Here is a 54,918-nt window from a genome sequence, read left to right on the forward strand (position 1 = left end):
AACTCCTGACATTTTTTTGACCTCTATTTGGCTAGTCAATTGCAAAATGCACTTCTACTAACTGTAGCACTATTTTATGAAATTGGTATTAGACCGAAAGAGTTGGGATAACTTTAACTAATCGGGAGACTTAAAAGCCCAAATAGAAGCATTTAAAAGTTACACAAGATGCTATCCAGAATCGATCCATGCCGTTAGCGAAGCCCTCGAAGAGGATCGGATTTATCGAACCCGAAAAAATCGATCATGGTGTAAAGAAAGAGGAATTAGAATTAGTGGATATCCGCTAGGAATAGCACCCGCCAATGTGAGCAAAGAAACAAAGAAACAAGCCTGGGAAGATGAAAGAATTAGAAATGCAATTAAGGGCAAATTTGGACCAAAAAAACGAAAATTTAGATTGAATCGAGTGATGGCAAAACTTGATAATACTTCTGGTACAGCCATTGCTATTACTTTTTTAGTAATCAACCTTTCTATCTGGTTAAGATGGTTTTTTTGTTTTTTGTTCTTCTGCCGATTTCCCAAAATAAGGTCTGGTTACGGTTTAATAACTGTAAAAAATTATATGTGGGCAAATTACAAAAACAAAAACTTATGCTTCACCGGGATTGAATCACCAATCAATTGTTCTCCTAATTTTCCCTAACTTATTCAGCAACCCCGACTTAGATTCAGGAATGGTCAAAGCCGTAGGGGTGACACCTGCAAATGTTGCCAAAGGTATTGTTACCGAAGCAATAGCGGTCGATTTAACACGGCAAAATGTTGAGCTAGGAGAGTTGCATATCGAGCGAGCTTATTTGACAAGCCATTGGGTTAAAGAACGTGAATCAAACTTGACAATAATTTGTAAATCTTGGCGAGTTCGCAACGGCAAATATTTTGATAAAACAGCTTTTAATCTCGATTGAGACTTGCGCATAATTCGTTCCCCCAATGGCATCAGTATACCATTTACCGCAGGAAAAACTGTGCTATTTTCCCAAAAGCAATGTCAGACTTGCCCGCTGCATTCTCAGCGTACAGCTAGTGCTAAATGCCGGATGGTTTCCCTTCATCCAGACGAGTCTTTATTGCAGGAGTTGCTTCAGCGTCAAACCACAGCACTCGATCGTCCAAAATTAAGAGAGCGAATTAGTGTGGAACATAGCTTAGCTCACATCGGTCAATGGCAAGGAGTACAAGCTCGGTATTTGGGTTGGCGCAAAAATCTTTTCGATTTGGGACGGATGGCAGTGGTTCATAATCTTCATGTTTTGTCAACAAGTTTTACAGAGCGTCAATTGATATCTGCCTAACTCAAAAGATTTTTCAGTTGGATATGAGATTTTTCATATTGATAACCAGCCGGATTTATTGGTAACAAAAAATCGGCGGAAATTATGGATTGGTAATTTTTGCTCGCCACTGCGTAGCAACTTGAGTTTTGAGTAGCACATTGTAAGTTGTTTGTGCAACCCATACTTGATGCTTTTTGTTAACTTCTTTTACTGGACTGGCGCTCTAGCCTTTACCCAAAGCTGACAACAAGCCAATTATCCTCAAACGCGACATTTGTTATTGAACAGTTTTTACAACAGAAGCAGTAAAAGGACGAGCTCAATACACCAGGGTTTTAGCACCGGCCCGTAAGTCCGGTCAGGCTGGCAACCACCGCTACTAAATCGGCAGCATCTACAGGTTTGGTCAAATGCATCTGAAAACCTGCTAATAGGGCCTGCCGACGATCGTCATTCCGGGCATAAGCCGTCAGCGCGATCGCCGGTAGCCGACCGCCCCGCTGCGCTTCAAGTTGCCGCAACTTGCGGATCAGGGAGTAGCCATCCTCATCCGGCATCCCAATATCGCTCACTAAAACATCGGGGCTGCGGGTTGCGGTTTCAATAACAGTCAACGCCTCTTTGACCGAAGCCACAGCGATGACATCCGCACCATACTTTTGCAGAATTGTACTCAGCAACTCTAGCGCGTCAGCCTCGTCGTCTACCACTAAAATTTGTAAGCCTTCAAGGGTGGGTGACGCCTCAACCCTCGCATTCTCCTCGACGATCGAGTTTAATCGTTCTGGGTCGCCGCTGGCTGGTGGATGGATAATCATCACGGGCAGTTTGACTGTAAAGCTCGTCCCCTGTCCTATTCCTGGACTCACTACCGTTACAGTCCCGCCATGCAATTCAACTAATTGACGCACAATGGCTAACCCTAAACCCAACCCCCCATAACTGCGAGTGGTCGTGCTGTCGTGCTGGCGGAAGCGATCGAAGACAAAGGGTAGAAAGTCTGAGCTGATGCCTGGTCCAGTGTCGCTGACAGTAATTTCAACATGAGAATTAACCCGCTCCAAACGAATCTGGACTCGCCCGTTTTTAGGCGTGAATTTGATGGCGTTAGAAACGAGATTCCACACAACTTGCTGCAACCGATCTGCATCACCTAAGAGCGGGCCAGATTCTGAATCGAGCACGCTTTGCAGGCGAATTGATTTTGCCTCAGCCGCCAAGCGTACAGAGTCAATCGCCGATTCAATCACCGATACGAGGTTGACTCTACGGACTTGGAGGCGCAGTTTACCTGTGATGATGCGAGAAACATCGAGAATGTCTTCAATGAGCTGGGCTTGAGACTTTGCGTTTCGCTCGATCGTCTCCAAAGCCCGCACAACCTTATCCCCACTCAGGTTTTTCTGCCGTAGTAACATCGTTGACCATCCTAAGATGGCGTTGAGAGGAGTTCTGAGTTCATGAGAAAGAATCGAGAGAAACTCATCCTTGGCACGGTTGGCAGCCTCTGCATCTTCGCGAATCACTTGTTCACGCATCAATAATTCGTCTTTGGTGCGATTAGACGCTTCCAGTTCCGCGGTGCGTTCCTGCACCCGTTGCTCTAGCTCGACATTAATCGCCTGGATACGGCGGCGACTCTCCTCTAGTTCCTGATTTGTAAGGGCGAGTTGGGCGGGACTTGGCGCATCGATCGCCACTGGAATTAAGGGAATCACTAAAAAGGTGAACGTATAGAAAGACCAAGCACCATTGGCCGCTTTGATCAGTCCTGAAACCCAGTAGATGGGATACCAAAGTGTCACTACTCCCATCAGGTGGGTCGTGCCACATAAGGCAAAGATAAAAAATAAACCCACCAGCAGCATCACCGTCTTGGGAGGCAGATCCTGACGCTCATACCTAAAGTAAACAATGGCAACCGCCACCGAGTAATACCCGAGGACAGTCAGTACATCTGACGTTAAGTGCAGCCATACTAACTCCGGTTTCCAGAGGTAGCAATGCCCGTGAGGAATGAAATTAGTCGAAAAAAATGTGCTGAAGAGGTCAGGCATATTAGTTTACGGGACTGTCAAGTTAATTAGGGCGTTTCATCAATTCCACCAGATGACCCCAGCAGCGAGATGAATCGCAGGCCCGAAAGTTCACCGCCCTAGGGTCAGAGCGCGTCGCGATTGCTTGATACTGCTTGAGCTTGGCGAAAAAGTTCTCAATCAAATGACGGGCTTTGTACAATTCCGTATCGTAAGTTCGCTGGGTCTTGCGGTGGTGGCGAGGTGGAATCACGGCGCTCTTCCCCTCGGCATTGAGGCGGTTAATCACAGCCTGATTTGCATCATAGCCCTTTGTCAGCCAGCAGTGTACCTGCTACCAGTAACGGCGGTAGTTGGTCGGCTCCTTCTCGCGTCACCAGCTTGTCCGGGGATGAGGTGAAACCCCAACGGATTGCCCAACGCATCCACGCGCTCGCATGAATCTTGTTACTCAATCGCCCTTTGCTGCCTCCAATTGCTTCATTCCTACGCTCCTCAAAAAGCTCAGCAGGAAGATGTTTTTTTCAAGTGGGAAAATGCCTGAATTAAAACTAAGTGTACCGCCGGGAAATAGTGGGTAAATGTGCTTTAATATATGTCCAAATTCGCTCCTAAAAACGAAAATCAAAAATGTTAGAATTCGATCGCCTGTTCCAAACAATCGAAGAATTAGTAATGCTGCACTCACCCAGCGGTGCGGAATCGGAAATTAACCAGCGGTTGATGGAAAAATTCGCCGCCCTGGGAGTGAATGCTTGGGTCGATCGCGCGGACAATGCGATCGCCCTAATTAAGGGTCGCAATCCCGAAAAGTCGATCGCCATTACCGCCCACAAAGACGAAATTGGCGCCCTAGTTAAAACAATAGGCGAGAGTGGCCGCGTGGAAGTCCGCAGATTGGGCGGCTCGTTTCCTTGGGTTTACGGCGAAGGCGTGGTGGATTTGCTCGGAGACAAGCAAACAATTAGCGGCATTCTCAGCTTCGGTTCCCGCCATGTTTCTCACGAATCTCCTCAGAAAGCTCAGCAGGAAGATGTTTGCTTAAAGTGGGAAAATGCCTGGATCGAAACTAAGTTTACCGCCGAGGAATTAGCCGAGGCCGGAATTCGACCGGGCACGCGGATGGTGGTGGGAAAGCACCGCAAGCGCCCGCTGCGGTTGAAGGACTGGATCGCGAGCTACACTCTGGACAACAAGGCTTCAGTGGCGATTTTACTGGCTCTGGCGGAATGTTTGAAAGAGCCTGCGGTGAATGTTTATTTGGTAGCGTCGGCGAAGGAGGAGGTTGGGGCGATCGGAGCTTTGTATTTCACGCAGCGCCAGCCGTTGGACGCGCTGATCGCTTTGGAAATTTGCCCTCTGGCACCGGAATACCCGATTCGTGACGGCGAAAACCCGGTTTTGCTGGTTCAGGACGGCTACGGAGTCTACGATGAAGGATTGAACGCCCAATTGCGCGCAGCAGCCGCAGTATCTGATGTAGAGGTGCAGTTGGCGGTAATTAGCGGTTTTGGGAGCGATGCTTCGATCGCCATGAAGTTCGGCCACGTAGCCCGCGCCGCTTGTTTGGCTTTCCCCACCCAGAACACCCACGGTTTTGAAATCGCTCATCTCGGGGCGATCGACAATTGCGCCGCCATCCTCAAAGCCTACTGTGACGAGCTTTGGGACGAGTAGAAAAAAAACTTTCGCAAAGTAGTTGACAGATTGGGAAAGATTAGTTAAGGTAATAAAGGTGCGGAACACAAGCAAACGCAACGCGCCCCCATCGTCTAGAGGCCTAGGACACATCCCTTTCACGGATGCGACGGGGATTCGAATTCCCCTGGGGGTATTGAAAATTTAACTCTGATATCAAAGTGATATCTAGCAACTGGTAAAGGCAAAAAGCCCTCCCCACACGCTAGTTATCATTTTTGTTTTTGGGGCGATCGAGAAATTGGGTCTTGGGTTAGAACCCACATTCCGCTCTTGGACTGTCACACCGTGATAATTTTCGCTTTTGACGAGTCTGAACCTCCTGCTGTGAGAAAGTTTCAGACCTTCATAGGAAAAAACCATCTCCTCTTCAACCAATTCTCAAAAACTAGCGACTGTTGATTGGGAATTTAGTCAAAATTGATCCAAACCTCATGGCTGCCTCAAAAATATCTGAATGTGACAGTCAAAGGGCGGAATGTGGGTTCTAACATTTGTGCAGGCTCTCTGAACCTTTCCCGATTGTAGAGCATCCAGGCACTTTCCAAAGCTGTTTTCGCGCTCGACTTAGCCGATAAAATTTCCGGCAGTTTGTAGTCAGGACTTTAGTGCTTTTAATCAGGACTCAAGTCCTGACTACGATCGCCATTACCAAGTATATTTATTTTTCAACCATTCGATCGAGCTTTTCCCTAACCAACAAATGTAACAGCGATCGCAGCAAAAACAAGCCGCCGAATCCCGAAACCGCAAAAGCGACGATCGCCCCCGTTTGATATCCGCCCACCAGCAGCACAGCACCCGACAGCACCGCAAAACCCGCCAGACAAGCAAAAATTAGAGTTTTCAAAGCTAAATTAATCCGTTTCAAGGCTCTTTCGCTCTCGATATTTCGCACTCTAATTTGCAGTTCGCCCTCTTCAATTCGCTGCTCCAAACGCTTGATAAAAACTTGCGATTTGCTCGGCTGCCGTAACTTATATGTAATAAAACTTCGCGCTTGTCTTGCCAATTCTCCGATCGCATTTCCCCGCCCCTTGCTCACCGCAAGACTCTTGACAAAAGGCTGAGCGGATGCTATGAAATTGTAGTTTGGGTCGAGAGTTCTAGCAATGCCGTCGAGAGTGGTCACCGACTTGACAATAAACATCATTTCTGCAGGCAACCGAAACGGTTGCTGCTCGAACATGATATAAAGTTCGTTCTTAATTTCATTAAAAGCTTGAAAGTCGATCGGCTTATCAATAAACTTATCCAACAGAAAAGCAATCAGCCTGCGCACCGGCATCATATCCGGCATCGGTTCAACTAAGCCCATAGTAATTAAAGTATTGAGTACCTCGTCAGTATCCTTTCTCAGCACAGCAAAAAAAGTCTTGACCATTTGGTCTTTAGCCAGAGACTTAACCTCAGCCATCATCCCAAAATCGTAAAAAATCAAGCTGCCATCTTCTGTCACCGCCAAATTTCCCGGATGCGGGTCAGCTTGAAAAAAACCGTCAATTAACAACTGTTTCAAATAACAGCAAATTCCTAGTTGGTTGAGCTTCACAATATCTACTCCAATCGCTTCTAAACTAATGCGATCGTCAACCTTAATCCCTGGTGCGTATTCTAGAGTCAGCACTTTTTTAGTCGTGTATTGCCAGTAGACTTTCGGGACAATAACCTGAGGATATTCTCGAAAATTATGGCTAAAGCGATCGGAATTTTTACCTTCTTGCACGTAGTCAATTTCTTGATATAAAATCTTAAAAAACTCGTGATAAATAGATTCCAGGCCGTACTTGCGAGTCCCAGGCAAATAGCGATCGCAAAAACGCATCACTTGGCGCACCGCCTTCACATCCAAATTAAATAAACTTTCCAAACCCGGACGCTGCACCTTTACAATCACATCTTCCCCGGTGTGCAGCCTCGCTTTGTGCACCTGTCCCAAACTCGCAGCAGCGATCGGCAACGGGTCAAAATCGCGGTACAAAGCATAAATATCCTTGCCTAACTCTGATTCTACAAGAGCGATCGCCTCTTCGGAACTAAACTGAGGAACCCGATCCTGCAACTGTTCGAGTTCCTTCACATACTCAAGTGGCAGCAAATCCGCCCGAGTCGAGAGAGACTGCCCAATTTTAATAAAGGTTGGGCCTAAATTAAGCAAAGTATTGACCAACCAATGAGCGCGAATTCTTCTAGTATGAGGAGAATTATTTTGCAGCAGTCCATCCCACCACAAAAAAAACATAAACTTTCCCGCCGCTGCAAAAATGTCTATTTGTCGCGCCAGCGGCGAATATTTAGAACGTTGCCAACGGAGGGTTTTAGGTGCAGCTTTTATGAGCATAATATTGGCTATCGAGTTCCATGCACCGCGACAATTTTTAGAGGATAGTCAAAGACGCTTAAATCGGCTTTTACGAAAATACTTCGTAGGCTTTTGAAACAGTTAAAAACTCAGTTTCTTTGGTCTATACTGCATAATATCATCTCCGGTTATACAATCATAATTCAGTTTGCAGCAACGGATTTAGTCCCGATTAATTCATTAAGAGAGGACGATCGCACTCACTACAAATACGCGTTAATTACGGGTAAATAACCGAACATCATATAAGTCTTGGGGAGAATCAGCAATGAAGAATCGGCAATTTAGAAGCGAAACCAGACAAACAAATCAAAAAGGAGGATTTGATAGTAGGGTTTGCCAGATCCAAATCTCCCTTTAAAAGCAAGTCTTCGCCTGTTCGCTGCCAATAATTCACAACCGCTTTTCCACCAAACTATTATTCTAGATTACAGAGTTCCGCTGGAAATTGTGGCAGAGTCAGAGTAAAAGATGTGCGCCACAACTCGTCAGCTTCAAAACTTTCTGCCGGACAGCTAGACACATCAATAGTACCATTCAAGTGCTGTACTAAACACTTTACCAGCGCCAGACCCAAACCCGTACCGGCGATAGCTTGGTCAGTAATGCCTGTGCCGCGGCGGAACTGGTCAAAGATGTAGGGCAAATCAGCAGCAGAAATGCCAGATCCGAAATTAGAAACGCTCAGGACAATATAGCCGGCAACCTCAGACGCCTCTAAAACTACCGCCGTTCCAGAAGCCGAGTATTTTCCAGCATTAGTCAGCAGTTCCAGCAGCACCCGATTGAGAATATCCGGATCGGTTTCCCAGCAAGGGGTCAACTTGGGCAAATCCACCTTCAAAGTCAATTGCTTATCCGCCCACAATTTCTCAAAATCCCCAGCTAAATCTTGAACTAAACGGTTGAGATCGATTTTGATTAGAGAAATCGGGGCTTGGTGAGGCTCAAACTGCTTGATGGTCAGCAAATCGTTAATCAGAGATGTTTGCTTAGCACACTGCTGCTCTAGAATGTCTAGATACTTAGCCCGACTTGCTGACGGCTGTTCAGCTTGTTTGAGCATTAGAATCGCCAGCTTCATGATTGTTAAAGGGGTGCGCAACTCGTGACTCATAGTGCTGAGAAACTCGTCTTTAATCAGCTTCAATTTGCGTAGTTGCTCTAGTTGAATGGCAGATTGTTCGTACAGTTTCCCCTGCACGTCGAGACTTTGCTGCAACTGAGCGGTTCTGTCTTCGACTAGGGTTTGCGCTTCCTTGAGCGTCTGAGTTTGGATAATCACCCTGCTCGCTTGAGCGCTGACTGATTCGAGAACTTCTAATTCTTCAGGGCTCCAAGCGCGCGGCTCGGAGTGCTGCAAAACCAAGAACCCCAATACTGTTTCCTGGTTGCGATCGCCCGTGAGGGGAACCAGCAGCAAGGCGCGAATGCCTTGGAGTTTCAAGATTTCTGTGACGCCCTCTTGTTCGTTGCCGATTAATTCGCCTGCGTCAGCGAGGGCGAGGGGCTTGGGTGCGCTGTGGAATGCTTTGCCGCACAAATTAGATTCCGATAGCAACAAAGGGGGAGAGTTATTTGGTTTTGAGTTGGGAATTTTGGATCTGGAATTAGCAGCTTTCTCCTTGTTTTTTGTTTTGGATGTCGAGCTTTTTTTTGCCGGATCGCTTTGTGCTATTGCCTGTTGGTTTGCATCTTTTTTCAGAGCGGCTTCGCAAACTAATTCGACTTTGGCTTTGGGCGTTTGATTGGGGGAGCGAGTTTTAAAGGGAGGATCGGTATATTTCAATAGCAGGATTTGACCTTTATCTACTTCCAGGGTATCGACGGTATTTTCAATAACTTGCTGCAATATGCGATCGACTTCTGAATTTTTGTCGATCGATGCAGCAACTGACATGAGTAGATTTTTGTATTTAGCTTGTCGCTGTAACTGTTCGTTTAAGCTGGCAATTTCTTGAGTTTTTTGAATGTGAGAAATCGCGATGCCGATCCCGTCCGATGCTGCTTCTAGGCGCTGCAGGTCGGCTGCCGACCACTCGTGAGGGTGGGACTTACCCAGAATCATCATGCCATTTACAGCCCCTCCAAATCGCGCAGGCCCTGCCAAAATTGCCCGAAAAGGCAGCGGTGTCACAGGGAAATTCAGCGATGAAGCTGCCAGACTATCTTGATAGTCGGATATCGCCACTCTCTCGCCGTTTGCTAGCAGGTTTGCCCAGATGGGATGTTCGAGTAATATGCTAGGCAATTTTAATTTGGTGGTTTGGGAGTGTTCCGGTGTTTGAGCTTCCGCGGCAGCATCGGCAGCATTTGGGCGATCGCTGCTATTTTCCCAGCAAGCATTCGGATTTACTACTTTCTGGTCAACCACAGCAGCAACCAAACAGAAATCTGCCCCCCATGCAACCCCCAAAGTATTTGCTATTTGCAGCAGGATTTGTCGATCAAAGCTGGTCGCGAGAATTTGGCAAATTTGTCGCCCGAGGAGGGCAGGATCGACCTGGTACTGCATAAGACGATCCAGAAATTTTTGGATTGATACTGGTTCTGGGATTTGCGGTAAATGCAAAGTGCAAGACTCTGACGGCGATCGGTCGATCGACGTAAACTCTTGATTTCCCTGGCGATCGATCATGGCAACCAAGACTTTATTCTAAGATGTTTGAGCCGGCTCGCGCTGCAAATATAGAACCTATCCATAACTGTCGCCTTGACTGTTATGAGTCTGCTTTCTGTATTTGCGCAGCCTGTCGGCGGGTCACTAGATATCTGAAAATATACCCAGATTTGACTGAGTTCTATTTTCCTATTTTCTACCCTTCGATCTGTACGGGCTGAACTTTACCCTCCTTGACCGGATGATAATAAATCCCCTTCCCGCTAATTTGGACCGTTATTGATAGTATGAAGCTTTTCTAGAGACCGCTTAGTGACACCCCTCTCCTCACCCTGTGATGTTTCCTATTTAAGTTTGTGATCCTAACAAATTTTTATTTTGATACCAATCCGCCGATCGAGCCACGCTGAGCGCAAAAATTGAAAATCCCCAAATTATCACTCATAACATAGCTGAGAGTTTGCGAGTGTTTGCTCAAAAACTCATTTTTCACAACTTCTAGAGCAGCAGGGCAAACTCTCTTGTTAGATTTATCCGACTTACCTGCTTACTTATTTTGTGCTTCCTGTTGGGCTTTATCGCTATTTTGGCGGTAAAGTGCCGTCCGGTTCAGAGCCGTTGTGTGGCGGGGATGCTTAGAGGGCACGGCGGCCATCAAATCCGAAGCTTGCTGCCACTTAGCAGCTACGACTAACCAATCCTCGCGAGATTGAGCGGTTTTGCTGTCGGTGGCTGCTTGCGAGGCGACTCGCACTGCTTGTGCAAAAGAGTCAACAGCAGAATTAGCAGTCTCCTTAGAAATTTTCAAAACAGCTTTTGCCTCCGAGGGAGCGGCAGTGGCAACTGCTTGGCTGTTGGCTTGTGTGCTGTTGAGCGCTTGGGAATTGAGTCCTTTGTAGATGGCGGCCGCGGCCCCGAGCAACAGCACGGTCAAGCTGATGCCGCCGACGATACCGCGCTGAAATTGCCGCGGTTCCTGCATCGATCGAGGTGCAGCCATTCTCGGCAAAGCCCGCTTGCTTGCCAAAGCTTGGCGTTCGTGATGGGCGGCGGCCAAACGCTTAAACAAATTGGGCTTTCTGAGTTTAATTTCTTGAGACCACAACAGTTGATTCTCGGAATCGCGACTAATTTCTTCGAGCCACAGCAATTGGTGTTCTCGGACAAGCCGGCTGTTGATGTTGACTCGGCGAATATTGTGGGGCGAAATGCCCTCCAAAATTTCTTGGACGCGATCGACCAAGCTAGACTGTTCGAGCAGTTGAGGTGTTGCAGCTTCGCACAGCAGTTGCAGCACACCCTCTGCAAACACGGCTCTGGCCCTGACACTTACCTGTGCCAGTTTGTCGTTAAGGATTTGAATAATCGCTGCAACCGAGCCCTCGCGAGCTTGTCGAGCAATGTCATCTATTGGATTCGCCATAAAACTATCTTGACGCTTAGCAAGCCGTTAATTGTTAACCCAAAGTCTCGGATCTAATTTTTACTCATACAGGTTATCACTGACACTGCCAGGTTAAAATGAACAGATGCAAATTTTGCATACGGATCCACTTAAAATTATCACCACAGCATCGAGCGAGGCTAACAGGAAATAAACTATGGGTAAAGTAATTAGCGGTCAAATTTTTGTTGTAGACGACAACATCGATACAGATCAAATTATCCCTGCCGAATACCTGACCCTGGTTCCCTCGAAGCCGGACGAGTACGAGAAACTAGGCAGTTACGCGATGATTGGGTTGCCCGATCGCTACGGTAAGTTTATCGAATCCGGCGAACAGAAAACCCGGTATCCGATTATAATTGCCGGGGAAAATTTTGGCTGCGGTTCTTCGCGGGAGCACGCTCCGATCGCTCTGGGGGCCGCCGGCGTCACAGCAGTGGTGGCTTTGTCTTACGCGCGCATTTTCTTTCGCAATTGCTCGGCTACTGGCGAATTGTACCCGATAGAATCAGTCGAGCGGCTGTGCGACTTGTTTGTAACGGGGCAAGAAGTGACGATCGATTTTACAGCAGAGGTAATTGTCAACCACACTCTCGATCGAACTTTCTCGCTCAAACCTTTAGGAGAAGTAGGCCCGGTAATAGATGCCGGAGGGTTGTTTGACTACGCGCGCCAAACGGGAATGATTGCTGCTCGGTAAAGACAGCAAAGAAACCCGAGGGCAACCACGGGGATTGCCTACAAAAACCGGGTTTCTTGATTTTATTTTTATTGATGTCCACCTACTTTAATTTTGAAAGTTAGTAGTGCCTAACAGTATAAAAATTACGCAAGTGGTTCATTTTTATTGACTTGTAGGGTACTCTACTACTTTCGTCATAGGGCGACGATCGAAAGTTTGAAATAGTAGAGTACCTTAATACTTGTCAGACTTCCGTAATTACTAAAGTAATGATAATTGCTAGAGTTTTGTGGGATTTCTGGCGTTGCTGAGTGAAGGTTTTCTTGGCTATCGATCTGGATTTAGGGGAAGCCGCGGGGGTGTCGGATCGGAGAAATTTTGCCACAGAACCTGCTCAATAGCTGTACCCTCCTAACGCCCGATTTCAACATCTTCAAGGATACCGAGGGCGTCGGGAACAAGAACGGCAACAGAGTAGTAGGCGCTGACCAGGTAAGAAATAATAGCCTTTTCCTCGATGCCCATAAATCGGACAGACAAGCCAGGTTGGTATTCGTCGGCGATACCCGTTTGGTGCAGGCCGATCACGCCCTGGTCTTCCTCACCAGTCCGCAACACCAAGATAGAACTGGTCTGGTTCTTGGTAATTGGGATCTTGTTACAGGGAAGAATGGGTGTATTGCGCCAAGTGATTACCTTGCTCCCATCCATGTCAATGCTGTCTGGGTAGATGCCTCGGCGGTTGCACTCCCGACTGAAGGCAGCAATAGTGCGGGGATGAGCCAGGAAGAACTTCGACTTCCTCCGACGAGTAATCAATTCATCAAGATCGTCGGGGGTGGGAGGACCGCTGCAGGTGTAGATACGCTGTTTCAGGTCAGCATTGTGCAGCAACCCGAATTCCCGGTTGTTGATCAAATCGTGTTCTTGACGTTCCCGCAATGCCTCCACGGTCAGCCGGAGTTGTTGTTCCGTCTGATTCATCGGTTCGTTGTACAGATCCGCGACGCGAGTATTCACCCGCAACACAGTTTGGGCAACGCTCAATTGATATTCGCGGGGTGAGAGTTCGTAATCAACGAAAGTCCCTGGCAACGGGGTTTCCGCAAGATGACCTGCAGACAATGCGATCGAAGCTTCGCCCTGCTTGTTTTGCGGTTGTTGGGCACGAGTCCTAAACTGTTCAACCTGAGCCTGCAACGCGCCCGACTGGTTGAGCAGTTCCCGAAACGCCTGTTGTGGTAGCGCCAATACCGTGCATCGGGTCACAGCCTTGATTGTAAACTTCCAAGTGCTTTCTGACTCCACCAACACCTGATCGCCGAAATGGTCGCCATCTGCCAGCATATCCAGCAAAGGCTCCTCGCCATACTTGCCAACAGCCACCTTGTTGACCTTGCCATGAGCGATCGAGAAAAGCCGATCGGCTGCCTGACCTGACTGCACTATGATGTCACCAGGCAGGAACTCCTGTTGGACAAACCTACTCGCCAATGCGCTTAATACCTGGCTGTCGTTAAACCCTCGCAGCAAGGGCAACTGACAAAGTTCTTGGGGAATTACCTCCACCACAGATCCGGTGTTGGTGAAACTCAACCGCCCATCAGTCACGGTATATGTCAATCGACGGTTAACCCGATAGGTGCCACCCTTCGTCTGCACCCACGGCAACATCTTCAACAACCACCGCGATGTAATTTCCTGCATCTGCGGTGCAGATTTTGTCGTCGTCGCCAACTTCCTGGCTGCTGCTGTACCCAAACTCAGTTGAGTTTGTCTGCTCTCAACATCCAAATCCGAATCATTAGAATACGTCATTACCTCATCCTTTAGTTACTAACAAAAGTGCAAGGACTTACGCAAATTCTGCCATTAACCGCTATCTAGTAGGATGACATTTGCGTAAGTCCTGAGTGCCTAATCCAATTGATAAGAAGTTAAGGCGATAACGCTTTTGCCAATTACTTATTGACACAAGTTATTTCCCTTAATTCTCACAAATATTTAGCGCCCGATTTCGACATCTTCGAGGATGCCGAGTGCGTCAGGTACTAGGACGGCTGCCGAGTAGTAAGCAGTGACGAGGTAGGAGATGATGGCTTGTTCGCTGATACCCATGAAGCGGACAGAGAGGCTGGGTTGGTATTCGTCGGGGATACCCGTTTGATGTAAGCCGATCACCCCTTGTTTTTCCATACCTGTGCGGAGCAAGAGGATAGAACTGGTGCGGGCATTGGTGATGGGGATCTTGCTGCAGGGAAATATTGGTACGCCGCGCCAAGCTGTAACCTGAACGCCGTTCACATCTACGCTTTGTGGATAGATGCCCAGGCGGTTTGCCTCCCGACCGAAGGCTGCGATCGTCCGGGGGTGAGCTAGGAAGAACGATGGCTCCTTCCATACCGTAGCCAGCAGTTCGTCGAGGTCGTCGGGGGTGGGTGTGCCACCGCGGGAGTAGATGCGCTGTCTGAGGTCAGCGTTGTGCAACAACCCAAAATCGGGGTTGTTGATCATTTCGTGTTCTTGACGTTCCCGTAAAGCCTCGACGGTCAGCCGCAATTGTTGCTCGGTCTGATTCATCGGTTCATTGTAGAGATCGGCTACCCGGGTACTGATCCGCAACACGGTTTGGGCGATGCTCAATTCATATTCGCGGGGTGCAAGCTCGTAATCAACGAAGGTTCCTGCCAATGGAGTCTCTTCAGGATGACCCGTTGCCACCTCAATGGCTGCTTCACCTTGGGCTGTTTGTGGCTGTCTCAGGCGCTCGCGGAAAGCCTCGACATGAGTTCGCAACTCCTCGGACTGCTCGATCAACTGCTCAAACGCCTGTTGGGGCAGCGACAACACTATGGTTCTGGTAATAGCCTTGAGCGTGTACTGCCAAGTGTCCTCGGACTCCACCACAGTTTCATCGCCGAAATGGTCGCCGTCGGCGAGCACATCCAATACGATTTGCTCGTCATACTTGCCGACACCAATCTTGTTCACCTTGCCATGAGCAATCAGGATCACCCGATCGGCCGGCTGCCCAATCTCGACGATCACGTCGTCTGGGGCGTACTCCCGCTGCACAAACTGGTTTGCCAGCGCAGTCAACACATCAACGTTGTCAAACCCTCGCAGCAAGGGCAACTCAGTAAGTTCGTGGGGAATCACCTGCACCGTCGATCCGGTGTTGGTGAAAGTGACGCGCCCATCACCGACGGTATAACTCAACCGACGGTTGACTCGAAACACACCACCCTTCGTCTGCACCCACGGCAATAGCTTCAACAACCACCGGGAGGTAATCTCCTGCATCTGCGGTGCAGATTTGGTGGTCGTTGCCAAATTACGGGCGGCCGCTGTCCCCAAACTTAAATGGCGCTGATGACGTTCAACATCTGCTCTGAGATCATCATTAGAATACGTCACAAATTAATCCTCAAATATCTAGTTAATTCAAAAACAATGCTGGTTTACATGACCGAATGCTGACAAAAGAACTTGCACCAGCAATATCTATTCTCTTACAGAAGGGTTTTAATTGCTAGACCCATTACTGACACAATTGAGGCCCGCGCCGATCGACGAGGTGATACGTGCAGCCGAGGTGCCAAGTCCTGTGGGGCCGCCGAGCACTCGCGCTATCGGGGAAGCACTATTACGCAATTCAAATTCCTTATAGCGGTCTACCTTGATATGCCACCTAAGTACGCCGCACATCCAATTCTCTAATTTCTCGACGTATCCGAGCAGTTTCTTTCGGGTATTTTCATCCAGATTGAAATCGTCGAATAGAGCAGGCAATTCAGTGGCAACAATGTGTTGAAACTGTTTTGCCCGATCGGTCATCAGATTGTTCACAATATCGACAGCCTGGGGTATATTGCAGTTGAGAAAATTCTGAACAACCAGCACGAGGTTATGGATTTCGCCCTCGAATTCGATTTCTTTCTGGTAGGAGAAGATATCGTTAGTGAAACAGGCAAAATCTGCCGCAGAATTCTCCAGCGATCGCATTGGCCGACTGTAGTAAATCTCCATTGGGATCTCGCCACCCTGGGCTAGTCGGGACAGGCTCATCGTCAAATCCGACCCAAAGGTCTTGCGGCGCATCTCAATATAATCGATCGGGTCAGGAATCCGATTTTGGATCTGGTTGGCGAGCTCCCACACCCAACTGTCAGTCATGTCCTGAATCGCACGGCGGAATTCAGTCCGCGCGGTGAGGGACATGGGGCCAGCAGTCCGAGACCAAATATCTGCCAAGCCTAGTTCGACCGGATTAGTTGGCACGGCAGGGGGAGTGGAGTCGTCGAGGGGCATGAAGACCGACATTCGGGCGTTGAACACTTTCGCACCCACTATGTCCCGATTGTTTCCGTAGATTGCTGGGAAGTAATCGTCAGCATAGGTTCCCCACACCAGCCAGCACGCTGTCAGATTTAGCTCATCCTCAGACCCCTTCGGATGAATCCACGCACCGCATAGGGCGACATCGGCAACATCAAACTTGTGGTCATTCCAGATAAAGCCATCAGGAATGCCCGGTAGCTCGTCCAGCATCCCCATCTGGCGGGCCCATTCCTTGGAATGCTTCCGTGCCTCATCCAAATTGGGATTCAAAGTGGTAGAGAAGGGCATATAAAACTTAGGCAATTTCACGGGCCCTACAGCCTGGTAGGGAACGTGAGTAAAGCTATTGAACCTTCCTAAACCCAAGGTGGCGTATAACGATTCCAACCGCAACCCCGAGGTTCCTAACCCTGTGGGGCCGAGATTCAGCGTCGGTGTCGCAGAATTACCCGCTTCCTCGTTCATGTAGCGGCTCGATCTCATGTGCCACTCGTGACCGCCCGACTGCCAATCCTGAAGTCCTTTGATATAGAGGAGAACGTTCACACGCTCTACGGGGTCTACTCCGTGCTCCTCAAAGAGGGAGGGCAACTCGGTAACAGCAGTGTTGTCAAACTGATATAACCGCGAGTTCAGCAGCTCGTTGGTGAGATTAGCCGCCTCTTGGGTATTAATATTCAAGAAGCGCTCAAGTACAAGCACACAATTGGAATTTTCACCTTCATCTTCGACTTCTCTCTGGTAGGAGAACAGGTCGTTGCGAAGGTGCACTCCATCGGCAAATGTATCTTTCAGGACTCGCATCGGTCGAGTGGCGGCAATTTTAGCTGGAACTTCTACAAACGCAGCGTGTTCCACGAGATGGGCTGACCAGGGTGCGCCACCGACTTTGCGCCGCATCTCGATATATTCGATCGGGTTAGCAATCCGATTTTGATTGATATTGGCGAGTTCCCACATCGACTCATCTAAGAGGTGTTTGGTACTCTCAAAGAATCGTCGCCGCCATTCCACAGACTTCGTAAAGGCAGTGCGAGACCAGAGGTTTAACAAACCGCGCTCTACTGGGTTGGTGGGAACGGGAGGGGTTTCGTTAGGGAAAATCGGCATAAATGCGGGTAGCCGATCGAGGTACTCCTTGGCCCCAACCAAATCTTGACTGCGCTTATAGATTTCCAGAAAGTGATCGTCAAAAAAGAACACCCACACATACCAGTCGGTTACTAGGTCTAACTCCGTTGCTGGTGCGTCTGGATGGGTGTAAGAGCAAAGTAAAGCGTAGTCATGGGCATCGAATTTGCGTTCGTCCCAAATAGGCTGCCCTTGCGCTTCCTCTTTTGAGCCAAGTATTCCCATCTCATAGGCCCACGCCTTGGAATGCACTCGCGCCGTTTCCAGGTTTGGGTTCAGCCGCGCCGGCCAAGGCATATAAAATTCGGGCAGTTTAAAGGGTTGCATTATCTGCGCATCACCTTCTGTTGACTCTTATTGCTATTTTTTGCCTACCAACAACTAAGGTGTGGGGGTTGACGAGCATTCTCGCCACCCTATCCAGGTTTGATATGCGGTTGGTGTGCGGACTGTAATGTACAGTACGCTATTTCATTTCGACGGTAGCGATCGAGTCAATAAAACTTAACAAAATATGTTGGTGAGCAATCCCAAAAGGTCGCACATCTCCTGACTGCTCAGAAAAGCATTTGCCTGCCCGAATATCAGACGGCGCCAACAACTTCATATCCCAACCCTCAAGCAAAACTAAATCCTTGACATCCGCACTAAGTTGTCCGTGAAAAACGTAGCGAATAACATCTTTTTCCACATCGCAACAGAAAAAAGAAACACTTGGAGGAGCATAACTAATTTCTTCTTTCAATTCCCGCAAAACGGCTATTTCCGGCGTTTCTCCAGGTTCCAAGTGTCCGCCAAACAACGCCCAATGTCCGGGATACCTGATGTTAGGAACATCGTCCCGCAACTGACAGAGGAACTTGCCGTCTCGGTACAAAATCGCGATCGCAACGTGAATTTTATTCATTAATTAGAAGGAAGGAATAAGGAATAAGGGAGGAAGGAATAAGGGAAGAAGGAAGAACGAAGAAGGATAAGGGAGGAAGAAAGCAGAAGAAGGAGCAATTAATAAATAACAAATAACAAACAACCAATTACCTTCTGCCTATTTTCCCTTTTCTGAACTGGGAGTACGCTTTAACTGTTCTATTTCGTCAACATAAACCTCACCTAAATCCTTACCAGCCAATTCCTTCAGCGTAATACTTTTATACCGAACTTCGCCTTTAAGCAACACTTCATCACCAAGTTGTGGCAAATCTTGCTTGGTTAAAATCCAAATACTGCCAGTACCATCCTCAAGTTGATAAGCCGCATTCCCGACAAACGGAGCGCGATTTTCCACCTTTCCCCGGAGATAAACTTCAGCATCGACTTGCCGCTTTTGTTGAACGTCGCCAATGCTAGCCACATTAAAGCCAAGATTAAGTTGAGACAGAGGTAAATTGCCACAACTGAACAAAGCGCTGGCGAATATGAGCGATAAAGACCCGATGCAGCCCTCTTTGATAAAAAACTTAACCCAAACTTGCTTAATTACAGTAGTCATTTAGTCAAATGATTGAAGATTGGAGATACGACTTACTGTAACAGAATTGGAAAAATCGATCGCAACTCAGAACAGACTGCTGCACAATCTAGGTGAGCGGTTAAGCTAAAATCTAAAATCGTCAGCCGTTTCTTACCCCTAACCCACAGTCTACAATGGAAGCCAAAACTGCTCGCATATTAGATGGTAAAGCTTTAGCCCAAAAGATTCAAAGCGAGCTGAGCAATCGAGTCCGCGCCCTACAACCCCAAAAGAGGCGTCCTCCGGGACTTGCGGTGCTGATGGTGGGCGACAACCCAGCTAGCGCAGCCTATGTTCGCAATAAAGAGCGAGCCTGCGCTAAAGTTGGCATTGCTTCCTTCGGCCAGCATTACCCCGAAAACGTTACTCAAGCCGAACTAGAACTTGCAATTCGTGCGCTAAACGAGGACGATCGAGTAGATGGCATTTTAGTTCAATTACCGCTACCAGAGCACTTAGATGCAATTGCCCTGCTGTACCAAATTGCCCCCGATAAAGATGCTGACGGACTTCACCCTGTAAATTTAGGCCGTCTCGTGCGCGGGGAGGAAGGTTTGCGGAGTTGTACTCCCGCCGGAGTGATGCGGTTATTGCAGGAATACCAGATTGATTTGAAAGGAAAAAACGCCGTTGTTTTGGGCCGCAGTATTTTGGTGGGTAAACCGATGGCGCTAATGCTGTTAGAAGCAGATTGCACTGTGACAGTAGCTCATTCTCGATCGCAAAACCTAGAATCGATTACCAATCAAGCCGATATTCTAATAGCCGCAGTCGGCCGCACAGAAATGATTGCAGCTAATATGGTCAAACCCGGAGCAGTAGTAATTGATGTCGGTATTAACCGCGTCGTCAATCCAGACGGTACTAGCCGTTTGGCCGGAGATGTGGATTTTGATGCTGTTAAAACAGTAGCCGAATTTATCACGCCGGTGCCGGGAGGAATCGGGCCGATGACTGTTGCTATGCTTTTGGAAAATACCGTTTCGAGTTATATAGAATACGGTTCTAATTGAATTATGACCAACTTGTGAGCTCCTATTGGCTCAATTAGTAGAGTTAGTAATCTACCAACACACAAAGATTTTAGCTATGGCTTTAAAACCGGATGCGTCAGGGACATTGCGCTTAATTGGCGACAACACCTCGGAAGGAATTCAACTTTTTTCTGGAGATGCAACAAACTTCCCTTTAGGAGCTTGGGCACTCGATGGCGACGATACAGTAATCGGGTCAGGGGCTAGCGAGTTAATCCTGGGAAATGAAGGGGAAGATTTTCTCGCAGGTTTTGCAGGCAACGATTCTGTATTTGGGGGAAAAGGAAGAGATTTCCTGTCTGGAGCTGAGGGAAATGACTGCCTCAGTGGTGGTCTAGATGCTGATTTCCTTATTGGACAAGCTGGCGATGATATTTTATTTGGGGGTAGAGGCAATGATCTTTTAGACGGCCTAGAGGGGAATAACACTCTGGTTGGCGGCTTGGGCAGAGACGTATTAAGTTGTCAGTTTGGCAATAATTTATGCGTTCTGGGAATAGATCCTGCCACTACAGATATCAATTCTAGTGATGCGATCGAATTGTTCGATCCTGAGGTGGATCGCATTGGATTAGCGAGTGGGTTAACTGTGAATGATATAGTGTTGGAGTCGGTACAGAATGTGACATTAACATATAGGTTCGAGGGAGCGCCAGCTTTACAACAATTCATTCCTCCAGATCTAGCCAGGGAATTTAGCGGCTCTGCTTCAGGAACTCTAATCAGAGTCAGGAATTCTAACGCGATTTTAGGTTTTGTAGACGATGTAACGCCTAATGAGCTACAAAGCAGGATTGTTTCCGTCCAGGGTTTCTAAGTTCAGGACAATCAGTGGTGAGCTGACAAACTTATGATTTTGTTAGCCACAAATTAACTCCTGATATTTACAGAAGTTACGCAGAAACGCTAGTAGTAGGGTGCGAAATACGTACCTTACTACTAGCGTTTCTGTAAAAATTAACTGTGCAGCGTAAGTCCTGTAAAATTCTTTACTCTTTGAGTCTGCTTGGAGTGGGGGAAAGTTGGTGTAGTAGCGCTTTCAATATCCGATCGAAATCACTAATCACTATGATTTACCGTGAGGAATTTTTGATAGCAACAACGCGAATTCTGCGGTAATCTGCAATCCAATTACCATCGCGGTACAGCGCCGGCCGCAAACACTCTTCAACGGCGTTAATTACGTGCGATCGCACATCATCAGACAACCCCGAGAAAAACCCGCTAGCAAACATTTCAATCCAATTTACCATACCCGCGCTGCCACCTTCTAGGGGAGTCGGGCGATCGAACAAAACCGCATAACCCACATCAAATCCCTGCTTTTCCAAAAGCCCAGCATACTCGCCAATACTCGGAAAATACCAAGGATTAAGCGCTTCAGGCTCCTGGTAGCCAATTTCTGACAAAACACTCAAAAGTGCCCGGACGATCGCCCCCACGTTCCCCTTACCGCCAAACTCAGCCACAAAACGCCCTCCCGGCTTCAGCGCTTTTTCCACACAATTAATCACAGCATCCGGCTGTTTAATCCAGTGCAAAACCGCATTAGAAAACACAGCATCTAACGGATATTCTACTTGAAAAATTCTCGCATCTGCTGCGGCGAAGTTGATGTGAGGATAGTTTACTTTAGCCGTGGAAATCATCGACAAAGATGAATCAATACCTTGCACAGAAGCACCGCTTTGAGCAATTTTTTCAGTTAACTGTCCCGTACCGCAGCCCAAATCTAGAATTTGTTCACCAGCCTGCGGAGCGAGTAACTCCACAATTGATTCACCGTACTGCCAAACAAAAGCATGATTTTTCTCATAAAGGGCAGAATTCCAAAAATATTGTGACATCTCTTCTCTTCCTTTCACTTCTTTTGTCATCTCTTCGCGTTCTAGCGCTAACGCGTCGCTTTGCTAACGCGCCGAAAGCGGGACGAAAGTTGGTGTAGTAGCGATTTCAAGCTCCGCTCGAAATCACTAATCACTAAGATTTAACGTGAGGAATTTTTGATAGCAAAAACGCGAATTGTCCGGTAATCTGCAATGTAATTACCATCGCGATCCAGCGCCAGCGGCAAACGCTCTTTAACGGAGTTGATTACCTGCGATCGCACACGATCAGACAACCTCGACAAAAACTCATCAGCAAACAACCTTTCAATCAAACTTACCATACCCAGCCAGCCACCTTCTAGGCGGCGAGTCTGGCGTTCGACCACCGCCTCACGCACATCAAATCCGTGCTGTTTCAGAAGCCCAGTATACTCGTCAATACTCGGACAATACCAAGGATTAAGCGCTTCAGGCTTCTGGCCGCTGCTAATTTTTGACAAAGCAACACTCAAATGTGCGCCGACGATCGCCCCCACGTGCCCCTCACAGTTAAACTCAGCCACAAAACGCCCTCCCGGCTTCAGCGCTTGTTCCACACAATTAATCACAGCATCCGGCTCTTTAATCCAGTGCAAAACCTCATGAGAAAACACAGCATCTAACGGCTTTTCTACTTGAAAAATCCTCGCATCTGCGACAGAGAAGTTAATGTCAGGATAGTTAACTTGTGCCGCGGCAATCATCGAACAAGATGAATCAATACCTCGCACACAAGCACGACTTTGAGCAATCCTTTCAGTTAACTCTCCCGTACCGCAGCCCAAATCCAGAATTTTTTCACCATCCTGCGGAGCGAGTAACTCCACAAGAGATTCACCGCCAAACAAAAGCATGATTTTTCTCATAAAGGGCAGAATTCCAAAAATATTGTAACATCTCTTCTCTTCTTTTCTCTTCTTTTCTCATCTCTTCGCGTTCTTCGCGTCTTCGCGGTTCGTTATTAAATTATTGGCCAGCAAGCAGGCCAATTGCATCCCCATCAATACGGCAAACTCTAATATTTTCCAAAATCCGCGCTCCCTGCTTTTCATAAAAAGCAATTCCCGGCGCATTGGCAATATTAACAGTCCATTCCATACGCCCGCAATTTCTGGACTCAGCAATTTGTGCCAAATACTTTAACAGCGCTGTACCGACTCCCCTACCGCGCATAGGAGCTTGCACAAATAAATCATCAAGCCAAAGACACGGCTGCGTCAATAAACTTGAATAGGAGGAATAAAAAAGAGCAAATCCTACCGCTGTTCCCGCAACTTCCGCCAACAAAACCCGCACTAGCGGAGGCTGGCAAAACAACGTTTGCTGCAATTTATCTGCTGTTGCTGCTAACAGGTTTTTACATCCATCGAACTCGCTTTTTTGTGAAATAAAATCCACGATTAATTCCAAATCTGCCAGCTCTGCTTCTCTAATTTTGATATCCAAATTAGCCATTGTTTAATTCTCAACTTCGCCTATTAATCACTTTATGAAATATCATGATCAATGTCCAATATATGTTTAACTAACCACTTATACTTTTAAAATATCAATCGTGGGGACTTATGGAACTTCGGCATTTGCGTTATTTCATTGCAGTTGCAGAGGAACTGAATTTCACTCGCGCAGCCGAAAAACTGCATATTGCCCAACCTCCGCTGAGCCAACAAATCCAGCATTTGGAGGCAGAGTTGGGGTTTCAACTGTTTCGCCGCACCAAGCGGACGGTGCATTTAACGGCTGCGGGACAGGTTTTTTTCGAGGAGGCCGGGAAAATTTTGCTGCAAGTTGATCGAGCAATTGAACTCGGCCGACAAACCAGTCGGGGCGAACTCGGACAATTGACGATCGGCTTTGTGAGTTCCGCAGCACACAACGTGGTTCCAGCGATTTTGCAGGCGTTTCGCACTCGCTGTCCCGCCGTCAAGCTGGAACTGCACGAACTGACGACAAACGAACAGTTGCAGCGGCTGCGGTTCGGGCAAATTGATATCGGCTTCGTGCGCCCTCCGGTTGAGGAAGATGGGATAAATTCTGAAATCGTTTTTCGAGAACCGCTGATCGTCGCACTGCCAGAAACGCATCCGGCGGCCGATCGCGCGAATGTGGAATTGCGCGAACTCTCTGCCGAACCGTTCATTTTGTTTCCGCGTTCTCTGGCTCCAGGGTTGTACGATCGGATCGTCAGTCTTTGTCAGCAAGCGGGTTTTAGCCCGATCGCGGCTCAAGAAGCAATTCAAATGCAAACCATTGTGAGTCTGGTAGCCGCTGAGATGGGAGTGGCGATCGTCCCGGCGTCGATGCAAAATTTCCAGCGCAGCGGGGTTGTTTACAAAGCGCTGCCAGAATCAACCTGCATTGTGGCGATCGCTCTGATTTGGCGCAGCGATCCAACGGCGGCGGTGCAGCGGTTTTTGGAAGTCGCCAGACAAATCAGCGTATTTGAGATTTGAGATTGTAGATTTTAGATTGACTGGTAATTTGACAAAGTTATTAAAACTCAAAGATTTTCTGTGCAACAACACCCGTAGAATGATTAATTGATGCTCGGAGTTCGAGCAACTACCGCCGTAAAAGTCGGCACAATCCGACCCCAACGGCTCAGAATATCCCACGTAATTATTTAGTACAAGAGAGCAAGGGATGGTATTGGCAACAGAAATGGGTTCGTCCCAACCGGAATCCTCTTTCGATTTATCTACTTATCTAGTCAAGCGAAAAGAGGCGATCGAGGTAGCTCTCGACAGTGCACTCCCGGTCATCTACCCAGAGAAAATTTACGAAGCAATGCGCTACTCGCTGCTAGCGGGGGGCAAGCGCCTGCGTCCGATCCTGTGTCTGGCTAGCTGCGAACTGGCCGGTGGCACTACATCTATGGCAATGCCCACAGCTTGCGCTTTGGAAATGATCCACACCATGTCGCTGATCCACGACGATTTGCCGGCAATGGACAATGACGACTACCGGCGCGGCAAACTGACGAACCACAAGGTTTATGGCGATGATATCGCCATTTTGGCTGGCGATGGTTTGCTGACCTATGCTTTTGAATTTATCGCCACTAAAACTGAGAACGTACCCCCCCAGCAGGTGTTGCAGACGATCGCCTATTTGGGTCGCGCTGCCGGGGCTGGTGGACTCATAGGCGGTCAGGTGGTTGACGTGGAATCGGAAGGAAAGACAGATGTTTCTCTGGAAACTTTGAATTACATTCACGCTCACAAAACAGGCGCGCTGTTAGAGGCCTGCGTAGTTTGTGGGGCAATTCTTGCTGGGGCCTCGGCTGCGGATTTGCAGCGGCTGTCTCGTTTCGCTCAAAATATTGGGCTGGCTTTCCAGATCGTTGACGACATTCTGGATATTACTGCTACCCAAGAAGAACTGGGCAAAACTGCTGGCAAAGATGTTAAAGCAGGAAAAGTCACTTTTCCCAGTTTATGGGGAATTGAGGAGTCTCGGCGCCAGGCTTCACAGCTTGTTGCTGATGCTAAGGCTCAATTGGCAGTGTTTGGGAGCAAAGCTCTACCGCTGCTGGCGATCGCCGATTTTATTACCAGCCGCAGTAATTAGAAATACCAAACACTATGCAGGAAATTTGCAGCGGCATATTAAACAATCATGTACTCGTGGTTGCTTTGCTCGCTTGTCTGGCGGCTCAGATCATGAAGCTGCCGATCGAGTTGGTCAAAAATCGCAAGTTTAATCTTCAGTATTTGGTAACAACGGGGGGAATGCCCAGCGCTCACTCGTCTTTTGTCGGCGCTTTGGCTGCTGAAGTCGGACAAACGATGGGATGGGAAAGTCCGGACTTTGCGATCGCTGCGATCTTTGCAATTATTGTCATGTACGATGCAGCAGGCGTGCGCCAAGCAGCAGGCAAGCAAGCTCGCATCCTCAACCAAATTATTGACGAGTTTTTTGAGGAAGATCACAACCTTAATGAGGCTCGCCTGAAAGAGTTGCTGGGACACACTCCTTTTCAAGTGCTTGTCGGTTTGGGGCTGGGAATCACTATTGCTTGGATCGCAGGGCCTGCATATTAGTTAACAGTTAACTGTTAACTGTTAACTGTTGACTGTTAACTGTTGACTAATGACTACTGACCGAATTCTGCTTGCAGCAAGTCGTCGTTGTCATCGGCGATCGTGGCGACAATAGTAATAACTCGAGAAATTTCCCCGGCAGAGATTTCGGCGATCGTCCGAGTCGATATTACCGCAACTTGATTGTCAACAATGGCAAAATGAGATTCCAAAGTAGACAGCCAATTCATTTCTAGGATTTTCCGCATTAATTGAGCTTCATTCTTCGCGGGCAATTGCAGTACAAAAGCCCAAACAGTCAAAGTATCATCTTCGGTTTCGCCGGTGAGTTGCACGAACACTTCAACACTGCCGTACTTAAACTTCCAAAGATGTCCCCCAGCTTCATTTTGACCGACCATCACTTTTTGGTCTACAGCCATGCTGGCGATGACAGTTTCAATTTCTTCTGCATAGGTGACGGCTGTGGCTTTTTCGACCTGCTCGGAGGCGATCGCACTTTCACTTGAGAGGCTTTCTGTGGAAGCTGTTTGTATGTTCGGCTCGCTATTAGTCATGATTATATTTAGACGGAAAACTATTCCAATAATCAGTTTACTTCCTATTTAGGACTTACAAAAATAGGACTTACACACAAAAACCTTGATAAACCGGCTTTCTTGACAAAAACCTACGCTTTGAGTTCGCTCCCCAGGGAAGAAACCAAGGTGATGACACCCCGTGCGTAAGTTCTAGAAAAGAAAGCCGGTTTCTTGCAGAAATATCGCGCCCCTCAACGAGACAAGCAGGAAGAAACCTGGTTTCTAGTCGCTCCGCGCACAGGCCCTCGCCAGTGTTTAAGCCTTGGGCTTGGCCGGGGCCGGCTTCTTCTCAATGGTATTCAAGCCGTTGAGGAACATCGGCACAAGTTTCTCCACAAATGCCTGCGGGTCGCGGTTCCAGGCCCGCTGAGCAACATCGACTCTGGTCATTTGCAGATCCGGGGCCAGCAAGGTCATGGGCAAGCGTTCCATCAGGTATTGCGGGCGTTCCCACATCGGCATGGTGTTGGCAATATCCACGAGGCGGGTGACGCGGCGGAGTTCTGCCCCCAGCATGATATCCATTCCCGATTCAAATGCTGCTTGTTCGATCGCCACATACTTGCGCTTTGCCTGTTCCACCTTCTGGCGGTGTTCCGGGCTTTTGGCAGCTATTTGGGCGAGCCAGCGGTTGCCCCAGCGGACGTGACCAGCTTCTTCGGGAAAAATCTTTTCGATAGTTTCGCGGATTTTGACGTTTTCTGCGGTTTGGGGAGCCTGTTTGAGGGCGTGGATGTGCGCTGAGAAGTATTCGCAGCCACGCTTTTCGGTGACGTTAATCGCGACTAAGCCTGCAATTATACTGTCATCGAGGTTGCTTTTCGGGTTGTATTGCTCTTTGTCCAGCAGGCGGTCAAATTCGTCAATGTAGGAGATTCCCGGCGGCGTTCCCACATTTTGGCCCAAGTCTACCAGCAAGTCGGTGAGCCACATAGCGTGTCGCGCTTCGTCGGAAATGTGGCGGGAGAGGTCGCGCACGAGTTCGGCCGGTTCGCCGTCGAGCCGTTCGATCACGTCCGTGAGGTCTTTGCAACTGCGCTGTTCGCTGTAGCGGTAGCGGTTGAGGGTGATCAGGTGCAGTTCGCGATCGTGCACTACTTTAGCTAAAATTTCGCGCGCTCCCATTGCGTTGCGAAGCTTGCGGGGATAGGCAACAGTCATGCTTTTATGTTGTTTTATAAAGATACTTATATAAGTGTAACGCAGTTTTTTTGATAACCAATTACCTCGCAAGGCTGAAAGTTATTGTGTTGCAAGCAGATTGAATTTTATACATACAATTTTTTTACTCGCAGATCGATCGACTAAAATAGTTTTGATTTGTCATTTACGGAAGCGTTCCGCGAGGCTCCCAAAGCAATCTCACGCACTCAAAACTTTTCAGGTTCCGTCGAGTCTAAAGCCTCAAGGCTAGCAGGCTCTTGTGGAAATTTGTGCATCTCCTCCACTTCCAGTCTAGCCAGCGTTGTCGCCGCATCCGCTAACTGTAAAGCCAGATTCATCCGACCAACTGGGTTTTTCTCTTTCCAAAGGTCTTTTGCTAAGAAATGCACTCGATAGCGAAACATTTTAATTGACTGTGATGGAATAACTTTAGCTGTCATGATTATAGTCTCTCTTCAACTGTAGCTAGGATGCGAAGCAGTACCCGTTCGGGTTCTAGATAGACAAATGTCAGTATGATTACTTGATCTTCATTGGTGATTGTGACATCCCAGGTGGCCGATCGCGGTTCAACCAGTTCATGCCTAACTATTACAGTATATTGTCCTGCTGCCAAGTCATCAAATCCCGCATCTGCCTCCATCAAAGCCACTGTCTCCTCGGCCAGTACCCGTCCGTCCCGATTTAGTAAAGTAATGAAGGCAATGCCATCAACTGAAGTCATTGCCAGGTTATTTTGATTGCGTACCATCACAAAAATATCCGACATTATCTGCTAGTTGCTAATTGCTGCAAATTGCTAATTTACCACAACAGCAACACCGCGCAAGCAAGGCGGATAGACGGTCATCCGATTTGAGATAGAATCGATCAAAATTTGAGCAATTCCAAAGACATATTATATTATAAAAGGAGTAAAATTTAATGATTTCCACTAATTCTGTAGATCCTGGGTCACAGGGCGAGGGCGATCGAATCATCTCCCAAATCTTGCAGCTTGCCAACAATTTAGAAATTGATACAGACCGAGCTATGGTTTTAGAAGCTATTGCTAAGAAATATGCCGAAAATCGACAATACGATCGAGCCCTTCAAAGTGTTAACACTATTATCGACAATGCTTACAAAGCTCGAACACTGGCTGAAGTCGTTCTTTATTGTGCTGAAGTGCTACCAGTCGATGAGGTCACTAATGCCCTATACCAAGCTCTTCAAATCGCTCAGGAAATAGAATATGAGGAAATAAAATGGTCGAGTGTAGGATTTATTGCTGACTGCTGTTTTGAAGCTGGACGATACGAACAAGCCCTTCAAATTGCTCGCACCATACCAAATGATGAACATCAAATTAGTATCTTAACTAAGATGGCTGTTGCATATGCTAAAGCGGAAGAAGGAACTCTAGCTGCTGAAACTTTTGCTCACGCCTTTGAAGAGTCTAATACTCTCGATGATAAATATTCTCGCTCCTATTGGTGGATTTGTATCGCTGCTGATTATACGGAAGCAGGACAAGGAAATAAAATGGCTGAAATACTGGCTCGCTCACAACAACTCCTCACTGCTTTAGAATCTATAGAATTAGAATCGCTAGAATCCTACCGCGAACAAACTGAAACTTTGGGAAGTTTTGCCATCTTATATGCAAAAATTGGGCTATACGATCTAGCTTTTCTGTTCGCTAATGCTATTAAAGAAGATGAGTATTCAAGATTTATAACTTTGCTGAGCATCGCCATTTGTCAAGTGGATGCAAGTGAATACAGCGAAGCCATCGAAATTGTTAAACCCTTCCGAGGGAATTATGCTATTGCTCATCTCTTCAGGAGAATTGCATCTGAGTATGCTGAACAAGGGCACTACAGTCTAGCTATTGACACCATAAACTATATAGACCGCTCTGTAGAAGAAGATGATTATCAAGCTGCTTTGGCCGTTGTTACCGCTATTCGTGCGACAGCAGAAACAGGAGATAAAGTCCGCGATATGTTGTCTCAAAGCCTTCAGATTGTCAAGGGTTGTAGAGCCAGTGGCTTAGTTGATATTGTTGCTCAGTATGCCAAAGTAGGACTGTACACTGAAGCTCTTGAGATTGTGAGGCCCCTTAAAAATCAAAACCAGAAAGCCTATGCCTTGGAGAGTATAATACGGCAGATTCAAATGTAGGTTTCGCAAATGAGTTAGCAACTACTCCTTTGATGAGGGTAGCTGTAATTACAGTTATGATTATTGCGACCAATTTATTGGTGCAAATTAAGGATGCCACCGGACTAGAGATAAAATTTGGAGTTCGCATAAACTATAAAAAAAGACCGCCGTTACAGACGGTCTTTTTTCGATTAGAAATCATCAAACACCAAAAATGACAATTCTCAATTTTTGATGTTCGAGCTTCAACTATCTAACAGTCGTAGTAGAGAGCAAACTCGTAGGGGTGAGGACGCAGCCGCATCGGGTTGACTTCATTGTCGAGTTTGTAGGAAATCCATGTTTGGATGAAGTCTTCGGTAAATACCCCGGTTTCAGTTAAGAAACTGTGGTCTTTTTCTAAAGCTTCTAAAGCGCCTTCCAAGGAACCGGGAGTTGAAGGAATTTTGCTCAATTCTTCAGGAGAAAGGTCGTAGATATCCACGTCCAAAGGTTCGCCCGGATCGATTTGATTCTTGATGCCGTCTATGCCGGCGCACAGCATGGCTGCAAATGCTAAATAGGGGTTGGATGTGGCATCGGGACAGCGGAATTCTAACCGCTTGGCTTTGGGGTTGGTTCCCGACAGCGGAATCCGCACTGATGCCGATCGATTTCCTTGAGAGTAAGCTAAGTTTACAGGCGCTTCAAAGCCCGGAACCAAACGCTTGTAGGAATTGGTCGTGGGGTTGGTAATTGCCAAAAGTGCCGGTGCGTGCTTGAGAATGCCGCCGATGTAATGCAGTCCCATTTGACTGAAACCTGCATATTGATCGCCTGCAAATAGAGGTTGGCCGTCTTTCCAAATCGACTGGTGAACGTGCATCCCGGAACCGTTGTCGTTAAACAGCGGTTTGGGCATGAAGGTGATGGTTTTGCCGTATTTTTTGCCGACGTTTTTGATTACGTATTTGTAAGTCAGCAAGTAGTCGGCGGCTTGCACTAAAGTGGCAAATCGGAAACCGAGTTCGCATTGACCGCCGGTGGCGACTTCGTGGTGGTGCTTTTCGATGGGTACGCCGCATTTTGCCATTGTCAGCAGCATTTCCGTTCTCATGTCTTGAGAGGTATCGGTTGGTGCTACTGGGAAATAACCTTCTTTGTAACGCGGTTTGTAGCCGAGGTTGCCGCCTGCTTCTTCTTTGCCGGAATTCCAGCGACCTTCGATCGAATCTACGTAATAGTAGCCGGAATTTTGGGTTTGGTCGAAGCGAACGTCGTCAAAAATAAAGAATTCTGCTTCCGGGCCAAAGAATGCTGTATCGCCGAGACCGGTCGAAAGCAAGTAGTCTATGGCTTTTTGGGCAATGGTGCGGGGACAGCGACTGTACGGTTCCCCGGTGCGTGGTTCTTTGATGCTGCAAATGAAACTGATGGTCGGTTCTGCCATGAACGGGTCCATCCAAGCGGTTGTCGGATCGATGACCATCGTCATGTCAGATTCGTTGATGGCTTTCCAGCCCCGAATGCTGGAACCGTCGAAGGGTACGCCGTCTGTGAATGCGGTTTCGTCGATTTGGTCGTGGTACAGGGAAAGGTGCTGCCAGATCCCCGGCATATCGATGAACTTTAGGTCAACGATCTGGATGTTATTTTCTTTTATGTAATTTAAGGCTTCTTGGGGCGTCTGGAACATGACTTACTCCTGATATTGGTTGTGTCTTGGCGTTCGGCCGATTTCAGACTGTTTGGGCGATCGTAGGCCTTCAGTACCCACTATTTTGTATCTAAGGCTACAAAATTTTGAAATAGGGGCCCAGTGCAGTCGGGCAGTTCGAGATTCTTGCCCTGTCGATTTTTCGGCTGAAGATACAAGGCAAACGGCTTAATTTTGCGGTCGTTTGCCGGGGATAGACTACCCTTCGTGAAAATCCTATCTCAAATCTTAATCAAACGCCGATTTGTAGTAGTCTACAATAGGCGGTCTGTCTCAGATAGCAAAGTATTGATAAAGATTTTTGGGAGAGAAACTTATGCGCGATGCAGTGACGAGCCTGATTGAAAATTATGATGTTGCTGGTAGGTATTTAGACCGAGATGGTATCGATCGGTTGAAATCTTATTTTGCAACGGGTACCGCACGGGTACAGGCGGCGGCGGCGATTAACAGCAATGCTGCGACAATTGTCAAGCAAGCTGGTATTCAGCTATTTGCGGAACAGCCTGAATTGATCCGTCCGGGCGGAAATGCCTACACGACTCGCCGCTATGCGGCTTGTCTGCGGGATATGGACTACTACTTGCGCTATGCTACTTACGCCTTGGTGGCCGGAAGTACCGACGTACTCGACGAGCGCGTGCTGCAAGGTTTGCGCGAAACTTACAATTCTCTCAGCGTTCCCATTGGCCCGACGGTGATGGGAATTGGCATTATGAAGGAGATGGTTAAGGCTCAGGTGGCATCTGCTGGCTTGTCTGTAGGGCCTTTTTTGGAGCAGCCTTTTGATTACTTGATTCGCGAATTGAGCGAACAAGATATTTAAGTCAATTTGCTACTTCTTTTAACAGCAAATTGCACTTGTGGCTTGCAGTTAGTAGCAGTTGGATCGATCGCTTTTTTTGGCCTCACAGCCTCCAAGCGATCTTTTTTTATGGGTTAGACAATTTGAGATTAAAAATTTGGGATTAAAGATTTGAGATTAAAAATTTGAGATTAAAGATTTGAATAATTGGGAATGACTTATGAATTAAAGGTTTGGAGCTTCCCTATAATTGCATTATTTTTTTGAAGCGGTGTTAAAAATCGCCAATACATCCCCAGACGAGGCATTTGTCCAGGGGATTTTTGGTTTGATGCCGATCGACTTGTTCGGCGGTTCTTGCTTCTACTTCGCCGTTGGGGTAAAGAATGTGAATGATATCACCGCTGATGAAAGCCAGGGGATTTTCTTGACAATTGCCCGCATTTCTGATAGGAAAGTTAATTGTTTTCATGATCGATCGCCCTGATGGTATTTGGAGCGCTTTTAGCTGCATATAAATCATCCGCTAGTAGCACAAATTTTTATGTGATTTTATGAAGGTATATGTGTGATCCAACTACACAATCAGACCGATCTCAGTCACATAATGTGAGGTGGGGGCGATCGCCCCTCAATGAGCGCCAAACCAAAATGGTCGCCAAAAATCAGCAGTCGGGCTTGTGCGTAAGTGCTAATCTGGTACTGTTCTTAACCCTATCCGTACAGATTAAAAACCTTGGCTAAACAGCGACTAGACACTTTATTGGTCAGCCTAGATTTGTGCAGTTCCAGACAGCAAGCTCAGGCATTGATTCGGACGGGGAAAGTCTCCATCAACCAACAGGTAGTGGACAAACCTGGCACTGAGGTTGATATTGCAGCAAAAATTCAGATCAAAGAGCGATCGCGCTATGTTTCTAGAGGCGGCGACAAATTAGCCAAAGCTTTAGAAGTTTTTGCCATTCCAGTTGCAGGAAGAATTTGTCTCGACGGCGGCATTTCCACAGGCGGTTTTACCGACTGTCTCCTGCAAGCCGGCGCTGCCCTAGTCTACGGCGTAGATGTTGGCTACGGTCAAGCAGATTGGGGCTTGCGCAACGATCCGAGGGTAATTTTGAAAGAACGCACCAATTTGCGGTACATGACTGCTACTGAGCTTTACGGCGACTCTGAGCGAGCAGATTTGGCGGTAGTAGATGTGTCGTTTATTTCCCTGGATAAGATTTTACCGGCGCTGTGGGAATTGTTGGCACCACCGCGAGAAGCGGTGTTGCTGGTAAAGCCGCAGTTTGAGGTAGGGCGTGAGAGAGTCGGGAAAAAAGGCGTAGTGAGAGACTCAGCAACTCAAGCCGATGCGATTTTTCAAGTGTGGAAGGCAGCCACAGCTTTAGGATGGCAGCAACGCGGCTTAACGTGGTCGCCTTTACTTGGCCCGGCCGGTAATATCGAGTATCTTTTATGGTTGGGGATCGATCGCGAACAGGAATCAGAGCCGAGGGCGATCGAAGAGAGTGTTGTGAAGGAACGGATCGCACAAGTTACCAAAGCGGCCGCGCGCGAACTTGTCGATAGATTGTAGATTGTAGATTTTAGATTGATTTCAAGATGTCAAGCTAATCAATTTTAAAAATCAAATTTGGAACTCCAGATTGCTCTAAAATTTGAAATTTTTTGGTCAATCCGACTCCTAAACTTTCAGTTAGTGAATAATTCCATGCAGTCATTAAAACAAGTCGGTTCGATTTTACTCTACGTTCTAGGTGCCATCGGGTATGTGGCGATTGTAGCTACTATTGTAGGAGTTTCAATTGTCATCAAGTGGGCAGCTCTGCTACTGGCAGACAAATTATTATATACAATTCTGATTATCGGCGATTTGTTGAGAGGCATCGAAATTATTGAACTGTTAAATATATTAATATTTGCTTTTATCGGTATGGGAGTTGGTGTGGCGACAAGGCTTCTACACCCTCAATACGGTCGCAAAGTTAGTGCGGCTTTGTTAATAGTTATAGTTCCCTTAGTTTTCATGATTACGCCAGCCATTAGATATAATTCTTGGCTGGAAAAAGTGGAAGAATCGGATAAATTATCGCCTCCGCAAACTGCAACCTTAACTAACTCATTTTTGAACAGAAAGGTAGGATTGCCTGGTTTTATCGGTTATTACGTATATACTGGTCAGTTTCCGGTTATTCCGACTAAACAATCGGAGATGAAAGACCTTGACAGCTTTGAAAAAAAAGTTAATTCCAGATTTGTACAGCTAACCGGTATTGCTCCGACTATTGTTTCTTGGTCAATGCGAGTTTGTTTTTGGCTGATTAGAATTTTTTACTTTTCTATAGCGGTAATTGCGACGATCGCTCATTTTAGGGAAGGTGTGAGAATCGCGAGACGGTAATACGATTTTCGATTTTCGATTTTCGATTAAAGAATTGGGTATCACTGATGAGTATGGTGGTTTGGAGTTTACCTACAGTTGCATTGTTTTTTGACAATGGTATAAGAATACAAGCAGTAGGGTGCGTCATATCCTAGCTCTTTGATTATTCACAAATAACCATCTGCTGACGTAGCCTACTCAACTACTAGGGCAATTTTTAATTGCCAATTTTAAACTCTTGCTGCAAGCGATCAATAATTGTATTGCGCTCGATGGTGGCGAGAATTTCTTGAATTACCGTATCTTGTCCCAGGGGACCCCAGGTGCAACCTTTTTCTAAATAAACTTGGGCGGCGCGACCGACAGCGTAGGTTCCGTAAGCTGCTAAACTAGCTTGAGTGACAGCGACTCCGGCAAAAGTAGAAAAGCCGATGTGCGGGGCCGCAGCCGCCGCACTTTTGCCAAATCCCAACAGAAAACTGCTACCCAATTCTCCCAAAAGTACGCCGCCAGCACTGGAGAAAATAGTCTGCCAAAGTTTCCCGGCTTCGTAACCAGTCATGGGTAAGCCGTAAAGTCTGGATAAAGAGCGAATTAAGGCTAAATCTGCGACACTTGCTCCCATTACATCCAAGAATGCCACTGGATTTAAACCGACTGCCAAAGCTTTATATTTTGCAAATTGCCAGATTAAATCTTCGGCTTCTGTTTGTCGCAATTTGAGAACGTGACGGGCAATGTTTGCTTCGGCATCTCTAGCTTCAACTAAAGCATTTAGAGCGAGGAGCGATCGACCTTCTCTGTTAAGAATGGTGAGAATTTTATGTTTGAGTTCGTCTATCTGCGCGGGCGGCGACTCCCATTCGTTAGTGACTCTTCCGTCGGACCATTCCACCCGCACTTGCACCGGTGCCGGTTCGGCGGCTACCATGACTATTTCTAATGATTTGGAAGTTTTAGGCGGTGGTTTGGCGGTAGATTTATCGGAGGAGTTGTTTGGGCGATCGGACAAATTTTCGCTATCTGTTTCCTCTGTTACCGCAGCGGCTGCTAACTCTTCAGAATTTCCCAGCGCTTGCAAACTTTGGTAAATAGCTTTTCTGTCTAATTCTGGATAAAGGTCAATTTTATTAAAAACTAAAATCAGCGGTTTTTGAGCTGTTTGCAATTCGCACAGTGCTTGATATTCAGTGCGGGTGATATCCCCTGCAACGACAAACAGAATTAAGTCAGCTTGGCGAGTTACTTGTTTCGCCATTTCGCCGCGCACTTCGCCGCCAACTTCATCAAGTCCGGGAGTATCGATTAATTCAACTTGCACCCCTCCTTTCCCCTCATTGCCAAGGGGGGATTGGGGGGATTCCTCGCTGTCAAGGAAGGATAAAGGCACACTCCAGCGCACGGAACGCGGCCACTGAGTCACGCCGTTGAGAGGGCCTGTTTGCAGAATTTTGTGACCTAAAAGCGCGTTTAATACGGCTGACTTGCCGCGGCTGACTAGGCCGAAAGTAGCAATGCGGATTATGTTGTGGTCTAGTTTTTCTGAGGTGGAAGTTAAGATATCTAACTGATATTGCAGCGCCGCTTCTAATTCTGTATTATTCGAGTTTCTTTTCCCTTGGCGCAGGTGGGAATAGCGCGCCAGGGCTTCGCGCAAACTGGCGCGGGCAAGGGATAAGCGATTTTCTTGAAGGGAATTGTCAGCCATTGGCGATCGGCTTTTTTAAGCAGGTATAATTGATCGTCGAATTATAAATCCTATTTCTTATTTTAATACAATTTTTTATAAATTTATAATTTTTTATTGGGGAATTAGGTAGGGACACGGCACTGCCGTGTCCCTACGGATATCCTGGGCAACCTACCGGATTTAATATCAGATATCCTGGGCGATTGAGCGGATTTAATATCAGATGCTGGACTAATTTTAATTAACCCCTGAATTAACGGTTTGTTAATGGGCTGCGGCTAGGACACGGCAGTGCCGTGTCCCTACGGATATCATGGGTTATCGAGCGAATTTAAGCTCAGACGCTGGACTACTTCTAATTGACCGCCGACTTAACGGTTTCGGGCCCAGATACCTGAGATGAAAGGCGACTCGCCACTTGGTTGACGAAAGATTGCAAGAAGGAAACTTGCTGATTTTGCGTAAATACTGCTTGCAAAGTTTTAGTCAACTGGTCGATATTTAAAATGCCTGTGGCAGCATTTTCCAGTTCTCGACTTTGGAAATATTCAATTAAACTCAGTCCAGCTATTCTGGTAAAATATGCTGCACTAATTCCCTGCACTGCGCCTCCTGCTACGTAGGTGACAGCATTGCTTTTCAGCAGTCCAGTAATAGTTTGAGTAGACAGTTCTACTAATCCCAATTTGAACATTTGATTAGCCAAAGTTGCTGCTACTGTCTTAGCTTGCTCTAAGGAAAACTTTTGCTGGTAGATGGCGCCGAGGTCGATTACGAGTTGGGTGCTGATGGCGGTTGTTGCTAGCAAGTCTAAAGCTGGAACCGGGTTAGTAAAGACGGCGGCGGCGGCGATGTACTGATATTGTTCGATAATGGGAAGTGCCCGATCGCGCCTGACTGCATTTAAGAAGGTTTTCGCCTCTAATTTGATACTTGCAGCTTCGCGCACTGCACTAGCCCAAACCAACTGTTGCCGTTCTTCCGTTAAGATTTTAGTCAATCTTTCCGTCAGCGCGTCGAGTTGAGATACTTGATTTTCGATGCGTTCTTTAAATGTGCCGTCCGCTTGGTGCTGGCGCACTTTAATAGAATTGGGAGAAGCTGCGATCGCAATTATATCTTCTGTCGCCAATATGCCTTCCATTCTTTGCTGCAAAGAGTTCAAAACCTGCGACTGCTGTTCTGGCAAATATTGGTCTTGTTTGTTCCAGACTAACAGCACGCGCTGACCGGCAGAAGCTAACTGAGATAATGTTTTAAATTCGGAATCCGTGATGTCGCCCGCTGTTACAAACAGCACTAAATCACCGCCGATTTTGGCATCGGCATTTGTATTAGCAAACAGCGGTGATGTTTCTTGTAAACTAAGCTTTTGCGGGTGTTGAGAGGCCCAATTAGAATTTAAAACTTGAATTAAGGCAGTTTTGCCGACAGCTTTGCCGCCAGTTACGGTAATCCGCAAATCTTGTCTGTCTAATTCGGCTCTGAGCCGATCGAGCTTTGCTGTTAGATTAGCTGGATTTGCGGAGTTTGGAGCTTCTGAGGCTAGCAAATTAATTGCTGCTTCCGAAGCCGCGATCGCTTTTTCGGCTGCTTCCCTGTTCGCTAGGGGTTGCGGGAGTGCGAGTTCGAGTTTGGGGGATTGTTGTTTCCACCACCAATACCCCGCACCGGCAGCCGCCAAGCCGATGAGTGCCGTTTCGCCCATTTCTGAACCCGAATGCTGTAGAGTTTCCAACAGCCACAGCGCTGCTGAAAGTCCTATTCCCCCAATTAAAATCGGTCGCCGCAAGTTAAGTGTCATTTTTCCCTTCCTGTGGGTATTTTCGCCAAGCTTAACCTTACCGGGCTTGGCCTCCCTTCCCTAAATTCCATCGTACCTCTGCAGCATCCAAACTGGCAGGCGGGCGATGCGACTTTTGGGCGGATTACACCCTAAACCTTTTTCACAAGTGCAAAATGTTTGTAGTAAGGACTTTAGTCTTTGCTGTTGAGTTGAGAAAGAAAGGACTTTAGCCCTCACTACAAATTGTTAATCTTTGAGAAATCGGACGGGTATTTGTCTAGTCTCCCAGACAAATTCCCAAACCGCGAGCCGTTTTAACCAGAGTACCATCGAATTCTACAGGTCTGTATTTGGCGATCGCATCTTCCAGAGGAACGCTCACAACTTCCCGCTTTTGCCAAGATACCATGCAGTCGTATTTCTCTTCGGCAATTAAATCAACTGCTGCGACGCCAAAAGCAGAAGCAATTAATCTTTCTAGCGATGAAGGAGTTCCTCCGCGTTGAATATGTCCCAAAACAGTGACGCGAGTTTCTGCACCGCTGCACTCAGAGATTGTATCAGCTAAATACTGACCAATTCCGCCTAATCGACTTTGACCTAAGCGATTTGTGTGCATTACTAATTCGCCTTCTTCAGTGCGAACTGCCTCCGCTACTATAATTAAACAGTAGTTTTTTCCCCGGTCTTGGCGATCTCGGATTTGAGCGCAGATTTGGGAAATTGTGTAAGGGATTTCGGGTATCAGAATTATATCAGCTCCCCCAGAAATTCCAGCACTGATCGCAATATGTCCAGCGTCGCGTCCCATGACTTCAACAATCATGACGCGACTGTGACTGGCCGCAGTAAAATGCAAGCGATCGAGTGCTTCAGTGGCAATATTGACAGCAGTATCAAAACCGATGGAACGCTCGGTAATTCCGACATCATTATCAATAGTTTTAGGAATAGCAACTAAATTCAAATTGCCGTGTTGAGCAATCTTCCTGAGAATGGCAAGACTGCCGTCGCCACCAATGCCAATTAAGGCATCCAGACCTAGTTGATGATAGCCTTCGATAATGTCGTCAGAACGATCGCGTAGACTCCCATCAGGCATCGGGAAAGCAAAAGGGTTGCCCTTATTTGTCGTGCCTAGCATCGTACCGCCAATGGTGAGCCACGAGTCTACTTTCTCAATATCCAAGGGAATTGCTTGAGGGGGACGACTCATCAATCCGTTGGTGGCTTGACGAATCCCCATCACTTTCCAATTGTAAGTTCCCGTTGCGCGATGGACAACGGCTCGAATAACTGCGTTTAAGCCTGCACAGTCACCTCCGCTGGTGAGGATACCGATACATTTTTGTTCTCCCATAATTAATGTCCGACTTTTGTTACTCAGAACATGAGTTGATATTTTTAGAGTCCGATCGTCCAATCTTTATTTTCGACGTAAATAGGTAGGCGAAAATAAACTTTACCCTGTAACAGAATGTAAAGCTATCATAACTTTTGTGATGGCTTTCATAAGATATCGCTCCTTAGGGGAGCGTTTCACTCGCTTTTGACTACTTATTTATTTTCAAGCTTAATCGACCTAATTTAGTGCCTCATCTCTGACGCACTATACAAGTTCGATCGGCAACTAAGTAGCACAGCCAATCACCGTCTCCAACAAGACATCAATTTTACTTCGGATTGAGGCGTTTAGAAACTTGGTTAATTATACCGCTGAGAATAGCACCGCCCATCAGAATTCCGAGGGCGGGATTAAAGACGGGCTGCCAGAGACTGTACCACAAATCAAAACCGAGATTCACCCCGGTCGATCGACCCGCTACTGCGATCGCAAACCAGCCAAAAATGGCAAACACGAAAAATACATCAGCTACTAAAAGCAAGTTGAGAAAGTTAAGAAATTTATCTTTCATTGTCGAGGGTTCCTTTTGAGTGTATATGTGTCAAGTTTTGGCAAGCGGTTGGTAATGGAGCAGATTGATAGCTGCAACTGGCGATCGAATAAAGATAAAATATCATTCAATTGTTTTCGCGCACAGGCTGTCAAAATATGGTTCGCTATACACTTCCTCAAAGCCCCGAAATTATTTTAACTGTCAAAGGGAAAGATTCAGCCAAAGCCCGCGAAGAAGCGATGGATCGGCTGATGGATCTCATGGATGAGGGCAAGCTGCCTACACAACTCGTGGAGGGATTTGGCCCCAAGCAGTTTGTTGAAGTTAAGGATATCGAAGATGCTGCGTCTGACGGCGAGGACGCGATTACTGAAGCTGTACAGATTTTGAGCAATTTGGCAAGTCTCAAATTGAAAGTGATGGAATCCCGCGAAGAAGCACTCAAAATCCGGGCGGCGATCGACATTTTGTTTACAGATGAGGCTGTGACGGCCGAGGAAATTGGTCGATTGAAAGATGGTTTCAAGGTTCTCAAAAACTTTGCTCAAGCTAACGTCCGCTATCGAGAAGCTAGAAGTAAAGCCGAAGAAGCGCGGGCAATTCTCGACGAAGCTTTGCAATCTGTCGAACCGGAAAACAAGGCGCAGAAGTCGGCAAAACAGTAGCAGGTTGGGTTGGCTAACATCTAGCAACAATCCCAGAAGCTTTTGGGCCTGTTCCATTAAAAATCAATTGTCTTGTGGAACAGGTCCAAAAGCCTGTTACTAAAAAAATGTAGAGAATAGTGGAATATTTGAGATTATTGAGGAACCAACCCACCATGCCACACATTTGACGTTTATTATATACTTTAAAAAAATTACGAGAAAAATTGTGAACCAACAAACAGGAATTCTCAGAAACTCGATGTCAGGCAGCTTGCTGCTGGCTAAAAACTTAGGTTTTGAACCAAAAACTGTGATTGATGTCGGTGCGGCTTTGGGAACTTTTAACCTTTACGAAACCTTCCCGAATTCGCGACATTTGCTAATTGAGCCTATCGCTGAAAATGAACCTTATCTCGCCAAAATTTGCCGCAAGCTCAAAAGTGCAGAATACATTATTGCAGCAGCGACCAAAGAATCGGGAGTTTTCACCCTCAACGTCAGTCCCGGTATGGTGCATTCTTCACTTTCTGAAAATCGCGTTACTGACAGCAGCAATTCTTATTTGAGAAACATACCAGCAATTACCCTGGATGGAATATGCCGGGAAAGAAACTTGTCAGGCCCGTATTTAATTAAAGTTGATGTAGACGGACAGGAATTAGATGTTTTAGCGGGAGCAACTGAAATTTTGCAGCAGACTGAATATGTAATTGTAGAAGTTACTTTGTTCGGTCAGATGTATGATGTAATGAGTTTTATGAAGTCCCAAGGCTTCGCAGCTTACGATATTGTTGATTTGTCATATCGCCCGACTGATAGAGCTTTGTGGCAAGTTGACATGGCTTTTGTTAAGGAATCGGGTCAATTTAGAAGAGATAGCAGTTTCGCGACGGGACAGCAGGATATCGAAGCACTTAACTCGCATCTCAAAGCTTATCGAGAAAGTTTCATCAAACACATTGACACTCATTACAGTGACCCAGTAGAGCCAGAACCAGAGGTCAGTCAAGCTGTTGTGGGCGAAGATTATGTCATCATTTAACTCAAGTTGCTTCCATTTGATACTAAATCCGGATCGCACTTCGCACTTGATTTAATTAATCCTCAACATCTAAAAAACTGTTTTTCTAAATGCTGCTATTGCCGTCTATAAGCTTGCAATCTGCTGTAAATTGGCTTTCATTGGATATCAGAAAGTGGGAATGCCCTAATGCGGGCCTCACTATGATAGAAACATCCATGCAGCTAAAAACATTAGATATCAAGGTTTACGAACTGGAGCTAGAGTAAGACCAAGTAAAGGCACTGCTTTTACTTGGAATCAAGCTGTGAAGGAAGAATTCCGCGTCAAGCTACGCTGTGACAGGGGAGTGTCAACTACCACAATTAATCCCAAGGCGCTTTTGTTGTGAATCATTGAGTTGCTGGCGGTCTAAGCTGTCAACCATCAACCAGTGGAAGCTCTCACTTCTAGTTCTTTAGCCCAAGGTATTGCTGCCAAAATATAGTAGATGTAATGTCCTTTGAAGCACTTTTCCATTGTGTACTTACGGATGACCATTCACTACGGCTTTGAGCCGCAACTTTAAACCACCTCGTCAAAAGCTTAACACCAGCTAATTTATCTACTTCCTTTTGATTACTATAGCTTTTACTCAGCTTGATAATGCTTGAGTGAAAGGTTTCTGGATCGGTATTTTTGATAAAATCTGGGCCTTTCATATAGTCTTCAAAAGCTTGTATGGCCACCAGTGCACGATCGCAATCAAATGTTGCTAAAGCCTGAATTATGACTTTTGTAAGATGGTTTACTGCATCCATATATCTTAGGGAATAGTGGATAGCATAAGCTGCAAGATCGTTGCGAGTATAATAATAATTTTCCCAATTTACGTTTTTGGCAGAAGCTGGTAGATGCCACACCGCCAGTGAGGGAAAAGCTACAATGTTCTTGCCCAGCTCTTTTATTCTTAAACTAAACTCTACATCATCTATTTTGATAAAGAAAGGCAGCGGCAATTTAATTTCTTCAACAAGTTCCTTAGAAAAAGAGAAAAACCAAAATCCGCCATAGTCTATATTTTCTTCCTTGAGCAACCTGTTGAGACAATTAGCATCTCGTAAATCGAGGTTCTTATTTACAGGAGTTAATGACCCAGGTCCAAATCCTCTATTTTTAGAATAGGCGTTGTACAATGCTCCTGCTTCATACAACATATGCTTGTTCTGTAAATCAAGCAGTGCGCCAGCTACTGCAAAATCAGTCTTGGCGTACTCATACAAAGAAATTAACCTATAAATACATCCACTTTCTAACTCTATATCATCATCCATCAGCAAAAAATGAGAGTAGACGTTCTCCTCTAAAGATTCAACTAGCCCTCTAGTAAAACCACCACTTCCACCCGCATTTATATTGGGAACCAGTTTCAGCTTTGGCTTATTGAAATCCGCTTCGTCTAACGTTCTACCATTATCAACAACAAATAATTTGAAGTCCTTAGTTTCTAGTAATTTATCTTGAAAAATCGCAGCCAATGTATTTTTTATAAAAGTCTCTTTTTTGAAGGTGCAAATGGTAATTGCTAACGATACTTCTCTGGTTTTATTTTCATCAGTTGCTATCCACCCCTCTTTAAAGGCACCCTGTTCACTAGAACAGGTTATTTCAAAATATATTCTGCCAGCGTTTTCATTTTGAAGGAGATTTATTGGTAAGATTGTTACTGGCTCTGAGAATTGACAGTTCTCAAAGTTTTGTTCAGAAATAATTTCTCTTTTGTTTCCTCCGTTAACTTCTCTGCAAACAGAAACTTTAAAATCTCCTTCAAGTTTCAGCGAATAGTATATAGAGCTAAGAGTTGTATATTTAGTATAAAAATTTTCATAAAAGGAATTAAAGTAAGTATTTGAGGATACAATACCACCCTGACTTAAGACAACTTTTTTTTCATGTTCCTGGTAGTTTATAGATGCAGATTCATTACACTGTATGTATAAAGCAGAAGCATCGGCTGATTTTGGGAGATTTATTCCACTTAGTATATTCATGTACTATCTACCTCTTTTGTTAGTATCTTTTATTCTTTTATTTGACTTATCTTAAAGCAGTCTTAGATTAAGAATAATTTGTAGATAGCTTTTAGCACGTCCTCCTTGAGGCATAACTCCTATCAAGTTTTTTTAAGTTGTGGATAAAGCGCTTGATATCGCATCCAAGCCTCTTCTAGGGTGGGATCGACTGATTGCGGAGTTGCAGCAAGCGTTGGTGTGGCGGCCAGTTTGCTCGTGTCATTAGCATCTGCGTATATGCCAATTCCTATACCCGCCAGTAGAGCAGCACCCCGCGCGGAAGCAGCAGCAACTGTAGTTGCATAGAGGGGTATTCTCAATACATCGGTCAGTAATTGTTTCCAAGGCATTTCTGCCGTTCCACCGCCTGCTAAACGCAGTTCTGTAGCTTTAAAACCTGTTGCCTCAAGTGCCTCAAAACCTTGTCGCAAAGCAAAAGCCACTCCCTCTAAAGCTGCCCGCATCAAGTGCGCCTGTGTGTGATGAAGTCCCAGCCCTACCCATGCCCCGCGTACATAGGGGTCAAGGTGTGGAGTTCGCTCACCTGTGAGGTATGGCAAAAATGTCAACCCTTCACATCCTGGGGGAACAGAAAACGCTTTAGTATAGACTTCCTGCCAGCTCAAGCCGAGGATACCTCGCACCCATTCAAGCGCTAACCCGGCATTTTGCATTGCTGCAAGGGCGTACCACTGATTAGGTACGGCGGATCGATAGAGATGTGTACGACCGTGAGGATCGATAATTGGTTGCGATCGAGGTGTAATGATTTGAGCGCCTGTGCCGATCGTCAGTTGAACTAATCCAGGCTCTAGTAGTCCGTTACCAAGTGCCGCCGCTGCGGTATCCGCAGCACCAGCGATAACTGGTAAGCCAACAGGTAAGCCAAGATGCTCTGAAGCAAGAGTTGTTAGGTAGCCTGCGATCGCACTAGAGGGGATAATTTTTGGTAACCAATCACCACGTAGATTCAGCGCTGAGATTGCTTCCCCAGCCCAGTTATCCGACACAACATCGTAAAGCAAAGTACCGCTAGCATCAGATGGTTCGGTTGCGACTTCTCCAGTCATCCGTAACCGCAGCCAATCTTTGGGCTGGAGTGCCCAACGCGCTTCGCTGTAGACAGTAGCCTCGTGTTCTCGTAACCACAACAAAGTGGGGCCCGCCATTCCAGCCGTAACCGGGTTGCCCAAGCGCTCTAGAATAGCGGCATCGAGTGAATAATAAGTGTTAAGCGTGGCACTAGAGCGAGTATCTGCCCAGAGGATAGCAGGACGCAGTGGCTGACCAGACTCCGAAGCTAGGACAACACCGTGCATTTGCCCTGAAAGTGCGATCGCCTGTACTTGATCGGCATGATTTCCTACAGCCTTCCTCACAGCCTCGCCAACACCTAACCACCAATCTTCTGGTTCCGACTCAGCCCATCCGGGGTGGGGTGCATGAACAGGATAAGAGCTTGATGCTTCACCTATAGTGGTTCCGTCTGTCGCTAGGAGCAATGCCTTAGCAGAGCCTGTTCCTAAATCTATGCCAAGCAACATTAGGTTATCCTCAAATACTTAAAAGTTAAGAATTCAAAATTAGATTTGTTGCCAAATATAGCCGTCGCCACAGACCTTAGGACACTGTCTTAAGAACGGCTTTCATCGCATCGCGCAAAGTATGGGAGTGGTCTAGCTATTTGCGAATTCGACTTTTCAACCAAGCCGAGCATTCAATGCGGTTTAACTCAGGCGAATAGGGGGGCAGATAGACAATTTGGGTACCATCCGCTTCAAGGAACTGGGCAGTAGTTATTCCTGTGTGGATTGTAGGATGCGTTGTCTCTGCTTTGCCAGAAAATCAAGCAAGACCTTCGCTACAGTATCCGCCGACTCTACCACAAAGGCGTGACCGCCTTGCTCGATGATAGCTAGTTCAGCATTGGGAATACCTTGAGCTAGTTGCTCCGAAAATCTGACCGGAGTAAGAAGGTCTTCTTTACCAACCATAACGAGTGTAGGGCAATGAATGTTTGCAAGGCGATCGCTGGTATCACTGCCAAGAATAGCTCGGCTTTGGTGATATAGTCCATGAGGTGTCGGCGCAAATGGTTGATTCTCAATCCAGGTGATGAGTTGTTCCATTACCCCTGGAATCGAGTAAAACGCATCGGTAAACAGCCAAGGCAAGATAACCCTCTGATAAAGCGTTCCCTCTAATTTCTGTGTCAAGTCGCCAAACAAATTGATGAGTGAATTAAATTTTTCATCTCCCTTTGCCAAAGATGAGAGAAGTATCAAACTTTGGATTTTTTATGGATATGCCAAAGCCAGTTCTTGAGCAATCTGTCCACCCATTGAATGACCTGCCACATGGACTTGAGAAATGCTCAAGTAATCCAACAGCGCGGCTGCATCAGCCGCCATTTGTTTGATGCTGTAAGGACTGTCTGGCGCTTCACTTTGCCCAGCTCCTCGGTTGTCAAAGCGAAGCACCTGATACTGCTTAACTAGCGATCGCATCATTGCAGCCCAAATTGAACTGTCACTGTCAAACCCCGCTATCAGCAGTAATGACTCGTTTTCGCTGGAACCTTGAATGTTGTAGTACAAATCAATTCCGTTGACCTGAATTACTGACACAGGCTTTTCTGGATACTATCGACTTCAATTGCTTGAATCGCTTTCTGGCGGAAGTGATAACTGTAAGGTTTTGCCATGACAGGTTGCGGGGAGACTACTACTGTATAGTCTATGTCCTAATGAAACTGCCAACAGCTATAAAGCTAAAAATCGCAGCTTAAGTTGATAATGCCATTACTGTGCCTGCGAAGATCGGACAAGCGTTCCTTTAGCACCAAACTCATGCAAACTGCTCAACTTGTCAGCAACAGTCTCGACGAAACGTGGCGACTGTACTAAATCTCCAAAAATCTCAACCAGGCTGAGCAAGGGTCTGGGATCTGTTTTACCTGAGCGGGCTTGTTGAGTGAGGATGTCTGCTAAGGGGTCATCAATGCGAATAGGTTGCCCTTGTTTATCCTGACTACTGAGGTATTGACACCAAGCAGCGATCGTCAAACTTAGGTAATCGATCGCACCTCCAAGTTGTAATTTATCGCGGATCGATCCCAAAACAAACTTAGGAATTTTGGCCGATCCATTCAGGCAAAGGCGTGGAAGCTGATCGCGAATTTTGGGATTGGAAAACCGTTCAATTAAAGTTTTTTTATAATCGTCTAAATCGATCCCAGGAACGGGTTGGAGTGTTGGTGTCACCTCATCCATCAGGTTAGCTACTGCTTGCTGAAACAAGGGATCGGCCATGACTTCATAAACGTAGGTATAACCTGCCAGAGAGCCGAGATAGCCAATCAACATATGACTGGCATTGAGCAGCCGAATTTTCATCATTTCATAGGGATGAACATCCTTAGTCATCTGTACGCCAACGGATTCCCAATCGGGTCTGCCTGCACAAAATGTATCTTCAATTACCCACTGAATAAAAGGCTCCGCGACGCATGGAAACGCATCATCAATACCAAACTTTTCCGCCACCATTTTGATATCTGCTGGGGTTGTCAGCGGAGTAATGCGATCGACCATGCAGTTGGGAAACGCAACCTGTTCAGCAATCCAACGTCCTAACTCTGGATCGCGCATTTCGGCAAATGTCGTTAGCATTTTCCGCACCATGTTGCCGTTGCCCTGGATATTGTCGCAGGACAAGACTGTAAAGGGTGCCAACCCCTGTTTACGCCGCTTTTCGAGTGCGGCTGTCAAAAAACCGTATGTCCCAAGTGGTTGGTCGGGATGTTGCAAATCGTGCTGCATCGTCGGGTGGTTTACATCGAAATTGCCACTTCCTTCAATGTAGTAGTAGCCGCTTTCGGTGACCGTTAGAGTAACAATTCGGCATTTGGGATCTGCTAATGCTTCAATAACTGCTGGACGATTGTCTGGTGCAAACAGGTATTGAGTGATTGAGCCAATTATTCGAGCGCGATCGCCATCTTGCGATCGCTCAACTAAGGTATACAAACAATCTTGGGATTGAAGGGCATCCCGCATCCGCCTGTCATAGTCAAAGTCGAGCAATCCAACACCACAGATTCCCCAATCACTACCAGGATTCTGATGGAAATAATCGTCGAGATAAAGCGCTTGGTGCGAGCGATGAAATCCACCAACCCCAATATGCACAATGCCATTAGTAATTTGATGGCGATCGTAATTGGGTACGCGCACGTTTCCAGGTAAACGAAACAGAGATGCTTCATTGAGCTTCATTGTTGAGCCGGTGCTGGTATTGCTGTTCATTTATTTACTAACGGCTAGGTGGTGACGATGAGTTTTTGAAACGGCTTCACCCTGTAAGTCAAACAGATGACAAAGATCGCCGCTAATGTGGACAGGAACAAGATCGTGCAACTGACTGGAATTATCTCCGTCTGTTTGCACGATTAGGGTGTCTCCACCCGGAATCTTGACATAGAGATAGGTTTGTCCGCCCAGTCGTTCTACAACTAACACTTCGCCGTTCACTGTTGCGCTATTGCGATCGAGTCGCAGGTGTTCGGGGCGAATTCCCAACGTGGCTCTATCCCCAACCGACAGCTTTCCAGGGTTGACCGGAATAGTCACATTCGCATCACCAGGAAGTTTGACAGTTATACCAGAGTCATTAACGCCTGTCACCGTAACCGAGACAAAGTTCATCTTAGGTGAACCAATAAATCCGGCGACGAATAGATTGCGGGGATGGTGGTAGAGATCCAAAGGCGAACCCACTTGTTCTACAATGCCGCCCTGCAACACCACAATCTTGGTGGCAAGCGTCATTGCCTCAACCTGATCGTGTGTCACGTAAATCATGGTGGCTTGCAGGCTGTCATGCAAGCTGGCCAGTTCGATCCGCATCTGCACGCGCAAGGAGGCATCCAGGTTTGACAGTGGTTCGTCAAACAAAAACACTTTGGGATTGCGAACCAGGGCACGACCAATTGCTACTCGTTGGCGCTGTCCACCGGATAACTCTTTGGGCTTGCGGTTTAACAGCGGTTCCAGTTGGAGGACATGAGCGACTTCACGCGCCCTTTCATAACGCTGGGCTTTTGGAACACCTGCAAGGCGGAGGCTAAACGCCATATTCTCCGCTACGGTCATGTGAGGATACAAGGCGTAGGTTTGAAATACCATTGCCAACCCGCGTTTATCTGGAGGCACATCATTCACTACCTCGCCATCAATCATCAACTTGCCGGAGGTAATTTCCTCTAGTCCGGCAATCATGCGTAACAAGGTTGATTTTCCGCAACCGGATGGACCAACGAATACAACAAATTCGCGATCGCCAACATCAAGATCGACGCCTTTAATGATCTCTGTATCGGCATATGTTTTGTGAATATCTCTTAAAGCAACTGTGGACATGAAAAACTCCTATTAAATCATTAAAAATCAAATGATTATTTCACGGCACCAAACGTCAGACCGCGTACTAATTGCCGTTGGCTCAACCAACCGAAGATTAAAATGGGTGCGATCGCCAGAGTTGATGCTGCCGAAAGTTTTGCCCAAAACAATCCTTGAGGGCTGGAAAAAGAGGCAATAAATGCGGTTAAAGGAGCGGCATTAGCCGTTGTTAGGTTGAGGCTCCAAAAGGCTTCATTCCAGGACAAAATGATCGAAAGCAAGGCGGTGGAAGCAATTCCGGGCAATGCCAGTGGCAGCAACACATGAATCAGTTCTTGCTGTGTGTTTGCCCCATCCATGCGATCGGCTTCTAGGATATCTTTGGGTACCTCTTTGAAAAAGCTGTAAATCATCCACACAACAATTGGCAAATTGATCAGGGTGTAAATAATAATCAAACCGATGCGGGTATCCAGCAAACCAGCGTTGCGACACAAGATGTAGATCGGCACCAGCACGCCAACGGGTGGCAGCATTCTAGTAGACAGCATCCACAGCAAGGTACTCTTAGTACGTTTGGTTGGGAAGAAAGACATGGCATAAGCGGCAGGTACGGCAAGCAGCAGCGCGAGTAGGGTCGATCCCAGCGAAACCGCCACACTGTTGAGCGCATAGTTGAAATAGTTTGCCCGATCTTGTATTGCCACATAATTTTCTAATGTCGGCTGGAAAAATAACTGAGGGGGAGTTGCAACCGCCGCCACCTCTGTTTTGAAACTGGTGAGAAACATCCAGAAAATTGGGAAAAACAAGCTGCAAGCGACAAACCAGCCGAGCAAGGTAAATAGCAAACGGCGAGAAGTTTTTTGTGCCATTGTTAGGTATCCAAATTACGAGCAACACTACGCATCAGAAAAATTGCCGCGATGTTGGCAAGAATTACTGCGATTAATCCACCCGCTGAGGCACCGCCGACATCAAATTCCAGCAATGCTCTCAGGAAGATGTAATAGGCAAGGTTAGTGGTTGCCACTCCGGGTCCGCCACCTGTGGTAACAAAGATTTCTGCAAAGATAGTCAAAAAGAAAATTGTCTCGATCATGGCGACTACGGCAATAGCGCGGCTCAGATGCGGTAGCATGACGAAACGGAATAAGGCTAGAGCATTTGCTCCATCCATCCGGGCTGCTTCTAGCTGGTCATGATCTAACGACTGAATTGCTGTCAGCAAAATCAGCAGGGCAAAAGGAAGCCATTCCCACGAAACAATGATAATGATGGCAAGCAGTGGAAAATCTGCAAACCAATCGATCGCCCCCAAACCCAAACCTCTTGTGAATTGAGCAAACAGCCCATTCACTGGATGCATCAGCATATTTTTCCAGACTAGGGCGCTGACTGTGGGCATTACGAAAAACGGAGAAATCGCCAGTACCCGCGCAATTCCCTGACCGTAAAAGTCTTGGTCAAACAGAATAGCTAGAAGTGTCCCTAGACCGATCGTGATCGCCAGAACAGACACGACCAGAATTATTGTGATGCCGATCGAAGTCCATAAAGCTGGATCGCTCAAGATGAACGTGAAATTTTCAATCCCGATGAATTTGCGTGCATCGGGATTGAGCAGGTTATACCGCTGAAAGGAAAACCATACCGTCATCACTAGGGGCACAATCATCCACAGCAGCAAGGCAATGACGGAAGGCGCAACCAGGGGTAATGTTGATGCCTGTCGCTTGCTTCGTTGCTGGGCGGGTGGCGTTTCGCGGTGATGTTTTACAGCTACTGAAGAAGACATAGCTTAATAGAATTTTTGATTTTTGATTGTGAAAGTTTTATGGGCAGACATTGGCTGTGGTTGCCGACAGGCTGTGTTTTCAAATTACTTATCAAGACAGGTATTCCTTAAAGTTCCCCCTCTAAGTACCCTTAAAAAGGGAGGCTTAGACCCTCATTCTCCCCCCTTAAAAAGGGGGGATGGGGGGGTATCCGGGTTTAAAAACATAACCTAGCCGCTCTTTTCACTCGATGTAACCTGTGTGTTTCATAAACCGTTCAGTTGAATTCTGCGATTGTTGCAACGCCCGATCGACTGAAAGGCGATTCGTCAGCGCTGCTGCCATCGTTTGTCCAACCGAAGAACCGATTGCCTGAAATTCTGGAATATCCACATATTGAATGCCCTTGTAAGGGGTTGGGTTTGCGGCTGGACGGGTAATATCGGCAGATTCGATCGACCTGAGCACGATCGAAGCAAACGGTGCGGCTTTTTTATAGTTGGGATTGTTATAGGTGGAAGTCCGCGTACCTGGTGGTACAGCAACCCAGCCATTTTGATCGGCCACTAATTGGATGTATTCTTTTGAGGTTGCCCAGGCAACGAACCTTTGAGCCGCTTCGGGTGATTTTGAGGTTTTTGGAACCGCTAATGCCCAAGCCCAGATCCAATTCGAGCCGTTTGGATATTTTTCAATTGGCGCACGGGCAAAGCCAACTTTGTCATAAACTTGAGATTCTTTTGGATTGGATAACAGTCCTGCTGCAACGGTTGCATCTACCCACATACCGCACTTGCCTGTCGAGAATAGCGCTAGATTCTCATTGAATCCATTGGAACTGGCACCGGGCGGGCCATATTTGTTGAGCAAATCGACATAGAAGGCGATCGCTTCTTTCCAGGCTGGAGTATTTATAGTGGGTTGCCACTTCATGTCAAACCACTGTCCGCCAAACGTGTTGACCAATGTGGACAAAAATCCCATGTTTTCGCCCCAACCGGGTTTTCCACGCAGACAAACACCGTAGACTCCATTGGCTGGATCGTGAACCTTACTCGCCCATTCTGTGAGTTGGGAATAGGTTGGCTGTTCGGGAACCGTAATCCCTGCTTTTTCAAACAAGTCTTTTCGGTAATACAGCATGGAACTTTCCCCATAGAACGGCACAGCATAAAGTTTGCCGTTGTTGGAAAGACCTTCTCTGATGGGTTTTATCAGGTCATTTACGTCGTAGCTTGCGGGTAGATCTAATGGTTTTAACCAATCTCGTCTCGCCCAAATCGGCGTTTCATAAGACCCGATTGTCAGGACATCAAATTGCCCACCCTGGCTAGCAACGTCTGTGGTGGTGCGTTGGCGCAACACGTTTTCTTCTAGGACAACCCACCTCAGTTGAATGTCTGGGTTGGCTTGTTCAAACTTACTTGAAAGCCCTTGCATGACGACCATATCGCCATTATTGACAGTAGCGATCGTCAGTCTGGTTTTCCCTGCTGCTTGCGAACCTGTCGCACAGGCATACAGCAGTTGCACAAGCACGACTCCAATGAGGAATGCAACCAGCAATTTAGCGAAGCGGGGGATACGCATCGCATAACTCCTTTGATATTAAAAAATCAGACGATTAAATTGTTGAGTTTATGCCTAACATTGAGCGATTGCTCAATAATTGAATTATACTAAGCCACCTAAAATACTGGACAATTAAAGAGTATTTGCAACATATATTCACAAGGGGTTAAAGATATGACAGCTAGAGCAAGCTATGACTTTGCTGGTAAAACGATTCTGATTACGGGCGGTGCTGGTGATATTGGTCGGGCTACTGCACAGCGTTTTGCCGCAGATGGTGCAGGTGTAGTAATCCTAGACTTAAACGAAGCGAAGATGGCAGAGGTTGCTCACGAATTGGAAGCCTATAAAATTCCAGTTGCTACCTTTAGCTGCAATGTCACCAATCCTGATGACGTTGCTCATGCTTTTTCTGGTGCTGTAGAGCAATTTGGGCGGATCGATTATGTTTTCAACAATGCGGGTTATCAAGGAGTGTTTGCCAAAACCGACGAGTATCCCGAGGAGGATTTTCAAAAGGTCATTGACATCAATGTTGTCGGAGTTTTTCACGTCCTCAAGGCGGCGGCACAACACCTACGCAAATCTGGTGGAGGAGCGATCGTCAATATGGCAAGCCATGCAGGAGTGGTTGGTCCTCCAAATATGCTCGCCTACTCAGCCTCGAAGTTTGCCGTAATTGGGATAACTCAGACAGCAGCAAAAGACTTAGCCCCCTACCACATTCGGGTGAATGCCGTCTCGCCTGCGCTGATTGGCCCCGGCGTGATGTGGACGCGGCAGACTGAATTGCAGGCGGGTGTAAGCTCACAGTATTTTGATGCCGATCCTAAAGTGGTAGAGCAGCAAATGATTAATTCAGTACCGATGCGGCGTTTGGGGAGCCTTGAAGAAGTTGCCAACGGTGTAGCATTTCTCATGAGCGAGGAGGCAAGCTACATTACGGGGTTTAACTTGGATCTGACTGGCGGACTCTAGGGAAAATGGTAAGTTGTTGTGCATCTAAGTTACATATTGAACTAATCGATTTAAGGGAAAAGGAGCAGGGTGAAAGGTAAAAGGGGAAACCTTTTCGCCTTCCCCTTTTACCTTTTTCCCATGAGTGCATATTGCTTTCTTAAATCTGTGCCAGCTTATTGCTAAGTTAGCAATGTTGTCAGCCCCCAAGATTGGTACTGCAATGTTTTGCTGCCTTGGAGTTTTGTAAGACCACTTTCATTAACTTAGAGTGTGATAACCTATGTTTAATAGTTTGAGCAAAAAATCTATCTTTGAGCAGATACTCAAATAACTCATCTACTGTTTTGGGGAAGCATACTGCCTATACGTGGAATATGAGAGAACCCTTCTTAGAGCGGCGCGATGCCAGCAAAGCTGGCTTGCCCCTTCGGACTCGTAAGTTAGACCAGGCAGCTCACGCTGCTTGGCTCTACTACATTGCTGGGAACACACAGGAAGAGATTGCGGCAAAGCTGAACGTGTCGCGGCAGGCGGCACAGCGTTTGGTCGCACTAGCGGTGAGTGAAAAACTGATCAAATTTCGGCTAGATCATCCCCTGCGTGAGTGTATTGCTCTAGCTGAATCACTCAGAGACAAATTTGAACTATCGTTTTGTGAAGTGGTTCCAAGCGATGCAGGGAGCGGCGATACCTTGAACGGACTTGCTGTATGTGCTGCCGCTCACTTAGAGACGTACCTTGTTGCTAAAACTCCAACAATCCTGGCATTTTCCACGGGTCGTACTTTGCGATCGATGGTGGAACAAATCCCATCCATGCAGCAACCTCAGCATAAGATTGTCTCAATTGTTGGGAATATGTCTCACTATGGGCGTGCGGGTCGTTATGAAGTGGTGATGCACTTGTCCGATCGCATTGGTTCGCAGGCGTATCCAGTGCCTACTCCGGTTGTAGCGACCAGTATTGAAGAACGAGAACTCTTGCAGACTCAGCGATCGTTTATCACCGTAAAAACCCTTGCAGAGCAAGCAAAAGCAACATTTGTCGGGATTAGCCCAATTGACTGGAATGCACCGTTACATCAAGACGGGTTCATTAATGACGATGAAGTGACCCAATTAATTGAATTGGGGGCAGTTGGGGAGATTGCAGGTTGGGCATACGATCGTCAAGGAGTCTTGATTCAACCCACATTCCGCAGATGTGTGTGGAAATTTTTTATCAGTTGTGAAAAGTTGGAGTCAAAAAGTTTTTCCGTTTAACTTATGCGGTTTTAAC

49 protein-coding genes, 1 tRNA gene and 2 pseudogenes are annotated in these 54,918 nt (G+C 46.8%); 19 read left to right on the forward strand and 33 right to left on the reverse strand.

What is annotated here, in order from left to right; translation table 11 throughout:
* Window positions 1-88: 88 nt before the first annotated feature.
* Both E5S67_RS11370 and E5S67_RS33310 read left to right on the forward strand, forming a co-directional pair.
* Window positions 89-649: pseudogene (locus E5S67_RS11370) on the forward strand (transposase); the annotation flags it as partial.
* A gap of 16 nt (window positions 650-665) precedes the next feature.
* Window positions 666-1,301: pseudogene (locus tag E5S67_RS33310) on the forward strand (transposase); the annotation flags it as partial.
* A 317-nt stretch (window positions 1,302-1,618) separates the two neighbouring features.
* On the opposite strand, the gene E5S67_RS11385 reads toward E5S67_RS33310, so the two are convergent.
* Together E5S67_RS11385 and E5S67_RS34705 are read right to left on the reverse strand one after the other, a co-directional pair.
* Window positions 1,619-3,340, reverse strand: a complete 1,722-nt coding sequence (locus E5S67_RS11385) for a hybrid sensor histidine kinase/response regulator (RefSeq protein WP_172187186.1) — start codon at window positions 3,338-3,340, stop codon at window positions 1,619-1,621.
* A gap of 22 nt (window positions 3,341-3,362) precedes the next feature.
* Entirely contained in the window at window positions 3,363-3,608 is a 246-nt protein-coding gene (locus tag E5S67_RS34705) for a transposase (protein WP_172187188.1), read from the reverse strand.
* A 23-nt stretch (window positions 3,609-3,631) separates the two neighbouring features.
* Between E5S67_RS34705 and E5S67_RS34710 the strand changes: the two genes are divergently transcribed.
* The 3 genes from E5S67_RS34710 to E5S67_RS11400 all read left to right on the forward strand — a co-directional run bounded on the left by E5S67_RS34710 (window position 3,632) and on the right by E5S67_RS11400 (window position 5,153).
* Window positions 3,632-3,760 (forward strand): hypothetical protein, encoded by a 129-nt coding sequence (locus tag E5S67_RS34710; protein WP_425487374.1) that lies wholly within the window; start codon window positions 3,632-3,634, stop codon window positions 3,758-3,760.
* Between the two features lie 189 nt (window positions 3,761-3,949).
* Window positions 3,950-4,996 (forward strand): M42 family metallopeptidase, encoded by a 1,047-nt coding sequence (locus tag E5S67_RS11395; protein WP_172187190.1) that lies wholly within the window; start codon window positions 3,950-3,952, stop codon window positions 4,994-4,996.
* 84 nt (window positions 4,997-5,080) lie between these two features.
* Window positions 5,081-5,153, forward strand: a tRNA-Glu gene (locus E5S67_RS11400).
* 525 nt (window positions 5,154-5,678) lie between these two features.
* Here the strand turns inward: E5S67_RS11400 and E5S67_RS11405 are convergent.
* From E5S67_RS11405 to E5S67_RS11415, 3 genes are all read right to left on the reverse strand, one after another.
* Window positions 5,679-7,358, reverse strand: coding sequence for an ABC1 kinase family protein (locus tag E5S67_RS11405; protein WP_172187192.1), 1,680 nt, complete (start codon window positions 7,356-7,358; stop codon window positions 5,679-5,681).
* A gap of 439 nt (window positions 7,359-7,797) precedes the next feature.
* Window positions 7,798-10,017 carry a GAF domain-containing sensor histidine kinase gene (locus tag E5S67_RS11410; protein WP_172187270.1) on the reverse strand — a complete coding sequence of 740 codons (2,220 nt, stop codon included), beginning with the start codon at window positions 10,015-10,017 and terminating at the stop codon, window positions 7,798-7,800.
* Between the two features lie 529 nt (window positions 10,018-10,546).
* Window positions 10,547-11,422, reverse strand: a complete 876-nt coding sequence (locus tag E5S67_RS11415) for a hypothetical protein (RefSeq protein WP_172187194.1) — start codon at window positions 11,420-11,422, stop codon at window positions 10,547-10,549.
* A 178-nt stretch (window positions 11,423-11,600) separates the two neighbouring features.
* Here E5S67_RS11415 and E5S67_RS11420 point away from each other — a divergent pair, with 178 nt between their 5' ends.
* Window positions 11,601-12,146 (forward strand): LeuD/DmdB family oxidoreductase small subunit, encoded by a 546-nt coding sequence (locus E5S67_RS11420; RefSeq protein WP_172187196.1) that lies wholly within the window; start codon window positions 11,601-11,603, stop codon window positions 12,144-12,146.
* A gap of 393 nt (window positions 12,147-12,539) precedes the next feature.
* Here E5S67_RS11420 and E5S67_RS11425 read toward each other — a convergent pair whose 3' ends face one another.
* From E5S67_RS11425 to E5S67_RS11445, 5 genes are all read right to left on the reverse strand, one after another.
* Window positions 12,540-13,946, reverse strand: a complete 1,407-nt coding sequence (locus E5S67_RS11425; protein ID WP_172187198.1) for a family 2B encapsulin nanocompartment shell protein — start codon at window positions 13,944-13,946, stop codon at window positions 12,540-12,542.
* Between the two features lie 186 nt (window positions 13,947-14,132).
* Window positions 14,133-15,545 carry a family 2B encapsulin nanocompartment shell protein gene (locus E5S67_RS11430; RefSeq protein ID WP_172187200.1) on the reverse strand — a complete coding sequence of 471 codons (1,413 nt, stop codon included), beginning with the start codon at window positions 15,543-15,545 and terminating at the stop codon, window positions 14,133-14,135.
* A gap of 108 nt (window positions 15,546-15,653) precedes the next feature.
* Window positions 15,654-17,927 (reverse strand): family 2 encapsulin nanocompartment cargo protein terpene cyclase, encoded by a 2,274-nt coding sequence (locus E5S67_RS11435; protein ID WP_172187202.1) that lies wholly within the window; start codon window positions 17,925-17,927, stop codon window positions 15,654-15,656.
* 139 nt (window positions 17,928-18,066) lie between these two features.
* Window positions 18,067-18,507: an NUDIX hydrolase gene (locus E5S67_RS11440; RefSeq protein WP_172187204.1), complete on the reverse strand. Its 441-nt coding sequence runs from the start codon at window positions 18,505-18,507 to the stop codon at window positions 18,067-18,069.
* Window positions 18,508-18,645: 138 nt separating this feature from the next.
* On the reverse strand, window positions 18,646-19,089 hold the full coding sequence (locus E5S67_RS11445) for a DNA-binding protein (protein WP_172187206.1): 444 nt from the start codon (window positions 19,087-19,089) through the stop codon (window positions 18,646-18,648).
* A 155-nt stretch (window positions 19,090-19,244) separates the two neighbouring features.
* On the opposite strand from E5S67_RS11445, the gene folD reads away from it, so the two are divergent.
* Window positions 19,245-20,123: a bifunctional methylenetetrahydrofolate dehydrogenase/methenyltetrahydrofolate cyclohydrolase FolD gene (gene folD / locus E5S67_RS11450; RefSeq protein WP_172187208.1), complete on the forward strand. Its 879-nt coding sequence runs from the start codon at window positions 19,245-19,247 to the stop codon at window positions 20,121-20,123.
* A 76-nt stretch (window positions 20,124-20,199) separates the two neighbouring features.
* Window positions 20,200-20,961, forward strand: coding sequence for a calcium-binding protein (locus tag E5S67_RS11455; protein ID WP_172187210.1), 762 nt, complete (start codon window positions 20,200-20,202; stop codon window positions 20,959-20,961).
* A gap of 256 nt (window positions 20,962-21,217) precedes the next feature.
* Here the strand turns inward: E5S67_RS11455 and E5S67_RS11460 are convergent, their stop codons facing one another.
* From E5S67_RS11460 to E5S67_RS11470, 3 genes are all read right to left on the reverse strand, one after another.
* Window positions 21,218-21,991 (reverse strand): class I SAM-dependent methyltransferase, encoded by a 774-nt coding sequence (locus E5S67_RS11460; protein WP_172187212.1) that lies wholly within the window; start codon window positions 21,989-21,991, stop codon window positions 21,218-21,220.
* 140 nt (window positions 21,992-22,131) lie between these two features.
* Complete coding sequence (locus E5S67_RS11465) at window positions 22,132-22,878, reverse strand: class I SAM-dependent methyltransferase (protein WP_246276738.1); 747 nt, start codon at window positions 22,876-22,878, stop codon at window positions 22,132-22,134.
* A gap of 100 nt (window positions 22,879-22,978) precedes the next feature.
* Window positions 22,979-23,467 carry a GNAT family N-acetyltransferase gene (locus E5S67_RS11470; protein ID WP_172187214.1) on the reverse strand — a complete coding sequence of 163 codons (489 nt, stop codon included), beginning with the start codon at window positions 23,465-23,467 and terminating at the stop codon, window positions 22,979-22,981.
* Between the two features lie 110 nt (window positions 23,468-23,577).
* Between E5S67_RS11470 and E5S67_RS11475 the strand changes: the two genes are divergently transcribed.
* The 3 genes from E5S67_RS11475 (at window position 23,578) to E5S67_RS11485 (ending at window position 26,055) form a co-directional block, all read left to right on the forward strand.
* On the forward strand, window positions 23,578-24,465 hold the full coding sequence (locus tag E5S67_RS11475; RefSeq protein WP_172187216.1) for a LysR family transcriptional regulator: 888 nt from the start codon (window positions 23,578-23,580) through the stop codon (window positions 24,463-24,465).
* 190 nt (window positions 24,466-24,655) lie between these two features.
* The gene (gene crtE / locus E5S67_RS11480) at window positions 24,656-25,582 is read left to right on the forward strand and encodes a geranylgeranyl diphosphate synthase CrtE (protein ID WP_172187218.1); all 927 of its coding nucleotides are present in this window, start codon (window positions 24,656-24,658) and stop codon (window positions 25,580-25,582) included.
* 14 nt (window positions 25,583-25,596) lie between these two features.
* Window positions 25,597-26,055: a divergent PAP2 family protein gene (locus E5S67_RS11485; RefSeq protein ID WP_172187220.1), complete on the forward strand. Its 459-nt coding sequence runs from the start codon at window positions 25,597-25,599 to the stop codon at window positions 26,053-26,055.
* Between the two features lie 53 nt (window positions 26,056-26,108).
* Here the strand turns inward: E5S67_RS11485 and E5S67_RS11490 are convergent, their stop codons facing one another.
* The 4 genes from E5S67_RS11490 to E5S67_RS11505 form a co-directional block, all read right to left on the reverse strand.
* Entirely contained in the window at window positions 26,109-26,612 is a 504-nt protein-coding gene (locus E5S67_RS11490) for a YbjN domain-containing protein (RefSeq protein ID WP_172187222.1), read from the reverse strand.
* 279 nt (window positions 26,613-26,891) lie between these two features.
* Window positions 26,892-27,797, reverse strand: a complete 906-nt coding sequence (locus E5S67_RS11495; RefSeq protein WP_172187224.1) for a ferritin-like domain-containing protein — start codon at window positions 27,795-27,797, stop codon at window positions 26,892-26,894.
* A 209-nt stretch (window positions 27,798-28,006) separates the two neighbouring features.
* Window positions 28,007-28,240: a hypothetical protein gene (locus tag E5S67_RS11500; RefSeq protein ID WP_172187226.1), complete on the reverse strand. Its 234-nt coding sequence runs from the start codon at window positions 28,238-28,240 to the stop codon at window positions 28,007-28,009.
* 2 nt (window positions 28,241-28,242) lie between these two features.
* Window positions 28,243-28,569, reverse strand: a complete 327-nt coding sequence (locus tag E5S67_RS11505; RefSeq protein ID WP_172187228.1) for a hypothetical protein — start codon at window positions 28,567-28,569, stop codon at window positions 28,243-28,245.
* Window positions 28,570-28,724: 155 nt separating this feature from the next.
* Between E5S67_RS11505 and E5S67_RS11510 the strand changes: the two genes are divergently transcribed.
* Window positions 28,725-29,966: a hypothetical protein gene (locus E5S67_RS11510; RefSeq protein ID WP_172187230.1), complete on the forward strand. Its 1,242-nt coding sequence runs from the start codon at window positions 28,725-28,727 to the stop codon at window positions 29,964-29,966.
* Window positions 29,967-30,201: 235 nt separating this feature from the next.
* Here the strand turns inward: E5S67_RS11510 and glnA are convergent, their stop codons facing one another.
* Window positions 30,202-31,623: a type I glutamate--ammonia ligase gene (glnA, locus tag E5S67_RS11515; RefSeq protein WP_172187232.1), complete on the reverse strand. Its 1,422-nt coding sequence runs from the start codon at window positions 31,621-31,623 to the stop codon at window positions 30,202-30,204.
* A 337-nt stretch (window positions 31,624-31,960) separates the two neighbouring features.
* Between glnA and apcB the strand changes: the two genes are divergently transcribed.
* Window positions 31,961-32,470 carry an allophycocyanin subunit beta gene (apcB, locus tag E5S67_RS11520; protein ID WP_172187234.1) on the forward strand — a complete coding sequence of 170 codons (510 nt, stop codon included), beginning with the start codon at window positions 31,961-31,963 and terminating at the stop codon, window positions 32,468-32,470.
* Between the two features lie 253 nt (window positions 32,471-32,723).
* Here the strand turns inward: apcB and E5S67_RS11525 are convergent, their stop codons facing one another.
* Complete coding sequence (locus E5S67_RS11525) at window positions 32,724-32,921, reverse strand: hypothetical protein (RefSeq protein ID WP_172187272.1); 198 nt, start codon at window positions 32,919-32,921, stop codon at window positions 32,724-32,726.
* A gap of 264 nt (window positions 32,922-33,185) precedes the next feature.
* Between E5S67_RS11525 and E5S67_RS11530 the strand changes: the two genes are divergently transcribed.
* Window positions 33,186-34,028 (forward strand): TlyA family RNA methyltransferase, encoded by an 843-nt coding sequence (locus E5S67_RS11530; protein WP_172187236.1) that lies wholly within the window; start codon window positions 33,186-33,188, stop codon window positions 34,026-34,028.
* 135 nt (window positions 34,029-34,163) lie between these two features.
* On the forward strand, window positions 34,164-34,853 hold the full coding sequence (locus tag E5S67_RS11535) for a hypothetical protein (RefSeq protein WP_172187238.1): 690 nt from the start codon (window positions 34,164-34,166) through the stop codon (window positions 34,851-34,853).
* Between the two features lie 199 nt (window positions 34,854-35,052).
* Here E5S67_RS11535 and E5S67_RS11540 read toward each other — a convergent pair whose 3' ends face one another.
* From E5S67_RS11540 to E5S67_RS11555, 4 genes are all read right to left on the reverse strand, one after another.
* A complete protein-coding gene (locus tag E5S67_RS11540; RefSeq protein ID WP_172187240.1) occupies window positions 35,053-36,543 on the reverse strand; it encodes a DUF697 domain-containing protein in 1,491 nt (496 codons plus the stop codon).
* A 337-nt stretch (window positions 36,544-36,880) separates the two neighbouring features.
* Window positions 36,881-38,329, reverse strand: coding sequence for a YcjF family protein (locus tag E5S67_RS11545; RefSeq protein WP_172187242.1), 1,449 nt, complete (start codon window positions 38,327-38,329; stop codon window positions 36,881-36,883).
* Window positions 38,330-38,588: 259 nt separating this feature from the next.
* Complete coding sequence (locus E5S67_RS11550; protein ID WP_172187244.1) at window positions 38,589-39,671, reverse strand: ATP-dependent 6-phosphofructokinase; 1,083 nt, start codon at window positions 39,669-39,671, stop codon at window positions 38,589-38,591.
* A gap of 313 nt (window positions 39,672-39,984) precedes the next feature.
* Window positions 39,985-40,227, reverse strand: a complete 243-nt coding sequence (locus E5S67_RS11555; protein WP_172187246.1) for a hypothetical protein — start codon at window positions 40,225-40,227, stop codon at window positions 39,985-39,987.
* Between the two features lie 137 nt (window positions 40,228-40,364).
* Here E5S67_RS11555 and E5S67_RS11560 point away from each other — a divergent pair, with 137 nt between their 5' ends.
* Both E5S67_RS11560 and E5S67_RS11565 read left to right on the forward strand, forming a co-directional pair.
* Window positions 40,365-40,874: a hypothetical protein gene (locus E5S67_RS11560; protein ID WP_172187248.1), complete on the forward strand. Its 510-nt coding sequence runs from the start codon at window positions 40,365-40,367 to the stop codon at window positions 40,872-40,874.
* 208 nt (window positions 40,875-41,082) lie between these two features.
* A complete protein-coding gene (locus E5S67_RS11565) occupies window positions 41,083-41,898 on the forward strand; it encodes an FkbM family methyltransferase (RefSeq protein ID WP_172187250.1) in 816 nt (271 codons plus the stop codon).
* Window positions 41,899-42,326: 428 nt separating this feature from the next.
* Here E5S67_RS11565 and E5S67_RS11570 read toward each other — a convergent pair whose 3' ends face one another.
* The 10 genes from E5S67_RS11570 to E5S67_RS11610 all read right to left on the reverse strand — a co-directional run bounded on the left by E5S67_RS11570 (window position 42,327) and on the right by E5S67_RS11610 (window position 52,698).
* On the reverse strand, window positions 42,327-43,907 hold the full coding sequence (locus E5S67_RS11570; RefSeq protein WP_172187252.1) for a glycosyltransferase: 1,581 nt from the start codon (window positions 43,905-43,907) through the stop codon (window positions 42,327-42,329).
* A gap of 122 nt (window positions 43,908-44,029) precedes the next feature.
* Entirely contained in the window at window positions 44,030-45,472 is a 1,443-nt protein-coding gene (gene xylB / locus E5S67_RS11575) for a xylulokinase (protein WP_172187254.1), read from the reverse strand.
* 136 nt (window positions 45,473-45,608) lie between these two features.
* Window positions 45,609-45,740, reverse strand: a complete 132-nt coding sequence (locus tag E5S67_RS34715; protein ID WP_172187274.1) for a transposase — start codon at window positions 45,738-45,740, stop codon at window positions 45,609-45,611.
* Window positions 45,725-46,213, reverse strand: coding sequence for an alpha/beta fold hydrolase (locus tag E5S67_RS32370; protein ID WP_216670363.1), 489 nt, complete (start codon window positions 46,211-46,213; stop codon window positions 45,725-45,727). The genes E5S67_RS34715 and E5S67_RS32370 overlap by 16 nt, the downstream gene beginning before the upstream one ends.
* Before the next feature lie 12 nt (window positions 46,214-46,225).
* On the reverse strand, window positions 46,226-46,555 hold the full coding sequence (locus tag E5S67_RS33320; RefSeq protein WP_216670365.1) for an alpha/beta fold hydrolase: 330 nt from the start codon (window positions 46,553-46,555) through the stop codon (window positions 46,226-46,228).
* A gap of 174 nt (window positions 46,556-46,729) precedes the next feature.
* On the reverse strand, window positions 46,730-48,235 hold the full coding sequence (locus E5S67_RS11590) for a mannitol dehydrogenase family protein (protein WP_172187256.1): 1,506 nt from the start codon (window positions 48,233-48,235) through the stop codon (window positions 46,730-46,732).
* Window positions 48,236-49,348 (reverse strand): ABC transporter ATP-binding protein, encoded by a 1,113-nt coding sequence (locus E5S67_RS11595; protein WP_172187258.1) that lies wholly within the window; start codon window positions 49,346-49,348, stop codon window positions 48,236-48,238.
* A 35-nt stretch (window positions 49,349-49,383) separates the two neighbouring features.
* A complete protein-coding gene (locus E5S67_RS11600) occupies window positions 49,384-50,205 on the reverse strand; it encodes a carbohydrate ABC transporter permease (protein WP_172187260.1) in 822 nt (273 codons plus the stop codon).
* A 2-nt stretch (window positions 50,206-50,207) separates the two neighbouring features.
* Window positions 50,208-51,128, reverse strand: coding sequence for a carbohydrate ABC transporter permease (locus E5S67_RS11605; RefSeq protein WP_172187262.1), 921 nt, complete (start codon window positions 51,126-51,128; stop codon window positions 50,208-50,210).
* Window positions 51,129-51,351: 223 nt separating this feature from the next.
* Window positions 51,352-52,698, reverse strand: coding sequence for an ABC transporter substrate-binding protein (locus tag E5S67_RS11610; RefSeq protein ID WP_172187264.1), 1,347 nt, complete (start codon window positions 52,696-52,698; stop codon window positions 51,352-51,354).
* 156 nt (window positions 52,699-52,854) lie between these two features.
* On the opposite strand from E5S67_RS11610, the gene E5S67_RS11615 reads away from it, so the two are divergent.
* On the forward strand, window positions 52,855-53,658 hold the full coding sequence (locus tag E5S67_RS11615; protein ID WP_172187266.1) for an SDR family NAD(P)-dependent oxidoreductase: 804 nt from the start codon (window positions 52,855-52,857) through the stop codon (window positions 53,656-53,658).
* Window positions 53,659-54,014: 356 nt separating this feature from the next.
* Complete coding sequence (locus E5S67_RS11620) at window positions 54,015-54,902, forward strand: sugar-binding transcriptional regulator (RefSeq protein ID WP_172187268.1); 888 nt, start codon at window positions 54,015-54,017, stop codon at window positions 54,900-54,902.
* Window positions 54,903-54,918: the final 16 nt, after the last annotated feature.

The sequence above is a fragment of the Microcoleus asticus IPMA8 genome, assembly GCF_013179805.1.
GTDB lineage: Bacteria > Cyanobacteriota > Cyanobacteriia > Cyanobacteriales > Microcoleaceae > Microcoleus > Microcoleus asticus.

What these genes read in the sequence shown, in the direction of transcription:
- E5S67_RS11485 (WP_172187220.1), top strand. Translation starts at nt 25,597, where the DNA reads ATGCAGGAAATTTGCAGCGGCATATTAAACAATCATGTACTCGTGGTT.
- E5S67_RS11495 (WP_172187224.1), bottom strand. Translation starts at nt 27,797, where the DNA reads ATGACTGTTGCCTATCCCCGCAAGCTTCGCAACGCAATGGGAGCGCGC.
- E5S67_RS11395 (WP_172187190.1), top strand. Translation starts at nt 3,950, where the DNA reads ATGTTAGAATTCGATCGCCTGTTCCAAACAATCGAAGAATTAGTAATG.
- E5S67_RS11420 (WP_172187196.1), top strand. Translation starts at nt 11,601, where the DNA reads ATGGGTAAAGTAATTAGCGGTCAAATTTTTGTTGTAGACGACAACATC.
- xylB (WP_172187254.1), bottom strand. Translation starts at nt 45,472, where the DNA reads ATGTTGCTTGGCATAGATTTAGGAACAGGCTCTGCTAAGGCATTGCTC.
- E5S67_RS11545 (WP_172187242.1), bottom strand. Translation starts at nt 38,329, where the DNA reads ATGACACTTAACTTGCGGCGACCGATTTTAATTGGGGGAATAGGACTT.
- folD (WP_172187208.1), top strand. Translation starts at nt 19,245, where the DNA reads ATGGAAGCCAAAACTGCTCGCATATTAGATGGTAAAGCTTTAGCCCAA.
- E5S67_RS11470 (WP_172187214.1), bottom strand. Translation starts at nt 23,467, where the DNA reads ATGGCTAATTTGGATATCAAAATTAGAGAAGCAGAGCTGGCAGATTTG.
- E5S67_RS11465 (WP_246276738.1), bottom strand. Translation starts at nt 22,878, where the DNA reads ATGAGAAAAATCATGCTTTTGTTTGGCGGTGAATCTCTTGTGGAGTTA.
- E5S67_RS11505 (WP_172187228.1), bottom strand. Translation starts at nt 28,569, where the DNA reads ATGTCGGATATTTTTGTGATGGTACGCAATCAAAATAACCTGGCAATG.
- E5S67_RS11540 (WP_172187240.1), bottom strand. Translation starts at nt 36,543, where the DNA reads ATGGCTGACAATTCCCTTCAAGAAAATCGCTTATCCCTTGCCCGCGCC.
- E5S67_RS11445 (WP_172187206.1), bottom strand. Translation starts at nt 19,089, where the DNA reads ATGACTACTGTAATTAAGCAAGTTTGGGTTAAGTTTTTTATCAAAGAG.
- E5S67_RS11560 (WP_172187248.1), top strand. Translation starts at nt 40,365, where the DNA reads ATGGTTCGCTATACACTTCCTCAAAGCCCCGAAATTATTTTAACTGTC.
- E5S67_RS11525 (WP_172187272.1), bottom strand. Translation starts at nt 32,921, where the DNA reads ATGAAAACAATTAACTTTCCTATCAGAAATGCGGGCAATTGTCAAGAA.
- E5S67_RS11415 (WP_172187194.1), bottom strand. Translation starts at nt 11,422, where the DNA reads ATGGCGAATCCAATAGATGACATTGCTCGACAAGCTCGCGAGGGCTCG.
- E5S67_RS11615 (WP_172187266.1), top strand. Translation starts at nt 52,855, where the DNA reads ATGACAGCTAGAGCAAGCTATGACTTTGCTGGTAAAACGATTCTGATT.
- E5S67_RS11490 (WP_172187222.1), bottom strand. Translation starts at nt 26,612, where the DNA reads ATGACTAATAGCGAGCCGAACATACAAACAGCTTCCACAGAAAGCCTC.
- E5S67_RS11460 (WP_172187212.1), bottom strand. Translation starts at nt 21,991, where the DNA reads ATGTCACAATATTTTTGGAATTCTGCCCTTTATGAGAAAAATCATGCT.
- E5S67_RS11595 (WP_172187258.1), bottom strand. Translation starts at nt 49,348, where the DNA reads ATGTCCACAGTTGCTTTAAGAGATATTCACAAAACATATGCCGATACA.
- E5S67_RS11405 (WP_172187192.1), bottom strand. Translation starts at nt 7,358, where the DNA reads ATGCTCATAAAAGCTGCACCTAAAACCCTCCGTTGGCAACGTTCTAAA.
- E5S67_RS11590 (WP_172187256.1), bottom strand. Translation starts at nt 48,235, where the DNA reads ATGAACAGCAATACCAGCACCGGCTCAACAATGAAGCTCAATGAAGCA.
- E5S67_RS11475 (WP_172187216.1), top strand. Translation starts at nt 23,578, where the DNA reads ATGGAACTTCGGCATTTGCGTTATTTCATTGCAGTTGCAGAGGAACTG.
- E5S67_RS11410 (WP_172187270.1), bottom strand. Translation starts at nt 10,017, where the DNA reads ATGATCGATCGCCAGGGAAATCAAGAGTTTACGTCGATCGACCGATCG.
- E5S67_RS11435 (WP_172187202.1), bottom strand. Translation starts at nt 17,927, where the DNA reads ATGCAACCCTTTAAACTGCCCGAATTTTATATGCCTTGGCCGGCGCGG.
- E5S67_RS11440 (WP_172187204.1), bottom strand. Translation starts at nt 18,507, where the DNA reads ATGAATAAAATTCACGTTGCGATCGCGATTTTGTACCGAGACGGCAAG.
- E5S67_RS11510 (WP_172187230.1), top strand. Translation starts at nt 28,725, where the DNA reads ATGATTTCCACTAATTCTGTAGATCCTGGGTCACAGGGCGAGGGCGAT.
- apcB (WP_172187234.1), top strand. Translation starts at nt 31,961, where the DNA reads ATGCGCGATGCAGTGACGAGCCTGATTGAAAATTATGATGTTGCTGGT.
- E5S67_RS11535 (WP_172187238.1), top strand. Translation starts at nt 34,164, where the DNA reads ATGCAGTCATTAAAACAAGTCGGTTCGATTTTACTCTACGTTCTAGGT.
- E5S67_RS11550 (WP_172187244.1), bottom strand. Translation starts at nt 39,671, where the DNA reads ATGGGAGAACAAAAATGTATCGGTATCCTCACCAGCGGAGGTGACTGT.
- E5S67_RS11570 (WP_172187252.1), bottom strand. Translation starts at nt 43,907, where the DNA reads ATGAATATACTAAGTGGAATAAATCTCCCAAAATCAGCCGATGCTTCT.
- E5S67_RS11425 (WP_172187198.1), bottom strand. Translation starts at nt 13,946, where the DNA reads ATGACGTATTCTAATGATTCGGATTTGGATGTTGAGAGCAGACAAACT.
- E5S67_RS11600 (WP_172187260.1), bottom strand. Translation starts at nt 50,205, where the DNA reads ATGGCACAAAAAACTTCTCGCCGTTTGCTATTTACCTTGCTCGGCTGG.
- E5S67_RS11385 (WP_172187186.1), bottom strand. Translation starts at nt 3,340, where the DNA reads ATGCCTGACCTCTTCAGCACATTTTTTTCGACTAATTTCATTCCTCAC.
- E5S67_RS11455 (WP_172187210.1), top strand. Translation starts at nt 20,200, where the DNA reads ATGGCTTTAAAACCGGATGCGTCAGGGACATTGCGCTTAATTGGCGAC.
- crtE (WP_172187218.1), top strand. Translation starts at nt 24,656, where the DNA reads ATGGTATTGGCAACAGAAATGGGTTCGTCCCAACCGGAATCCTCTTTC.
- E5S67_RS11605 (WP_172187262.1), bottom strand. Translation starts at nt 51,128, where the DNA reads ATGTCTTCTTCAGTAGCTGTAAAACATCACCGCGAAACGCCACCCGCC.
- E5S67_RS11555 (WP_172187246.1), bottom strand. Translation starts at nt 40,227, where the DNA reads ATGAAAGATAAATTTCTTAACTTTCTCAACTTGCTTTTAGTAGCTGAT.
- E5S67_RS11610 (WP_172187264.1), bottom strand. Translation starts at nt 52,698, where the DNA reads ATGCGTATCCCCCGCTTCGCTAAATTGCTGGTTGCATTCCTCATTGGA.
- E5S67_RS11620 (WP_172187268.1), top strand. Translation starts at nt 54,015, where the DNA reads ATGAGAGAACCCTTCTTAGAGCGGCGCGATGCCAGCAAAGCTGGCTTG.
- glnA (WP_172187232.1), bottom strand. Translation starts at nt 31,623, where the DNA reads ATGTTCCAGACGCCCCAAGAAGCCTTAAATTACATAAAAGAAAATAAC.
- E5S67_RS11500 (WP_172187226.1), bottom strand. Translation starts at nt 28,240, where the DNA reads ATGACAGCTAAAGTTATTCCATCACAGTCAATTAAAATGTTTCGCTAT.